This is a genomic window from Flavobacterium sp. ST-158, from assembly GCF_058309975.1.
Genome location: NZ_JBZEEN010000015.1, coordinates 1 through 57,671, shown reverse-complemented (window position 1 = coordinate 57,671; position 57,671 = coordinate 1). Strand labels below are relative to the sequence as shown.

At 30.9% G+C, this 57,671-nt stretch carries 46 protein-coding genes and 1 pseudogene (1 of these 47 running past the window's edge); 15 read left to right on the top strand and 32 right to left on the bottom strand.

The window, feature by feature from the left end:
• Positions 1-47 carry the final stretch of a translational GTPase TypA gene (gene typA, locus AC4FRF_RS16795; RefSeq protein ID WP_491161332.1) on the top strand. The gene continues 1,750 nt to the left of window position 1, outside the view, so 47 of the gene's 1,797 nt are visible here — the last part of the coding sequence; its start codon lies off the left edge, out of view; the stop codon is at positions 45-47.
• 109 nt (positions 48-156) lie between these two features.
• On the opposite strand, the gene AC4FRF_RS16790 is transcribed toward typA, so the two are convergent.
• The 4 genes from AC4FRF_RS16790 to AC4FRF_RS16775 form a co-directional block, all read right to left on the bottom strand.
• Positions 157-4,527, bottom strand: coding sequence for a T9SS type B sorting domain-containing protein (locus AC4FRF_RS16790; protein ID WP_491161330.1), 4,371 nt, complete (start codon positions 4,525-4,527; stop codon positions 157-159).
• 30 nt (positions 4,528-4,557) lie between these two features.
• Positions 4,558-6,906: a T9SS type B sorting domain-containing protein gene (locus AC4FRF_RS16785; RefSeq protein WP_491161328.1), complete on the bottom strand. Its 2,349-nt coding sequence runs from the start codon at positions 6,904-6,906 to the stop codon at positions 4,558-4,560.
• 76 nt (positions 6,907-6,982) lie between these two features.
• Positions 6,983-7,387: a response regulator gene (locus AC4FRF_RS16780; protein WP_491161326.1), complete on the bottom strand. Its 405-nt coding sequence runs from the start codon at positions 7,385-7,387 to the stop codon at positions 6,983-6,985.
• The gene (locus AC4FRF_RS16775) at positions 7,377-9,188 is read right to left on the bottom strand and encodes a PAS domain-containing sensor histidine kinase (protein ID WP_491161324.1); all 1,812 of its coding nucleotides are present in this window, start codon (positions 9,186-9,188) and stop codon (positions 7,377-7,379) included. The genes AC4FRF_RS16780 and AC4FRF_RS16775 overlap by 11 nt, the downstream gene beginning before the upstream one ends.
• A 330-nt stretch (positions 9,189-9,518) precedes the next feature.
• Here AC4FRF_RS16775 and AC4FRF_RS16770 point away from each other — a divergent pair, with 330 nt between their 5' ends.
• On the top strand, positions 9,519-10,583 hold the full coding sequence (locus tag AC4FRF_RS16770) for a hypothetical protein (protein WP_491161322.1): 1,065 nt from the start codon (positions 9,519-9,521) through the stop codon (positions 10,581-10,583).
• Between the two features lie 8 nt (positions 10,584-10,591).
• Positions 10,592-11,461: a hypothetical protein gene (locus tag AC4FRF_RS16765; RefSeq protein ID WP_491161320.1), complete on the top strand. Its 870-nt coding sequence runs from the start codon at positions 10,592-10,594 to the stop codon at positions 11,459-11,461.
• Here AC4FRF_RS16765 and AC4FRF_RS16760 read toward each other — a convergent pair.
• The gene (locus AC4FRF_RS16760) at positions 11,458-15,186 is read right to left on the bottom strand and encodes a metallophosphoesterase (protein WP_491161318.1); all 3,729 of its coding nucleotides are present in this window, start codon (positions 15,184-15,186) and stop codon (positions 11,458-11,460) included. The two genes, AC4FRF_RS16765 and AC4FRF_RS16760, sit on opposite strands and share 4 nt — an antisense overlap.
• Positions 15,187-15,211: 25 nt before the next feature.
• Between AC4FRF_RS16760 and AC4FRF_RS16755 the strand changes: the two genes are divergently transcribed.
• Positions 15,212-16,402 (top strand): Pycsar system effector family protein, encoded by a 1,191-nt coding sequence (locus tag AC4FRF_RS16755; protein ID WP_491161316.1) that lies wholly within the window; start codon positions 15,212-15,214, stop codon positions 16,400-16,402.
• Here AC4FRF_RS16755 and AC4FRF_RS16750 read toward each other — a convergent pair.
• The 9 genes from AC4FRF_RS16750 to AC4FRF_RS16710 all read right to left on the bottom strand — a co-directional run bounded on the left by AC4FRF_RS16750 (position 16,399) and on the right by AC4FRF_RS16710 (position 24,300).
• The gene (locus AC4FRF_RS16750; protein WP_491161314.1) at positions 16,399-18,759 is read right to left on the bottom strand and encodes a GAF domain-containing protein; all 2,361 of its coding nucleotides are present in this window, start codon (positions 18,757-18,759) and stop codon (positions 16,399-16,401) included. The two genes, AC4FRF_RS16755 and AC4FRF_RS16750, sit on opposite strands and share 4 nt — an antisense overlap.
• An 85-nt stretch (positions 18,760-18,844) precedes the next feature.
• Positions 18,845-19,090, bottom strand: coding sequence for a DUF1660 family phage protein (locus tag AC4FRF_RS16745; protein WP_491161312.1), 246 nt, complete (start codon positions 19,088-19,090; stop codon positions 18,845-18,847).
• Between the two features lie 199 nt (positions 19,091-19,289).
• Positions 19,290-20,348, bottom strand: a complete 1,059-nt coding sequence (locus tag AC4FRF_RS16740; protein WP_491161311.1) for a nucleoid-associated protein — start codon at positions 20,346-20,348, stop codon at positions 19,290-19,292.
• Positions 20,349-20,440: 92 nt separating this feature from the next.
• The gene (locus AC4FRF_RS16735; RefSeq protein WP_491161309.1) at positions 20,441-20,980 is read right to left on the bottom strand and encodes an IS1096 element passenger TnpR family protein; all 540 of its coding nucleotides are present in this window, start codon (positions 20,978-20,980) and stop codon (positions 20,441-20,443) included.
• A gap of 104 nt (positions 20,981-21,084) precedes the next feature.
• Entirely contained in the window at positions 21,085-21,687 is a 603-nt protein-coding gene (locus tag AC4FRF_RS16730) for an HPP family protein (RefSeq protein WP_491161307.1), read from the bottom strand.
• Positions 21,688-21,697: 10 nt separating this feature from the next.
• Positions 21,698-22,972 carry a chloride channel protein gene (locus AC4FRF_RS16725; protein WP_491161305.1) on the bottom strand — a complete coding sequence of 425 codons (1,275 nt, stop codon included), beginning with the start codon at positions 22,970-22,972 and terminating at the stop codon, positions 21,698-21,700.
• 114 nt (positions 22,973-23,086) lie between these two features.
• A complete protein-coding gene (gloA2, locus tag AC4FRF_RS16720) occupies positions 23,087-23,476 on the bottom strand; it encodes an SMU1112c/YaeR family gloxylase I-like metalloprotein (protein WP_491161303.1) in 390 nt (129 codons plus the stop codon).
• Between the two features lie 2 nt (positions 23,477-23,478).
• Complete coding sequence (locus AC4FRF_RS16715; protein ID WP_491161301.1) at positions 23,479-23,739, bottom strand: hypothetical protein; 261 nt, start codon at positions 23,737-23,739, stop codon at positions 23,479-23,481.
• A 3-nt stretch (positions 23,740-23,742) separates the two neighbouring features.
• The gene (locus AC4FRF_RS16710) at positions 23,743-24,300 is read right to left on the bottom strand and encodes a sugar O-acetyltransferase (protein ID WP_491161299.1); all 558 of its coding nucleotides are present in this window, start codon (positions 24,298-24,300) and stop codon (positions 23,743-23,745) included.
• Between the two features lie 1,151 nt (positions 24,301-25,451).
• On the opposite strand from AC4FRF_RS16710, the gene AC4FRF_RS16705 reads away from it, so the two are divergent.
• Together AC4FRF_RS16705 and AC4FRF_RS16700 are read left to right on the top strand one after the other, a co-directional pair.
• The gene (locus AC4FRF_RS16705) at positions 25,452-25,928 is read left to right on the top strand and encodes a TlpA family protein disulfide reductase (RefSeq protein WP_491161297.1); all 477 of its coding nucleotides are present in this window, start codon (positions 25,452-25,454) and stop codon (positions 25,926-25,928) included.
• A gap of 12 nt (positions 25,929-25,940) precedes the next feature.
• Positions 25,941-26,543: a thioredoxin family protein gene (locus AC4FRF_RS16700; RefSeq protein ID WP_491161295.1), complete on the top strand. Its 603-nt coding sequence runs from the start codon at positions 25,941-25,943 to the stop codon at positions 26,541-26,543.
• A gap of 48 nt (positions 26,544-26,591) precedes the next feature.
• On the opposite strand, the gene AC4FRF_RS16695 is transcribed toward AC4FRF_RS16700, so the two are convergent.
• The 5 genes and pseudogenes from AC4FRF_RS16695 to AC4FRF_RS16675 form a co-directional block, all read right to left on the bottom strand.
• The gene (locus tag AC4FRF_RS16695) at positions 26,592-27,371 is read right to left on the bottom strand and encodes a CDP-alcohol phosphatidyltransferase family protein (protein WP_491161293.1); all 780 of its coding nucleotides are present in this window, start codon (positions 27,369-27,371) and stop codon (positions 26,592-26,594) included.
• Positions 27,372-27,431: 60 nt separating this feature from the next.
• On the bottom strand, positions 27,432-28,454 hold the full coding sequence (locus AC4FRF_RS16690) for a COX15/CtaA family protein (RefSeq protein ID WP_491161291.1): 1,023 nt from the start codon (positions 28,452-28,454) through the stop codon (positions 27,432-27,434).
• Positions 28,455-28,544: 90 nt separating this feature from the next.
• Positions 28,545-29,966: a CCA tRNA nucleotidyltransferase gene (locus tag AC4FRF_RS16685; RefSeq protein ID WP_491161289.1), complete on the bottom strand. Its 1,422-nt coding sequence runs from the start codon at positions 29,964-29,966 to the stop codon at positions 28,545-28,547.
• 77 nt (positions 29,967-30,043) lie between these two features.
• A pseudogene (locus tag AC4FRF_RS16680) lies at positions 30,044-30,378 on the bottom strand (GxxExxY protein).
• 88 nt (positions 30,379-30,466) lie between these two features.
• On the bottom strand, positions 30,467-31,036 hold the full coding sequence (locus AC4FRF_RS16675) for an L-threonylcarbamoyladenylate synthase (RefSeq protein WP_491161287.1): 570 nt from the start codon (positions 31,034-31,036) through the stop codon (positions 30,467-30,469).
• A 296-nt stretch (positions 31,037-31,332) separates the two neighbouring features.
• Here AC4FRF_RS16675 and AC4FRF_RS16670 point away from each other — a divergent pair, with 296 nt between their 5' ends.
• Complete coding sequence (locus AC4FRF_RS16670; protein ID WP_491161285.1) at positions 31,333-33,165, top strand: ABC transporter ATP-binding protein; 1,833 nt, start codon at positions 31,333-31,335, stop codon at positions 33,163-33,165.
• Between the two features lie 422 nt (positions 33,166-33,587).
• Positions 33,588-35,606, top strand: a complete 2,019-nt coding sequence (locus AC4FRF_RS16665) for a glycosyltransferase (RefSeq protein WP_491161283.1) — start codon at positions 33,588-33,590, stop codon at positions 35,604-35,606.
• 94 nt (positions 35,607-35,700) lie between these two features.
• Here the strand turns inward: AC4FRF_RS16665 and AC4FRF_RS16660 are convergent, their stop codons facing one another.
• From AC4FRF_RS16660 to AC4FRF_RS16650, 3 genes are read right to left on the bottom strand one after another with little or no spacing between them, the layout of a single operon-like run.
• Positions 35,701-36,933 (bottom strand): glycosyltransferase, encoded by a 1,233-nt coding sequence (locus tag AC4FRF_RS16660; protein WP_491161281.1) that lies wholly within the window; start codon positions 36,931-36,933, stop codon positions 35,701-35,703.
• A 5-nt stretch (positions 36,934-36,938) separates the two neighbouring features.
• Entirely contained in the window at positions 36,939-38,126 is a 1,188-nt protein-coding gene (locus tag AC4FRF_RS16655; RefSeq protein ID WP_491161279.1) for a glycosyltransferase family 4 protein, read from the bottom strand.
• Entirely contained in the window at positions 38,113-39,048 is a 936-nt protein-coding gene (locus tag AC4FRF_RS16650) for a glycosyltransferase family 2 protein (RefSeq protein ID WP_491161277.1), read from the bottom strand. The genes AC4FRF_RS16655 and AC4FRF_RS16650 overlap by 14 nt, the downstream gene beginning before the upstream one ends.
• 548 nt (positions 39,049-39,596) lie before the next feature.
• Here AC4FRF_RS16650 and AC4FRF_RS16645 point away from each other — a divergent pair.
• Positions 39,597-40,361 carry a Kdo domain containing protein gene (locus AC4FRF_RS16645; RefSeq protein WP_491161275.1) on the top strand — a complete coding sequence of 255 codons (765 nt, stop codon included), beginning with the start codon at positions 39,597-39,599 and terminating at the stop codon, positions 40,359-40,361.
• Positions 40,362-40,403: 42 nt separating this feature from the next.
• Here AC4FRF_RS16645 and AC4FRF_RS16640 read toward each other — a convergent pair whose 3' ends face one another.
• From AC4FRF_RS16640 to AC4FRF_RS16625, 4 genes are all read right to left on the bottom strand, one after another.
• Entirely contained in the window at positions 40,404-41,450 is a 1,047-nt protein-coding gene (locus tag AC4FRF_RS16640; protein ID WP_491161273.1) for a UDP-N-acetylglucosamine 2-epimerase, read from the bottom strand.
• A 1-nt stretch (position 41,451) separates the two neighbouring features.
• Positions 41,452-42,525: a glycosyltransferase family 9 protein gene (locus tag AC4FRF_RS16635; protein ID WP_491161271.1), complete on the bottom strand. Its 1,074-nt coding sequence runs from the start codon at positions 42,523-42,525 to the stop codon at positions 41,452-41,454.
• Positions 42,526-42,685: 160 nt separating this feature from the next.
• Positions 42,686-43,681 carry a Stealth CR1 domain-containing protein gene (locus AC4FRF_RS16630; protein ID WP_491161269.1) on the bottom strand — a complete coding sequence of 332 codons (996 nt, stop codon included), beginning with the start codon at positions 43,679-43,681 and terminating at the stop codon, positions 42,686-42,688.
• 82 nt (positions 43,682-43,763) lie between these two features.
• Positions 43,764-44,579: a 2,3,4,5-tetrahydropyridine-2,6-dicarboxylate N-succinyltransferase gene (locus AC4FRF_RS16625; RefSeq protein WP_491161267.1), complete on the bottom strand. Its 816-nt coding sequence runs from the start codon at positions 44,577-44,579 to the stop codon at positions 43,764-43,766.
• A 129-nt stretch (positions 44,580-44,708) separates the two neighbouring features.
• Between AC4FRF_RS16625 and ruvX the strand changes: the two genes are divergently transcribed.
• Both ruvX and AC4FRF_RS16615 read left to right on the top strand, forming a co-directional pair.
• A complete protein-coding gene (gene ruvX / locus AC4FRF_RS16620) occupies positions 44,709-45,125 on the top strand; it encodes a Holliday junction resolvase RuvX (protein WP_491161265.1) in 417 nt (138 codons plus the stop codon).
• A 113-nt stretch (positions 45,126-45,238) separates the two neighbouring features.
• Positions 45,239-46,732, top strand: coding sequence for a malate:quinone oxidoreductase (locus tag AC4FRF_RS16615; protein ID WP_491161263.1), 1,494 nt, complete (start codon positions 45,239-45,241; stop codon positions 46,730-46,732).
• Between the two features lie 35 nt (positions 46,733-46,767).
• Here AC4FRF_RS16615 and AC4FRF_RS16610 read toward each other — a convergent pair whose 3' ends face one another.
• Positions 46,768-49,005 (bottom strand): FUSC family protein, encoded by a 2,238-nt coding sequence (locus AC4FRF_RS16610; protein ID WP_491161261.1) that lies wholly within the window; start codon positions 49,003-49,005, stop codon positions 46,768-46,770.
• Positions 49,006-49,201: 196 nt separating this feature from the next.
• On the opposite strand from AC4FRF_RS16610, the gene def reads away from it, so the two are divergent.
• The 4 genes from def to AC4FRF_RS16590 all read left to right on the top strand — a co-directional run bounded on the left by def (position 49,202) and on the right by AC4FRF_RS16590 (position 52,851).
• Positions 49,202-49,789, top strand: coding sequence for a peptide deformylase (gene def, locus AC4FRF_RS16605; protein ID WP_491161259.1), 588 nt, complete (start codon positions 49,202-49,204; stop codon positions 49,787-49,789).
• A gap of 79 nt (positions 49,790-49,868) precedes the next feature.
• Positions 49,869-50,339 (top strand): DUF5606 family protein, encoded by a 471-nt coding sequence (locus AC4FRF_RS16600; RefSeq protein ID WP_491161257.1) that lies wholly within the window; start codon positions 49,869-49,871, stop codon positions 50,337-50,339.
• An 82-nt stretch (positions 50,340-50,421) separates the two neighbouring features.
• On the top strand, positions 50,422-51,195 hold the full coding sequence (mazG, locus tag AC4FRF_RS16595; RefSeq protein ID WP_439228174.1) for a nucleoside triphosphate pyrophosphohydrolase: 774 nt from the start codon (positions 50,422-50,424) through the stop codon (positions 51,193-51,195).
• Between the two features lie 468 nt (positions 51,196-51,663).
• A complete protein-coding gene (locus AC4FRF_RS16590) occupies positions 51,664-52,851 on the top strand; it encodes a transglutaminase-like domain-containing protein (RefSeq protein WP_491161255.1) in 1,188 nt (395 codons plus the stop codon).
• Between the two features lie 77 nt (positions 52,852-52,928).
• On the opposite strand, the gene AC4FRF_RS16585 is transcribed toward AC4FRF_RS16590, so the two are convergent.
• From AC4FRF_RS16585 to AC4FRF_RS16565, 5 genes are all read right to left on the bottom strand, one after another.
• On the bottom strand, positions 52,929-53,291 hold the full coding sequence (locus AC4FRF_RS16585) for a hypothetical protein (RefSeq protein ID WP_491161253.1): 363 nt from the start codon (positions 53,289-53,291) through the stop codon (positions 52,929-52,931).
• A gap of 117 nt (positions 53,292-53,408) precedes the next feature.
• A complete protein-coding gene (locus AC4FRF_RS16580) occupies positions 53,409-54,041 on the bottom strand; it encodes a response regulator (protein ID WP_491161251.1) in 633 nt (210 codons plus the stop codon).
• Complete coding sequence (locus AC4FRF_RS16575; protein ID WP_491161249.1) at positions 54,038-55,693, bottom strand: sensor histidine kinase; 1,656 nt, start codon at positions 55,691-55,693, stop codon at positions 54,038-54,040. The genes AC4FRF_RS16580 and AC4FRF_RS16575 overlap by 4 nt, the downstream gene beginning before the upstream one ends.
• Positions 55,694-55,943: 250 nt before the next feature.
• Positions 55,944-56,585 carry a hypothetical protein gene (locus tag AC4FRF_RS16570; RefSeq protein WP_491161247.1) on the bottom strand — a complete coding sequence of 214 codons (642 nt, stop codon included), beginning with the start codon at positions 56,583-56,585 and terminating at the stop codon, positions 55,944-55,946.
• Positions 56,586-56,781: 196 nt separating this feature from the next.
• Positions 56,782-57,564 (bottom strand): hypothetical protein, encoded by a 783-nt coding sequence (locus tag AC4FRF_RS16565; protein ID WP_491161245.1) that lies wholly within the window; start codon positions 57,562-57,564, stop codon positions 56,782-56,784.
• Positions 57,565-57,671: the final 107 nt, after the last annotated feature.

The following is a 57,671-nucleotide window of genomic DNA, read 5'->3' as shown; positions in this document are numbered from 1 at the left end:
GAAAGATTTATTTGTCTGAAACTGATAGAAAAAGATATAAAATCTAATAGATTTTAAATTCTAATAAAAAATCCCAAATTCCAGTAGATGGAGTTTGGGATTTTTATTTTAGGTATTTTGAGTTTGGAATTTATGAAATTAGATTTTTTTTGGAGTTTATCTTTTTAAACTAAAATGACCTTTGATTTCTTTGCCATTTTCTAGTTCGGCAGTATACCAGTAATCATCGGCCGGTAATTGTTTCCCATTAAAAGTTCCATCCCAACCTTGACTTTGTGGATTGATGTCTTTAATTAATTTTCCAAAACGATCAAAGATATGAATGACTGTTTTAGAATTAAATTCAGTATTTATTCCTTTAATATTCCAATAGTCATTATATCCATCATTATTTGGGGTAAAATACTTTGGAGCGCCTAAAATAGCAACAGATTGATTGCTAATACCACAACCGTTTTTATCTTTTATAAAAACTTCATGTATGCCTGCAGGTACATTTTCAAAAAGAGCAGCATCTTGATAAAATCCATTTTTATCATCTAAGCTGTATTCGTAATTTCCAACGCCTTCAACCAGAACTAATAGTGTGTTGTTGTCACTTAATTCACTTACTTCAACATTGTTTATTCGGGCAATTTCGGAAGCAGTAACAGTGATTGTTCTGGTTCGGCTACATCCTTTTTGAGAAATTACTTCTACTGTATAAATACCGGCTTTATTGACGGATAAAGTAGGATTGGTTTGGCTGTTTAGGATTTGATTGTCTTTTGACCAAACAAAGCTATAATTGCTTGCAGGACTTCCATCAAGAATTCCGGCATCTAGAGTTACATAATAGTTAGGCAGATTATTGCATATATACACATCGGCAGAATGATTCGCATTTATATCGATATTTGGCTTCGGATTAACTTTAAGAGTAATATGCGAACCTACTCCAAAACAGCTGTTATCCAAGTCATTATCAACCCTAACCCAGATTTTTTGTTCATTAGGTGAGAGTGTATTTCTATAGGTTGTAGTATTCGTAATTTCATTTGTTTCTGATAATGCATCAGCCTCATTTTCATAATATTTGATAGAATAATTGTCCTTTGGTAAAGGCAATATATCTAAAATACTATTTTGGGCACTGCTGAAATCAAACTCGGAAATGCCGTCATAATCATCATTAGAGGCATCGATATAGTCATCACAATTTTCAAATAATACGTTGAAAGAAGACGGAATTTGCGTAGCTGAAACTACTAAATCTATTTTTGCAACAGAGAAACATGCATTGGCATTTTCAACTCTTGACCAAACAGTAGTTCCATTATTTGCAATGTAGGCTAATGGATTTGCAATTTTTTTAGAAGTATCATTTGTATTTGCGGATGTTGCTGTAGTAAAATAACTGAAAGTTTCGCTTTCGTAATTACTTGAAATTTCATTGTTTTTAACCGTAATGTTAAAAGGACTTTTGGCATCTAAGTCATCATCACATTGTTTAATAGAAATGTTATTTACAACAGGTAAATCTAAAACAGTTAATACAACTTCGTTTGAAAGTAAACCACAGGAATTCCCTGTTTTGTTTAGAAAGACACGGTATTGGTAACCATTCATTGTTTGATTTACAGATGTGATATTTAAAATGTTTGAATTTACCCCGTTATAAGTACTGTTGTTTGTTAAGTTAGCCCAATTTATTCCATCAGTAGAAACTTGCCATTGCAAGCTTTCTGCATTTGTAGTAATAGAAATAGTTGCATTTTGATTGAAACATGTTGAAATATTATTTGGCTGATTCGTTATTGTAATTAATCCAGAAATGCTATAATTAGAATTAGGAGTTGTATATCCATTGGTACGGCTGGTTACCACTCCGTTATTATCAACTACTGGAGGAAAAAGTGTGCCTAGAATATGATTTCCATTGGAACTTGTAAATCCGGCTTCAACAACGTCATCGCATAAATCTCCATCACTGTCCAAATCTCTAAAGTTTTTAATACCATCATTATCAGTATCGGTATTATTGCTTCCTGTTTCTACACTATCATAAATACCGTCATTATCACTGTCCCAATCCAAATAATCTGGAATACTATCATTATCAGTATCTCTAGGCGCTAAATTTGTTTCGAAAATATCATATAAACCATTACGGTTTGCATCTGTTGTATTTAAGTTAAAGTTGTCGTTTTGACTTTCTGTTAAATCAGGAATACCATCATTGTCACTATCCAAATCCATTTGATCTTCAACTCCATCACCATCTGAATCTTTTGGTACACAAACAGCAAAGAATTTCAGGGTACTCTTATTTATTTCTGTATCCGAAAGATTTGTATGTGTGAAACTAATCGAATTGGTTAAATGCGTTAAAAACTTAAAATTTGTTGTGCCTGGATTTAATGGTGTAATGCCGTTTATTTGGAATCTGATTTCAAAAGAAGAGTATTCAGTTACGCCACTTTCGTAAATTCCGTCATAATTAGTGTCAATAAGTAACTCGTTATTTGGATTTAAAACAGTAATGGTTTTATCTACATCTGTTGTTAATGTGTATTGAGCAGTTGAGTTTAATAAATCAGTAGGATTAGCTATGTTTATGTATTCTATACCAATACTTATGGGTTTAGTAAAAGTTAATGAGTATTTAGTAAAGTTTTCTTTCCCAGCAGGAATTTCAGAAATAAAACTACCATCTGAATTTCCTACAAAAGGATTGCTGCTAGCTGATGCTGATGTGTTTAGAATTCCTGTAAATGAATTAGAATAGTTTCCAATATTTAGTGTTCCAGAATTTATATTTGAAATGTTGATGTTTTGGTTCCCAAAAGATTCTGTACAATTAGTAATCCCATCATTATCATTATCAAGGTCAATATTATCATTTACTGTATCATTGTCCATATCAGTAGGACAGTTGCTTACAGGGATTATATCGGAAAAAATAGTAGTGCCACAGCCAGAAATACTTCCTTTAACCTGATAATAACCGGGTTGAGTAGGAGTATATGAACTCAGATTTGCATTAGGAATAGGATAATTATTAAAATACCATTGAAAGGTATCGTAATTTAAAACGGAACTTACTTTTAAAACTAGATTAGGGATACAAGAAGAAGTTCCTACATTAATTTTGTCAGAAGTGATTTCGGGTTTGGTATCGAATCCTGAATAATATCCGCCATAAGTTGCTGCATCATTTGTACCAAAATAAGACACATATACTTGTCTGGTTGATTTTATACTAATATTACCAATTAGGTCATTCACAGCATAACGTACATAATTAGGATTTCCTGTAATCTCTACAGGAGTTGAGTTGATTAGAGAATTATTAATTGATACAGACGCCCCTTTTTCGGTGATAATGTTCAAGCCTCCAGTATAAATTGTACTTCCGATGGATTGAATTTGAGGTATATTGTCTACAATATTAGGAGTAGCACAATTTAAAGGAGGTACAAAAAACATATTTTGATTGGCAGGTTTGTCATCGCCACCAATGCTTTGATAAGCAAATACATTTTCAGTTGTTCTAATATATAAATTATTATTAATGTATTGAACTCCATTAATTAAGGCGTATTTTCCTGGTTGTAAGACATAATTAGGAGTTGTGCTGCCATTTAAATAGACTTCTGTTTGTGGTAAGTGAGCTACTAATAAAACACTTTCCATTTCGTCAGTACCTTTACCTTTTACAAAAATGTATTCTTTTCCTGTTTTTTCAAAAGGGACTATTTGGTCAAAACCAATGTCACGTCCATTAGGTTTGCCATTGTTATTAAGTTCGGTGCTATTGCTTCCACCAAAGGATCCTGCATTGACCACAATAGCTTTGTCAGATTCGACTAAAGCTCCAATTAAATTAGCACTATTATTAGGGGTATTTTGAATGTTTTCAAGTGCCAGAATGTAACTCTCATTTTTATTTAAAGTAACAATAATAGGTCCGTTTATAATAGTTCCGTCTGCTAATACAGTTCCACTAGGAATGTTAGATATGGTAACTTTAGTATTGTTCTCAGTAGCAAGTATAGAGGCAAAATTTAGTAAGGTAGGATCATACAAAGGATTGCTCATAGCTCCAAGTCTAAATATCTTTCCAAGTGCACTATTTCCTTTAGATACCAATCCGCCAGCGTGATTGTATCCCCCATTTTGATTTAGAGAAGCATTAATTCTAACACTACAATATATTAAATCATCGGCCTCAATTATATAGCCTTTGTTTTGTATAATTCCTAAAGCAGTTTTTGGAGTTAGTAATTGAGTATTGTCACCAACTCCTATTTTATAAATATAAGGATTGCTATTGTTAATTGTAGCAGTAATAATTTGGCTGCCAATAGGGATAATTCTGATGCTTACATTTTTAGTGCTAGGAGTAGAAATATACAAGTAATGATCTTCAGCGGCTATATTTTCGTTTTGACTTGTTAATGGTGGTATATAGTGTGTTTTGCTAAACTGTGCAAAACAGTTTAACCCCATCATAATAAGGCAGCATAGTAAAAATAACTTTCTCATTTCATAAATATATTAATTATTAGCTATTAACTATCTTTTTAATGAAAAATGACCTTTTATATTTTTGCCATCTTCAAAAATTAGATTAAACCAATAATCATCAGCGGGGAGTAAATATCCATTAAGAGTTCCGTTCCAATTCAGATTTGAGGAGTTGAATTGTTTTATTAATTTACCGAAACGATTAAAAATGGTTATAGTAGCTGGGGGTAATAAATGTAAATTTTTAATAGTCCATGTATCATTGTATCCATCACCATTTGGTGTAAAAAAACGCGGATAATCTAAAATTATGAACGAAAACGGATTGGATAAACCACAGCCGTTTTTATCACGGGCTAGAGCCACGTAGTTTCCTGCTGCAATATTAGTAAATTCAGGACTGTCTTGGTAATAATTTCCATCTAACGAAAACTCATAATTGCCAGTCCCTATATATTCAATAGTCACGGAGTTTTTATTTCCAGCAAAATCATTTACTTTAGTTCCCGTTATTGTTGCAGGTTCTGAGTTTATAATATGAAATGTTTTAGTAGCTTCACAATTATCAACATTAGTTACTGTTACGGAATAATTTCCTGCCGTATTGATTATTATACTATTAGTAGTTGCTCCTGTATTCCATTGATATTTTGAATAAATAGCATCTACTGTTAAACTCAAACTACTATTGTTACACAATGGAATTGTTTCTTCTGCAAAATTGATTGGTTCAAACACTTTTACTTCAAGTGTGATAGGAGTAATATCGTAACAACTAGCTCCATTAATGACTCTTGCATAAATGATTTGCTGATTTTTAGTTGTATTGGTAAACAAATTAGGAAGAGCATTGGTTTGTGTAATGGCATCTGTTTGGGTTAAGTAATATTGGACACTTAGACCATTTGGTAAACTGTTTAGCAGTTGCGGCGAAACATCATTGTTTAAGTCAAATTGGTAAAAACCATCTTTTATACTATCGTCATCACAAACTATTATTGGTGCTTGGTTGGGAATTGTTTCATTAGAAAGAGCTAAGGTTAATTGAGCATAATTTACACAATTATAAGAATTGCTTACTTTAGCAATTAGTATTTGATTAGCCGATTTGTTACTATAATTACTAGCATTAAGAATGGGATTGCTATTTGTTTTGGCATCGCCTATATTTTCATAATAAGTTACGTTACTTAAAGTTGTATTGTTGTTTTTTATTTGAGCATCAGCTTGAGTTAAATCAAAAATAGCTTTACCGTCTTTGTCTAAATCACATTGAGTTAGGATAGTGTTATTTAAAACAATTTCAGGAATATATTCTACTTTTACTTCATTTGTTGCAATACAACTGGATGGGTTTAGTGTTACTTCTACTTTGTAAGTTCCAGGACTTTTTACTGTATATGAGGGATTGTTTTCTGAAGCTAACAATGCACCATCTTTATACCACCTGTAAGTGTTTGTAGGAGGTAAATTGGTGTCTATTATATAGTCATCACCAAAACAAATAGCATTGTTTGTAGCTAATAATCTATCGCTTCCTAAATCAATGGATGAATTGAAACTGGCTGCTTCAAGAAATATTGCCGAATCATAATAATTAAACGTATCATCGCCAATAACTAATTTGATATGATAAGTTGTTCCTGGTACAACACTTGTTTGAGCAGTTAAAACTTTGGTTTGTCCAGCATAGTTTATAGGACTTGTATTGGTTGGACTTGTATTGGTTGGACTTGTATTGAATTGACCAAAATACGATTCGTTTATAGCGACACAAGTGCTGGTGTTATTATAGACGTCTGTAAAACTTATTGCAGGATGAATGTTCATTGACGAAACAGCTGTTGTTGTTCCTGGGATTACTGCTAAGTTCTGGTATGCAGTTGTGCTACCTTTTACTTTAATTAAAAAGGCAAAACCATCCGAATATTTACAAGGATAATCGTCTTGATATTCATTTGAAGCAAAAATATAATTGAAACTGATAAAATTAGTGGCAGGAGTAAAGTCAAATTCAAGTGTGCTTGCATTAATGGAGTTCATGTTTAAGGCTTGGTTCAAATCGGAATCACCTACCCAAGAATTGTTTCCTCCTCCTAAATTTCGAACAAATGGCCCCACTGATTCTGTACTGCTCCAGGTACTTAAAACAATTCCTGATTGAAAAGGAAATGCCCCTGAATTATTAGTAAAAGAACCGTAGCTGTTTTTTCCGGGAGTAAATAAATCTCCTGAAACCGTTTCGTTTGTGGTTGGAATACAGGAACCGTTGTTTGTTAGCAGGTTTACAAGTGTAGTAGCATTTTTAGTGTCGTCAACACTAATGGATTGTGCCCGCAATGGCGAGCTTATAGTATAAAGTAAAAAACAAAGTAAAGTAATTGTTAAGACTTTCATAGTCTTACAAAGTTACTATAATTATCTGTTTTTTATTTAGTTGGATTTTGGGTTTATAAAAGTTTTATTCAAGGTTTTAACAAACTTCATTTTCAATTATAAATGAAGTTAGTTTTAGTTTTTCAGAACTCAAAGGCTTTACAATATAGTTTTTTACGGTTGGATATTTTTTTGCCATTTCTAAATCGGAAGGATCGATGGAAGAAGAAACAATAAAAACCAATATTTTTTTTGCAAATGAAATCAAGTTGAATTCATCTAGAAATTGCCAGCCATCAAGCACAGGCATATTCAAATCTAACAAAATAACATCGGGTAATTTTAAAGCATCATTTGCATTGGTTTTTAATTCGTCTAGAGCTGTTTGAGGATTATGGAATGCTGTTATTTCTTCACAAAAATTATTTTTTGCTATAAGCATACTCATTAATTTTATAGATAATTTATCATCATCTATAATGTATGTCATTTTATTTTTCATTAAAATAGATTTTAAAAGTACTTCCTAATCCTTCTTCACTTTCTACTTCAATTTTTCCTCTCATAGCCTCAATCTGATTTTTAACAATAAACAAACCAATGCCTTTAGCGTCTTCGTTTCCGTGGAATGTTTTGTACATGCCAAATAATTTGTGTTTGTTTTTTTCTAAGTTGATGCCCAGTCCATTGTCTTTGAAAGAAACAATGTGAAAACCGTCTTTAGTTTCGTAACTTATTTCTAATTGCGGATTTCGATTTGGTGATTGGTATTTGATAACATTGGAAATAATGTTCTGTAATATGTTTTCTAAATAAGCAGGAATTACATTAATGCTTAAATGATCTGGAATAGTATGGGTTATTGTAATTTTGTTTTTAAAATGAGCAGCTATTCTTTTTAATTCTGCGGTCAAATAAACGTTTGTTTTTTTGATAGAAATGTTTTTTTGAATGGTAATAACCTCATTTAAATTTTCGATTGTTTCGGATAGTTTTTCAGTTCCTTCTTTAAACATATCGATAAAAGTCAGTTTTTCAGTAGGGTTTTCCGTATTTTCAATTACATTTAAAACCATTTGTAAATTACTGGTGTGCGAACGAATATTGTGTGAAACAATATGTGTAAAATTTAAAAGTTTATTGTTTTGCTGACTCGTAACTTCTAAAATTTTATTGAGTTCAATTTCTTTTTCTTTTGCTATGGTAACATCTCTACCGGTACCAATAATTCTAGTACATTTTCCTTCATTATCAAATACTGGAGAAATATTTAATTCAAGCCAATATTTTTCATTTTGCTTGTTGTAATGTTGAAAAACAGCTTTAATTTCTTTTTTGTTTTCTATTGCTTTATGGATACTCTCAAGACTAATAATAGAATCATTTATTTTTGGACAAAAGGAAAGAAAATTAGGTTGCTGGCCAATAATTTCTTCTAATGATAATCCTGTAAGTTTAGTGTAGGCTTGATTTGCCCAAATGGCTTTTCCTTCGGCATTTGTAATAATAATGCTATCAGTAGTTTCAGAAGCGACTAAGGATAATAGGCTTAGATTATCTTCTATTTGTTTGTTTTTGGTAATGTTTTTAAAAAAACAAACCAAATAACTTTGATTGTCAATTACGAATTTTTTTCCAGAGGATAACTGAATCGGAACAATCGATTTGGTCTTAGTTTTTAGAGTAGTTTCTGTAGAAAAATAAGTATTGAGTTTTATCTTGTTTTTTAAATAAAATTGAATTTCAGCTCTTTTTTCAACAGGAAATAAGATAGAATTATGAAAACCAATTAACTCTGTATCTATATAACCACTGAGTTCACAGCTTCGGTCATTGCAATCAGTTATTATTCCGGTTTTGGTATCTATAATGATAATAGCATCATTGGTACTGGAAAAAACAGAAGCATATTTTTCGGCAGCCAATTCCTGGGCAATTCTTTTTTCTTCTTCAAGAGTAATATCTTTAAAAGTTCCATGAATCCGACTGATTTGGTTATTTTCAAATTCAACCTGACAAATACATTCAAGATGTTTTGTTGTTTGTTGCGCTGTTATGATTTGAAGTTTTCCACAAACAGGCGCTTTTTGAACAGCTGCTTTTTGAATAAGTGTTTTTAAACAAATCAGATTTTTTCGATTTATAAAAGTCAGCGTGTTTTTATAATTGGGTACGAAAAATTCTGAAACTTCAAATATTTTTTTGGTTTTAGCATCCCAAAAAAAAGTATTTGTAAGTAGGTTAATATCCCATTTTCCAATTTCAAAAGCTTCAATACTATAAAATTCCTGTTTAGTTTTCATAATAATTTATTAAAGCGGATAAGGTTTGGTTTTTGGGGGTGTTTTGTTAAAAAATATTTGAACGGCTGTTTTTTGTATGCATTGAAACTAATATGTAAAAAATAAAAATACTTAACAATGTTACGGTACACAAATAAAATCGATGAACAACATCTTTATTTTTAAAGTTTTTTTTAGGTTTTAAACAGTATATAGCTTACTGTTTGGTAATCAGTGGTTAAATAGATTTTCGCTTGAGAAGTTTATTTTTATATTTTAGCTGTTTTTGGCTGTTTGTTTCCAATTAAGCTTTAAAATAATTAGTGTAAATTTGCATAAATATACCTTTTAATGAGCGAGATTTCCCCTTTGTTTAAAAAGCCGAGTTACCCAATAAATCACTTTCTTTTTGATTATCTAGAACGTTTTGATAGAATTTCTAAAGTGGCCATCTGTTATGATGATTTGCTTCGGTTTTCGGGTTCAATTAATGTTTACGATAAATTTGATAATGATACTTTATGGGCTAGAGTTTTTTATAATGAATTTGAAAGAAATGAAATAGATTTGAATTTAAAGAAAATTTATTCGTTGCTACATTCAGATGGAAATTCGGATATTATAAAGTTTCTAAATGTAGATGCAATTGACTATTGTACTTTTGGAAATTCAAAACCTTTTAGAATTAAAGTGCGAAATGTATTGAATGATAATTATGTTCATTTTTACATTAAAAAAGCCGATGCTTCTAGGATTTATGGTTTAGAATTAGAGCATATTCTGTCCCCAGATAAAATTAATTTTTTAGTCTATCAAGACACTTTAATCGAGGAACATATTATAGGAATCCCAGGTGATGTTTTTATGGAAAGCTTGCTACAAAGTTGTTCAGAAACCGAAAAATCTCAGATTGCTAAAGAGTTTGTAAAGTTTAATGAACGCTGTATGATTCGGCTTTTAGGTGATATGCGAGCGTATAATTATGTTATTGTTCCCATCCATGATTTTGACCAAGTTGTATATAAAATTAGAGCTATCGATTTTGATCAGCAATGTTACGAAGGGAATTTTAAGATTTACCGACCGCAATTTTTTAAGGAAAATTTTCCAATGATTCAATTAATCAAAGAAAAATTACAAGATAGTTCTATAGAACAATATAAGAATGAAGAACGTGCAGCTTTAGCCAAAAGAATTCTTTCTGCAGAAACTAGAATTCAAAAAATTCTGCGTATTATGGCTAATGATACGATAGCTCCCGAGGCGCATATTAAACAATTAAAAACCGAATTGTACCGTTATACGAACGATTTGAATTTTAAAAATGCAACTACTATGGGATATGTCTTGAGTGCCGCATTCAAGTATGTTACTAGGAATTTCAAACATCCGGATTTGTTTAAACCTGGTTTTTAATTTTTGCTATGAAAAAGATATTTCAATTACTTTTATTATCATCTGTAGTCGTTTTTTGTCAAAGGAATTCTTCGCTGTTAACAGAATTAGATGCTTTGCCAAAGCATTTAAAAGAAGTTTCAGGAATTGTTTATTCCAATAGTTCTAAGTTAGCTTGGGTACTTGAGGATAGTGGAAATGCCAATAAAATATATGGACTAGACGGTCATGGAAAACTAAAACAAACACTAATTATTGCCGAAACAAAAAATATCGATTGGGAAGATATCACTAAGGATAGTAAAGAAAATTTATACATAGGCGATTTTGGTAATAATACCAATGAACGTAAAGATTTGGCTATTTATAAAATAGCGAAAGATTCTTTAAACAATATATCCGTTATTCCTTCCTATAAAGTAAGTTTTGCTTATCCGGAGCAAATTCATTTTCCGCCCAAGAAAACAAAATTGTTCTATGATGTTGAAGCGTTTATAGAATATAAAAACAATTTTTATTTGTTTACAAAAAACAGAAGTAAAGGTTTTGATGGAACTACATTTTTATACAAAGTGCCTAATAAAGCTGGATTTCACCATGCGCAATTGTTAGGAAAATTTAAAGCAAAAGGAGATTATGAAAATGCAGCTATTACGAGTGCTGCAATAAGCCCTGACGAGAAAAAAGTAGTTTTATTGAGTCACAGTCATCTATGGATTTTTGAAAATTTTAGCTCCGAAAATTTTTTCTCAGGAAAAGTGAATCAAGTAAATTTGAAGCACTTTTCCCAAAAAGAAGCTATTTGTTTTAAAGACAATAAAACGCTTTTAATAGCTGATGAAAAAACTAAAAAAATAGGAGGAAAGCTTTATCAATTGCACTTAAAAGACATTGATTAGAAACCAAATCCGAGACCAAAACTAATACGGGCTTCATTATCTGCACTTTTAAAATAACTTAAACGAGCAGTTATGGTGTTCAGTCCATTAAGCCATAAACCGCCACCAACAGCCTGATGCCAGTTGTTCGAATCTTCGCCATTTAACCAAACCCGGCCATAATCATATCCACCAAAAAAGCCATATGACATTGGGATAATACTACTTTTTATTTTTCCAATGGCTAAACGAAGGTCACTACTTTGAAAGAAAGATTGATTTCCTATAAAACGTTGATTTCTAAATCCTCTTAAATCAAAATCGCCTCCTAAAGCAGCAGCTTGATAAAATTCAAAATTATCATTCAAAATCGTTTTCCCTTTTAATAAGGTTGCAAATACAATTTTGCCTTGAGGATCTATTTTGTGATTGAAATTGATTTTAGATTCTAAAGTTGGAAAATTTTGTTTGCTATTGTTTAAATTCATTTTCCAGTTGGCAGCAATCATAAATCCCATTCCCATTGTTGGGAGCGAGGCGTTGTCATAATTTTCATAGCTGTATTGTACTGTTGCACCTGCAAATTGCTGGTTTTTAAAAACCCCTGGATTTACAATGTTTGGAATCGAAATAAAACGACCGGCTGTATTTTCTACATCAAAGTTTTCATAAGCTATTTGCAAACTTAAACTACTTCCTAAACGTCCTGTTTTTTCTATTTTTGGAGCAAATTTTAACATACTAATATGTACACGGTTGTAGTTCATTCCATTTTCTTCATCTGTATTTTGAGTGTTATTTCCATATCCAAAATAATTAATAGCAAAATTTGGACTTGTAAACTGAGAATCAAAACCAAAGTTCCATTTTCCAATCAATTTAGGGACATCTAAATGATAATCCAATTCGAAACCATCAGTAGCAAAATAATAATTTGCCTTAAAAGTATGTTTTAGAGTGTATGGGTTTTGTTTGAAATGATTAACGGTGTAATTAGCTAGTATGCCTAATTTTACGCCATCATCGGGATTAAAACCAATGGATGGTAAACCTGAAAAAGCATTGTATTTTGGTTTTTCATAATTATAATAATTGGTTTGGTAATCGTCGGTTAATACTTTGTTTGTTTTGGAATCAGTATTAAAAGTATTTTTTTTGGTTTTAAAATCAATGATACTAATGTTTCTGCCATTGGTAATAGTATAATGATCATTATTTTGACCACCAATTAATTTGATTTGAATAGGCGATTTTTTAGACTCTTTTAAATCAAAAGAATCTTCATCATCTAAACCATAAATCCAAATGTTTTTAGTAACATGAGAATTGAAGGTTTTGTTGTAAATTAGTTCATTTTCATCTTTTTTTATTCTAAAAACTGAAATTTCTATTTCATCTTTCGCAATAGGTTTAATGTTAAAAAGGTCTTTTTTATTGGTACCAACTAGAATTGCAGTTTTTTGTAAAACCCGATTGTATGCATTAGCATAATGTGTTAATTGCGCTTTTCGTTGTTTTAATTTCTGCTTTATAGATGTTATTGTTTCGTCTTGAACTTCTTTAGGTAAATTATCGAAAGCACTGTCAATATTAGTGTCGCTTAAGTTTTCTTGAATAAATTTAGCTTGTGCAATCCAGTTTTCGGCTTTTGATTGCTTCAATAAAGCTAAATCCAAAGGATACGGTTCTCTATTGAACCATTTTACATTTTTAATGTCGCTTCTAAAACTTTGCATGTGTCTTAGTGCAGGAATGTTCATTAATAATGATAGTAAAGTACCATCATATTTGGAAAATGCCTGATCACGATCTCTTGGAATAGGTTTGTAGATAATTTTGTCTCCTACTTTATACTCTGCCCAGCGCCATTGATCATAATGTCTATCCCAATCCCCAATGAGCATATCAAATAAGCGTGCTTTGATGTATTCATTTTCATCAACTACATATTTTTCATCTTTCTGTAAATTTCCCAACAGTTCATCAGTTCCAATAATTCCTTTTGAATTTCCAAAACTGGCTAGTTTCTTTTGGCTGTCCGAAGGTCTTTCTTCTACTAAATATAATTCGTCCCCAAAATTGCTATTGAATTCACCCAATCTGTTTTGTTTAGGAATATAAAAAAGCTCTGGATTGCTGTGAAATACGCCAATTTCATCAGCTAAATTTCCAACTGCTAAAGGGGTATAAGGATGTGAAGTGGTATAAAAATCATATAAAAAGTTTTCAGCATAAGTGTTTTCAAATTGATTTTCTACAAATTGGTCTTTGAAGGCTACACTTTGCAAAAATCGACTCACACTCTTTTTTAAAGCACGCATTACATATTCTTTTCCTGATGCATCTTCTAGACGTAAAGATTTAGATTGATGACCGCCACCAGCTCTCATAGGATTAACACCCCCAAAAAGCGTATCCAATGAAACTACAGGAACATTGATTAAAGTGCTGTAATATTTACGATAATGTTTACCAAAAAGAAAATTGTAAAATCCGCTTTTATTTGTCATCTCATTAGTATAAACGGATGATTTTTTATTGTTTGCAAAGGAATTCGGATATTGTTTGGTTTGTTGCCGTTTGGGTTCTAAAACTGTTTTTTCAAAAATGACTTTGGTTTGATTCTTTTCAATTCCATAGCATTTTAATATCGCTTTGCCATCATCATAAATTGTTAATGTAACAAATCCATTTTTGCCATAAGAGAAATCATTAGGATATATGGCTCTTGCTGCCTCAGATTTAGAACCCGCTCCGCTAATGATTTGTTTGATATTTTCGTTTTCTATGTATTGCAAATTATGGTCGTGACCCGAAACTACAATTACGTTGTCTTGCTTTTGCAAAAGAGTTTTAATACGTTTTACTAAGATTTGGTATTGCTTGTTTTGAATGTCTTGCGGACTAATTCCGGATGTTTTTCTTAAGAAATTGACAAAAGAACCAATTATTGGTAAAGGGATTTTTTGTTCTAATGGGAAAAGTTGTTTTTTTAGTGAAAATTGTCCGCCATGTGTTCCATTGCTCATCAACGGATGGTGAAGTGCCAGAATGATGGTTTTGTCCTGGTTTTTATTTATGATGCTTTCTAATTCTTCAAAAAAAGCTTCGCGAGTTTTTATGGTACAATCATCATTCATAGTTGGAGTTTTATCCCAATCTTCTAAAAACCATTGACTATCAATGGTAACCAAACAAATTTGATCGTTTATTTTTTTATCATCAATTGGGCAACCATCTGCTGGTAAAAAAGCTTTTTTATCATCCAGATAATTATTGACTATTTTTTCTTGACTTTTTAGTCCGCTAATGCCAGAATACCAATCGTGATTACCAGGGATAAAAATTGTTTTTCCTTTAAAACCTTTAGAAATAGCCAATTGATCGGTTAATTTTTCTAGAGCTATAGCATACCCTTTTTTATCTTTTTTATCGGGCATTCCTTTAGGATAGATGTTGTCTCCAAGGAATAATAAACTGGCATTTTTATCCGATTGTCGAAGTTGTATTTGCAATGCGTTAAGAATTTTTTGAGCATTTTCCTGATCAGCATTTCCGGCATCCCCAATTAAAAAGAAACGATGTGCAATTTTTGTTGTATCCTTGTCGTTTATAATTGTCTTTTTAGCTGAATCTTTGCCAAATTGCGCATGATAAGTGGTGCAGGATGATAGAAGAAAAAAGTAGATCAGAGAGAATGAAAATATTTTATTTTTGATGAATCGCATAACCGAAAACAATTTCATAATTTAGTAGTATAAAAATTTACTCATGAACTTTTCAAATCAAGTACAAGATTTTGTTTATAATTTACTCAAAGATAAACTTTCTAGTTCATTTATTTATCATAATTTTAACCATACTTCGGATGTAGTTAAGGCTGTAAAAATCCTTTCTGAACAAGAGAAAATTAAGGTGTCTGATATAGAAATCCTTGAAGTTGCTGCTTGGTTTCACGATACCGGTTATGTGCAGGGGTTTGAAGAGCATGAAGAAAAAAGTGTGGCAATTGCTACCGATTTTTTAACTCAACATGAAAAATCTAATGAGTATATCAATCAAGTAAATGCCTTGATTAGAGCAACAAAATACCATTATACACCACAAAATATTCTTGAGAAAATAATTAAAGATGCCGATTTTTATCACTTTACTTTGACTAACTATGCGGAACGATGTGAGCTTTTAAGAGGGGAGTGGGAAAGTATAAAATACAAACATGCTACTGATTTAGAGTGGGCTCAAGAAAATTTGAATCTATTGAAGCAATGTCATCAATATTATACAGATTATGCAATTGCAAATTGGCAACCATTAAAAGAAAAGAATATTAGCTTAATTCAAGAAAAAATAGCCAAAATGGAAGAAGAGAAAGCGATTAAAAAAACAAAGAAAAATAAAGCAGAAAAAGCATTAAAAGTTTCTAAACCGGATCGTGGGATTGATACTTTGTTTAGAGTTACTTTAAGTAATCATACTCGATTAAGTGGTATAGCTGATAGTAAAGCTAATATTTTATTATCAGTAAATGCTATCATTATTTCGATTGCTTTATCTTCAATTGTGCCTAAATTGGATAGCCCAAGCAATGCACATTTGGTAATTCCCACCTTTATTTTGCTAACATTTAGTGTAATTTGTATTGTTTTTGCTATTCTTTCTACGCGGCCTAAGGTAACCAGCGGCACATTTACCAGAAAAGATATCGAAGACCGAAAAGTGAATTTGTTGTTTTTTGGTAATTTCTATAAAATGCCTTTGGATGAGTATGAATGGGCGGTCAATGAAATGATGAAAGACAATACCTATTTGTACAACTCAATGATTAAAGATTTGTACTTTTTAGGAATTGTTTTAGATAGAAAATACAAATTACTTCGAATTACCTATAATATATTCATGTCCGGAATTATAGTTTCATTCTTAGCTTTCTTTTTTGCTTTTTATTCAACCAGAGTTTAATGCAATGTTTCTAGTAATTCTTTGTAGCTGTATTTATTATCGAAATTTTCATCGGTATTCATTACTTTTATTCTAATAGCTTTTAAGCCATAAACTCCTTGTAGTTCTTCTACTTCGAATTGTTCGATTTTGGGTTCCAATATTTTTTTAAACTGTAGAAATTTAATGTATTTTAGATACTCTACTTCTTCGTATTGATGCGAATACACAATGGTAATTTTTTCTTTTTGTGTAATTCTTTCTTTTGTTCCTTTAATATGGGCTTTGTCAATGCGTTTTTTTACCACTTCGTAGCGGGCATTGTAAGTACCATCAACATCAAAACGTTTTTCATCCATTCTAAATCGAATGGAAATGGGAGAACTAAAAACTAAGATTAAGGAACTCACTTCTAGTGTGTATGGCAATACTTTTTTTAGACGATGATGTTCTAATTCCATTTTGCATAAGGTTTGCAGTTGCCACAATCTTAAGTTATTTAGGTACATAAAGTCAAAAGGATGGTTAGGAGCTATTGAGGCGCCAATGTATAAATTATGTTCTACACCATCTGTTTTAAAACGTTCAAAGTAATGCGGAAAGATGCTTTGAGCCTCAATTTGTTCGTTGTCTAATACAGTAGCCATTTTTTTGTTGATAATGCTCATTGCATCGTCAAATTGCTTGCGAGCATGATAAAAAAGCTTCGTTTTAGGATCTAAAAGTTCAAAATAGGAATCAATTAAAGGTTTTTCATCTTTATCAACAAGTGTGTTATTCAGTAAAGGATGAATTTCTTTTTCAATATAATTTTGAATTTGTTGTTCAGTATCTGCTTTTAATTCGTTTTCTAAATCACTAAAAAATGAATGCAATTCAAATTTTCGTTGTTCTAATAAAGCAAATTTGTTGATAGCCTTAGATTTTTCAAAAATAGTCAATATGTGTTGCAATTGATTTTTTAAATCCTCTTTTACCGTATTGTTTCTATGTTCCGATGAACCGTTGATGTCTATTTGTCCATAAAGAGGATATACTTCTTTAAAAACTATTTCTTTAAAACTGTATTCTTTATTACTGTCATTGGTTTGCAAATATTTTTGAGCTTCTGCTTTAAATTTCCAATAAACACTGGAATGAATTGCTGTATATTCACGTTGAATAATAGCTTCAATTTGATTTTGTAAGTCCGTATTATAGCGTTCTAAAGTATCTATAATATTAGGTAATATTAAGTTTAGATTATTAGCATTTATACTGTTTAATTGTCTTGGTGTAGCCGAAACGAGCTCAATAACTCCTAATAATTTGTTGTTTTTTATAATGGGTGTAAAAATGCAACTTTTGATATTTTGTTCTAATAAGACGGTAGCAAATTCTTCGTTTCCAGGGATTTTGGCAAAATTTTCTACATTGGAAATCGAAATGGATTCTTTTTCTTTCAGAAGTTTGTTTAAGGAACATCCTAAAAAAGCATTACAACATTCCATTTCACTTTTGTTTTGAAGAATAAAACTACCAATATTAGTTTTCTCAAAAGGTAATTTGGTGAATTTATTTTCTTCTTCGTTGTAAATGCTGATTCCAATTCTTAAATCGGGAATTTTAAAAAAGGATTTGAAAATACTTTCCGAAGTTTTATTGTCTTCTGGTTCTTTGTTTCTTTTTAAAAGGTTGCTTTTTAAATTAGAAATAGCACTTTCTTTTGTTGCATCAAATAAACTGATAATTCCGAAGCCTTTTAAAACCCAGCTTTCCAGCGGGAATTTTTCTTTCCATAAAGCCACATTATCAAAGTTGTCCATGAGTTCATCAATTTCATCTTGACTTAATGCTAGTGCTTTTTCAGAAGGGTAAATTTCTATAAAATCGGCATTGTAGAGGATGCGATAATGATTGATAACGCCATCAGTATCTGGGATATCATAAAACAAAGGTTTGTTGTAATCAAAATTTTGATGGTAATAGGCGTTTAAAATTAAGATACAACTTAGTACATAAAATTGATCTTCGCTAAAATCGCGTATTATTAAGTCAATATCACCAGCGTTTTTAACTATTTTTTTGAATCGCTTGCTGTAATTGAAAGTAATATTTTGAAACGGAATGGTAACCGCTTTGATTTCGTTGTTAGTTAGTGCTGTAGGAAATAGATCAGCAAGTAAGTTGCGAATGATTTTTTTGTTATTTACAATAATAGAAAAATCTTCAATTCCAGTTCTAAGTTCAGGAATAGACTCAACTTCCTTTAATAGCGACTTGGCATAATGAGAGCGATAATCAACATCTGATAGAGCAATTTCTTCTAGAGACTCAATGAGTTTATGAAAAGAAATTAAGGTTTTAAAAGGACTCTCTTTAAATAAACGATGATTCATTTTACTTTTTTTGTTAGTATACAAAAATAGTGAATTATCTTGATTGATGTTTTTTATTTAAGAGTAGAAATTTGTATTCTTAATTTTAATGCTGTTTAACCAAATGTTTTTTTTGATAAAAATACTTTAAAGCTTGGTTTACCTCTTTTAATTCTGGAGTCAAGTAAGTAATATCTCCTTCTTCATCATTCGTTAATTCCATATTGCATCTTGTGCATTTGTATTCTTTTAAATGGTTGGTTATGTTTCTAGAAGTAACAATTTTATGATCAAAAATGGAGCATAAAATCTTCTTGCTTGTGATAAGCTTTTTTATTGTTGTTATATTCATAATAAAAGCAGGTTAATTTATTTTGGGAAACATAAAAATAAATAAATTATAGATAAAAGTGTATTAAAAATCGATTAAAAGCGTTTTTTAATAATTTCATAAGTATAAACTTTCTTTAAAAAGTATTTAGTTAAAAAAAATCTCCAACTGTTTTAACAGATGGAGATAGAGGAAATAGTGAAATTGAAATTTGAAATAACTAAGATTTTTGTTCTTTATTAAAATATACTAAGTAATAGTACATTTGTTTTTCTTCATCCCAGCCCTTTTCAACAAATTTTTCAGCACTTTCAGGATTGATAAAATCCATTTTAATTTGAATGTTAGTATCGAGATTAATAACGTTTTTAATAGACTTTCTAGCATCGCTTACAGCGGCATTTGCAATGGGGAATGAAGTAACATCTTCAATACTGTATTTTTCACCTTTATCTACTTTGTAGTTTTTAAACTCAGGGATCAAATCCGGATTGTCTAATACTTCGTTTAAGAAATTTTGTTCTTCAAATTGATCGTTTTTTGCAAAGTAATTTACAGAGCGGTTCATGAACATTACTTCTTCTTTTTTGTCCTCGGCAGGGAAAACAACATCTTTTGCAAAACCTTGGCAAAATTTCAAATATTTTTTAGTGATGAAATTCTCGTCTTCAAATGCATCTACTGATAAGAAATGTTCTAGCCAATAGCGTGCATCGTAACGGTTGCTATCAACAGTTAATATTTTGTAGCCTTCTTCTTTTTTATGATTGAAAATCAAACAACCTTTATCTAATTTATTCAAATTGATTCCTTGTTGTAAAATCATTTCTAGATTAGATTCTTTTTCTTCAAATTGTAAAAAGTCGCTTTGCAACTCACTTTTAAAAACGCCAATAGCATCAACTACATTATTATCGATGTTGATGTTGGTTAAATAAGTCACATAAACTTCCCCATTTTTAATGTGTGGGTGATTGGATTGTTCGAATAAGTGTTTGGTGATGTTTTTAGAAACTTCATGCAAATTGCTTGGGTTGTCAAATATTTCAGTGGCATACTTGTACATGTCATTGTAATCCAAATCCACTTCATGGGCAAACTGAAAATAATTTTCTTCCTTTTCTCTAAAAGGTTTGAAAAAGAATTCTTTTATAAGCGGAACAATTTCGTCTTGAAGATTAAAAGGTTGCTCAGATAAAAAGATAGCCTCATTTCGGCTTTTATTTCCTACTCTGTGAATAGAAAGCGTCTCGATGTGCGTGTTGAATAAGTTGATCATGTGTTGTTTTGTTTTTAGATGCGAGAGCCAAGAAAAAAGACAGTTTTTTGAAGTCTTTCATCTTGGCTCTTGATTCTTAGTATCGGGTTATTCTAGTTCCAATTTTCTTCAAAGCCGTAATCTTCGTAGCTGTCGTCTCCTTCAAACATATCCATGTCGTCTTCGTCTAGGCCATCTTCAAATTCGTCATAAAAATCATCTGCATTGTCGGCTTCAAAGTTTTTTTCTAAAGCTTCATCGGGCATTTCGCCGTGAGAGAATAAAGTTTCTGGATAAATAGCTCCTGCACTTTGCTCTTCGATTGCGGCAAGTTCAACTAAAAAAGTCCACATATTAATAAAATCATATACATAAATGATTTTAGTGTTTTCTTCGTCAAGAATGTCCGAAAGTTTATAATCACTCATGATTCGTTGTTCACCAGGAACGTCGCCAGTGTCAAAAAGTGAAATTTCATCTTCTTGATTCCATGTTTCATCACAGGTGTAAAAAGAAGCGACTTCCATACCATCAAATCCAAAGGAGTTGAAGATAGCATTGTGTAAATCTTCTAAAGTATCGTCATCTAGTATAGCGATATCTCTGAAAATATCTTCTTCTGCGTCTAAGATTACTCTAAATTTATAAACCATAATCGTTGTTTTTATAAAAAAGTCAAAGGTACATTTAATCCTTTTTAATCCCAATGCGATTAGTTAATTTTTATAAAAAAAAGAGGAAGACTGTTGGCTTTTAATTAGTTGCCCTTGATGAGTCGTTTTATTGTTTTTAAGTAACGTTTGTGGTAAGTGCTGTGTGCAGGATACTTACGGCTTGAGGTCATATTGTTAAAAATTAAAGCAGTAAACAACAAGATAAGTACTCCGCTTAAAACAGGAGATAGTACGTACCAATAGCCTAAATTTTTGATTTTTTGGGTTCCAATTACGGCAATTAGTGCCGTTGCTCCTCCGGGTGGATGTAGTGTTTTAGTTATTTGCATTAAAACAATAGACAGAGAAACCGCTAGAGGAGCAGCTATGTATAAAGTATCTGGAAATAAATGATGTATGGTAACGCCAATAATAGCTGAAATTAAATGTCCTCCAATAAGATTTCGAGGTTGTGAGAAGGGACTTTCGATGATTCCATACACCAATACGCTGGAGGCACCAAAAGAACCTATTAAATAAACAACATCTTGTTGGGCGAATTGTTGGCTTTGAAAATAAGAAATAAGTCCTATTCCTACGAAAGAGCCTAGAAAAGACCAAAATTGTTCTTTGTAGTCAATTAATGTTTCTTTGTAAAGGATGTAGCGGGTTTTGCGATAACCGCTCTTAATTTTGCGAGTTGGCATGATTTTAAATTTAAATACTAGGAACAAAAGTGTACACCGTGTTTGGGTAAATCATTTTGGCGGTATATTTAGAAATAAAGCAAACAGCTAGTATTGGAAAAAACAAAGTATAATTATTAGTAAGTCCGCAAACTAAAAAGATGGCTGTAAATGGAGCGTGGATGCTAGCGCTTAAAACTGCAGCCATTCCAATGACCATAAAATTAATTGGGATAATTTGAGTGTCAAAAAAAGTATTAAGTACTGAGGCTACTAATAAGCCTAAAAAGGCCCCAATAAATAAACTAGGAGCAAATACACCTCCATCGCCACCTGAAGCTAATGTAATGGAAGTAACGATTGGTTTTAGAAGTAAAATGCCTAGAAAGCTAAGTGCTAGTGTAAGCGTTAAAGGAATCTCGTTATTCGCATTGATAATTGTTTTTATAGCGTGATATCCTTCTCCATACAATTGTGGAAAGATAAAAAGTGAAATGCTTAAGATTGCCGAACCCATAATGATTTTGTAATAGTGTGTTTCAATTTTTGAAAATTGCGATTTGAAAAACATCACACATTTGGTTAAATACACCGAATTGATTCCAGCTAAAATCCCTAATAAAATAAAGTAAGGGATAGCTCTTAGATGCCAGGTCGTGATAGCAACCGAAAACAAAGGGGTTTCTTTTAAAAGTGTCAATAAGCCAAATGCAATACAAACGGCAATTAAGTTTGAAATGACAAAAGCACGGGTTACTTTTCTTGAAATTACTTCTAAGGCAAATAAAATACCAGCGATAGGACTGCTAAATAAAGCAGTAATTCCTGCGGCAACGCCTGCGCAAATCAGTTCTGTTTTGTATTGACGAAAGATATTCTCTTTTTGTTGTGCTACGGAACCTATGGTGGCTGTGGCAACTACGGTAGAAACTTCTATTCCTGTAGAACCTCCAAAAATAACCGTTAGTAACCCATTTATAGTATGAGAAGGAATTTTATAAGATGGAAGATTTTTGCTTTTAGAATTAGTGCTTTCAAAAACCTCTTTGATGCCTTTATTTTCTTTTTTCTTAAAAAGATACTGACGCAAAAAGTAAATAACAGATAAACCAAAAATAGGAAAGAGGATATAAAAAAACGGATTTCCATTGGCTTGATGAAAGAATATCTCCTCGTAATATTCGGTCATTTTTTTTAAACTGATTCCTAAAAATGCTGAAAGAAAACCAATTAGGATAGAAACAATAACTAGTTTTCTAAGTTTGATGTATTGATGATTTTTTTTGATTTGCGCCGTTTTATTCATCAGAACTAATTTTTGTATAACAAATTGTTAAAAAGGATTGTAAAATTAGCTAAAAAGAAATGATATTTAAAAAAACGACCTTGTTTTGTTATAATAAAATTGAGTTAAAAAAAATCAAAGTTCATAAAATTCAATGGGTAAGCTATCAGGATCGGCAATGAAGGTAAATCGTTTTTGAGTAAATTCATCTACTCGAATAGGTTCTACTTCGATATCTTTAGTGTGTAATAATGCAACGGTTTGGTTTAGGTTCTCAACTGCAAATGCCAAATGGCGTAATCCTCTGGCTTCTGGTGCCGAAGGTCTTTCGGGTGGATTAGGGAAGGAAAACAATTCAATGCAGTAATTGTTATTTATTGCTAAATCAAGTTTGTAGGATTTGCGTTCTGCTCGATATACTTCGCGTACTATTTTTAATCCAAGAATTTCGGTGTAGAACATTTTGGATTTTTCATAATCAGAACAAATGATGGCTATGTGATGAATTTTGTTTAGTTGTAGCATTTCTATTTAAGATAAGTCATTTGGGGTAAATTGGCTTCTGGGTTTTGTGCTAAAGCTTCCGAATGTAATTCTTTAATAAGAGCTTTGGTGTTTGCTACCGAATCAATTTTAAACAGAAATAATACTTCATCGCTGTTATCTGCGTTTTGCCAGAGTTCTTCCAGATACATTCCGTTTGATGAATGAAAGGCTTTGTCTTTTTCTAAAACCTCTTTGATAATTTCAAAAGGTACATTGTTGAGTTTTGCTAAAAGGTGTGGCATGATTTATTTATTTAGTTTCCGAATGACTTTTGCGGGATTGCCTACGGCAAGAGAATTTTCTGGGATGTTTTTAGTAACTACTGATCCAGCTCCAATGACGCAGCCGTTTCCAATTGTTACTCCAGGACAAATTACGGTATTGCCACCTATCCAACAATCGTTACCTATAGTTATTGGTAAGGCATTTTCAAGTGTCTTTCTGAGCTCCGCATCGAGTGGGTGAGTAGCGGTATAAAGTTGTACTGCAGGAGCAAAAAATACATTAGAGCCAATGGTCACAGTGCTGCAATCTAGAACCACGCAATTGACATTGAAATACACGTTTTCTCCACATATAATATTGTAGCCATAATCACAATGAAAAGGTGGTTCAATGTACAAATTGGATCCTGCATTTGGAATCAGTTCTTTTAAAATTTCTTTCGCTTTTTTTGTCAATCGGTACTCTGTTACATTAAGTCGGTGTAATAAATTTTTAGCTCTTCTTCGGTCTTTTACAAGGGTAGTATCACCAGCTAAATAGTGCTCTCCATCGATCATTTTTTCTTTCTCTGTTTTCATATTTTAAGAGGCGTTTTTTTAGTGTTTTTTGAGGGTGTTTTTTGAGTGCTTTTTTTGGTTAAAAAAAGCTGTTTTTCTTTTGTTTTTTTAGCGCAAAAAGTCTGGTGAAAAAAGATGAGTGTGGGTTCTGTTTTTTACTCTGATTTTGCTTCTTGTAAATATAGAATAAAAATGCAAATCTGTTCTCATGCTGCGAAGACTATTTCTTTTTATAAATGTAGTGTAAGTGTAAATTGGGGTTTTTAAACTAGAATTTGGTAGCAGAAAACAGGAATGGAAAGAAGGTGTTTTTGAAGAGGAGAAAAGCTTTTTTTGTGTTTAAAGTTTTAGTTTAGGTAAATGTAATTATTTGAATTTAGTAACGAAGTTTTTTTGTGGACTTCTTGTTCTACAGTTTAGTTTTGTGTCTTTGAAGGTTAAAATTGTGTGTGTTGATTTTTTAGTTTAAATGGTTTAACTTAAAAGATTGGAATTTAATTTTTTGAATTATTGGTATAGATTATTTCTATGGTGTTTTTTTCCTGTATTTTAAAGCTTTTTTTAGGATTTTGTTGTTGAATCTGAAAAAAAATAATATTTTTTGAAGAATTAAAATTTTGTTTATATGTAAAGTTATGATTTGTAAAAGTATGTTTTGTTTTTTATAATAGTAAGCTTTTTTATAGTTTAATTCTGAGTGGTTTTTTACTTCAAAAAAATACATTTTTTTTGCGGACTTAAAATGAAATTAGATTTTTAAATTAAGGATTTTTGTTGCTTAAATTTTCGATTTAGTTTTTTGAATTTTAGTTTTAATTCCAATTTTCGAAAATGCTTTCGTTTTTTATTGGATAGAAAATCTAAAAAATCAGGAGTGTTTTTTGGGTATTTTTTTGAAGCTTTTTTGTTTGTTTTTTCGATGTTTTTGGAGTCTATTTTGAGTTAAATTTTAGCTCTAAAATTACTCTGAATTTAAGTTGTTTTTATGGTGTTTTTAGGACTGAATTTGGAGTCTTAAAAGTGTTGTTTTTGACTTCCTAAAAGGACTCTTTTTTTGACTTGAAGAGAAACTTTTTTATGTAAGACTTGGTAATAATTTTATGTTAATTGAATGCGAAAAACAATTTAAAGATTGTAAATTCGTTCGGTTGATAATTAAAAAAAAACAATATATGAAATGGTATATTATAGGAGCTTTTATGTTTCTTTTTTCAGTTCAAATTCAAGCTCAAAAAGTAGCTGTTTTTGATTCTTATTCAGAGTTAGAAAAGGCAGTTTTGAGTGACTCAAATACAACTTATGTGGTTAATTTTTGGGCCACTTGGTGTGCTCCTTGTGTGAAAGAATTACCCCATTTTGAACAACTCAATTCTGAAAATAAAAATGTAAAAGTAGTACTAGTGAGTTTGGATTTTAAGAATCAATATGAAACAAAATTGTTGCCTTTTTTGAAAAAGAAAGCAATCAAATCTGAGGTAGTTTTGCTTACCGATAAGGATTATAATGCATGGCTTCCTACTGTAGATAAAGATTGGTCAGGATCAATTCCGGCCACTTTAGTGATAAAAAATGGTAAAAAGTTTTTCGTAGAAAAGATGTTTTCTAGCTATGAAGAACTTAACGAATATGTGAATTCTATTGTTAACTAATACCTTTGTATTATGAAAATTGTAGCTTCTCTTTTGTTGTTTGTGTCGGTGCTTTGTACGACAGCTTTCACGGTTAGTCCACCAACTCCGTATAAAATAGGTGATACAGCTACCGATTTTAAACTAAAATCAGTAGATGGTAAAATGTACAGTATGGCTGATTATAAGAATGCAAAAGGTTTTATAATTGTTTTTACGTGTAATCACTGTCCGTTTGCTAAAAAATATGAAGATCGTATTAATGATTTGGCTAAAAATTACAAGTCTAAAGGTTATATTTTGTTAGCAATTAATCCAAATGATCCAGCTCTGGTGCCTGCGGATAGTTATGAATTAATGCAAAAAAGAGCCAAAGAGAAAGGTTTCGTTTTTCCTTATTTGTTTGATGAAGGACAGAAAATATTCCCTCAATATGGAGCAACTAAAACGCCTCATGTATTTTTGTTGGACAAAAATAGAGTGGTAAAATACATTGGCGCTATAGATGACAATGTGGATAGTGCTGCTGAAGTAAGAGATAAATATCTTGAAAATGCCATTGCGGCATTAGAAAGCGGAAAAACACCATCGCCAGAAGTTACTAAAGCAATAGGTTGCAGTATTAAGAGTAAATAATAATCTAAGTAATTGCATGCTTTAAATATAAAAGAGTAAACACTTAGTTTACTCTTTTTGTTTTATATATACTTTTCTAATAGCTATTAAAATGGGGATTAATAGAGAATAACAAATGAAGAATGGAATGATGAATTCAATCCAGTTACACGCCAGCATAAGGCAAATTAACAGTAATTGAAAACCTAAACCGTACAAAGAAACTAAGGTCATGAACCAGTTTGGGAATGTTTTTAATTTAGGTGCGCTACTGTCTAACTTTTGAATGATCTTATCAAAGCCACCATATACGATTTTATAACACCAAAACATGATGCTAACCCATTTTTGACTTTCACCAGCCAAAGCTTTGGGGGTTTTATTTTCAAAAATCTTACTGGTTTTATCGCCACCTATTGATTTGGTTCTAAGGATTACATAGTAATAATTGTATAAGGTTCCTTGTAATTGAATACAAAAAAAAGCGACTAAGGTAGCTTGAAAAGAGCTGTCGCTTACACTACAAATGGCGCTTAGAAACAAAAAATTCAAGATAATATCAAAAAGACTGTCTAGATAACGCCCTGTGTAGGAGGGTGTTTTTTTTATCCGAGCCAATTCACCATCGGCAGCATCGATTATGGATTTTAGTATGATAAAGACGCAAGCTAAATAATACTGTTTGGTTAAAATAAAATAAATAGCAAGAAGTCCTGATGCACCAAAAAGCAATGTGACATGTATGGGTGTAAATCCAGTGTTTTTTAATGTATTGGCAATCTTTTTTCCCGCAAATCTTCCGTAATCTGATAAATCTATAAATTTATCTTGTGCAGCAAGTTTTGACATTCATAAACAATGAAATAGAAATGCGACAATATAGTCTTTAGTAAATATAGTTAAAAAATATTATTTAGACAATCGGTGCAAGCTATATGTCATTGCTGATAAAAGGAAAAACGCATTGATTTGGTGAATTAATCCCAGCCATAATGGAACTCCGTATAGCAAAGTGAAAACGCCTAAAGCGAATTGTACAAAAACAAGAAAAACTAATGTTAGAATCCCTCCCTTTTGATTGAAGTCTAAATTGAATTTTCTACTTTTAAAATACAAGAAAAGCATCATTCCAACTACTATATATGCTAAGGTTCTGTGTATGAATTGCACACCACTTTTGCCCTCGGTGAAGCACGAAAATAGACTGTCTTTTTCTATAAAAACACTATCGTGTATAAATTGACCATCACTCATTAAAGGCCAGTGATTGTGAATTAAACCCGCATTTAAACCCGCAACAAAACCTCCGTAAATAATTTGTAACAACAAGAAAAACAACGCATAACGGGCAATATTGCGAAGTGATTTCTCGATATTTCTTTTTACAGGATAAATTAAATCAAGAGCTACCCAAAAAGTGTAAGCAAAAGTTACAAAAGCAGTTGTTAGATGTAAGGCTAGTCTAAAATGGCTAACATCTGGATTGTCAATTAATCCACTTTTTACCATAAACCAACCAAAAAATCCTTGAAGCCCGCCAAGTCCTAGAAGAATTAAACATTTTTTGATGGTGGCATTATCAAGTCTCTTTTTGATTAAAAAGTAAATAAAAGGAATGATAAAAACCATTCCGATAGCACGTCCTATAAAGCGGTGAAACCATTCCCAGAAATAAATGAATTTATAGTCGGAAAGTGTAAAATCATTATGGATGTTGATTTTTTGATACTCAGGAAATTGCTTGTATTGCTCAAAAGCTTGTTGCCATTTAGCTTCGGTAAGTGGAGGTAAGGTATCGGTGATGAGGTGCCAATCGGTCATGGATAAACCTGAATTGGTTAATCTGGTGATTCCACCAACAATAACCATTAAAAAAATTAATACGCAGCCTGAAAGTAGCCAAATTATAACGGATTTATTTTCTTTTCTCATTTTGTATTCTGCATTTTTGGGGCATTATTGTTTGTTATTATTAATAAACGGACATAATGAAGTTTTATTTTTTTGCTACTGAATGAATATTTATTTAGTGACTTTTTCTAATCCTAATTTCTTGGCCCTTTTTATAACAAATTCATAAGCCGCTTCGTATCCGTTAGGGATTTCTCCCTCTAAAATGGCTTCTTTTACCGCTTCTTTTAAAATTCCAATTTCTCTTGAGGGTTTCAAATCAAAAATTTCCATGATTTGTTCGCCTGAAATAGGAGGTTGGAAATTTCGGATAGAATCTTTTTCCTCAACTTCAACAATTTTTTTACGTACAATCTCGAAATTTTTATGGTATTTCTTGAATTTTGCTGGGTTTTTAGTTGTGATATCAGCTTCGCAAAGTGTCATTAAATTTTCGACATCTTCTCCAGCATCAAAAACCAATCTGCGTACCGCCGAATCGGTAACGATATCTTGCGAAAGCACAATTGGTCGCGAACTCATGATTACCATTTTTTGAACAAATTTCATTTTTTGGTTCAATGGCATGTGCAAGCGTTCAAATAGTTTTTTGACCATTTTTCCGCCTAAAAATTCATGTCCGTGGAAAGTCCAACCTTGTTTTTTGTTGAAACGTTTCGTTGGTGCTTTACCAATATCGTGCAAGAGCGCTGCCCAGCGTAGCCAGACATCATCCGTATTAGGGCAGATATTGTCTACTACTTCAAGGGTATGATAAAAATTGTTTTTGTGGGTTTGTCCTTCAATTTCTTCTACTTGGTTTAAAGCAGTTAATTCAGGAATTAAAATATCTAAAAGTCCTGTTTTATATAAATGTAAAAAACCAATGGAAGGTTTGCTTGTGGATAGAATTTTGTTCAGTTCATCAACAATTCGTTCTCCGGAAATGATTTTGATACGTTCAGCATTTTTTGAAATGGCTTGAAGCGAATTTTCTTCAATTTCAAAGTTCAATTGGGTTGCAAATCGGATGGCACGCATCATTCGCAACGGATCATCAGAATAAGTGATATCTGGATCTAAAGGGGTCTTTAGAATTTTGTGTTCGATGTCTTTTAAGCCATCAAAAGGATCTAATAATTCCCCGTAATTAGACTCGTTTAATGATAAAGCCAATGCGTTTATAGTGAAATCACGTCGGTTTTGGTCGTCTTCTAAGGTGCCATTTTCTACAATGGGGTTTCTACTATCGTGGGTGTAAGATTCTTTTCGAGCACCTACGAATTCAATTTCAGTGTCTTCAAAACGGAGCATTGCTGTTCCGTAGGTTTTAAAAACCTGAACTTTAGGTTTTTTAGGAAGTAATTCAGATACTTTTAAGGCTAATTCGATTCCGCTACCTATTGCAACAATATCGATGTCTTTTTTAAAATCACGTCCTAAAATTAAATCTCTCACAAAACCGCCAATGACGTAGCTATCAACATTCAATTCTTTTGAAGCTTGAGAAATGATTTCGAAAATTGGATGATGTAGGTTGTTTTTGTAGTTCATAATGTGTTTGCCACGAATTCACGAATTAAATATTTAATTGTTTTTACTCTAAAGTGGTACAAATTTTTTTATTGATTTTACAAAACAATTCTTTTGTATTCAAGAGATTTGTTGTTAAAATTGACTAAAATTGCTAATTTATTTGATGATACTTTTAAGTAATTAATACATTGAGCAATATGTTTTGAGTCTAGTTTTTTACATGACTTTAATTCTAAAATAATTGTATCATAAACCACGAAATCGGCATAAAATTTATGATTTAAATTATGTCTTTGTAGTGCACTTCATATTCTTTTTCTCTTTCGAAAGGGATATTAAGTTTTTTTAATTCATATTCTAAAGCATTTTTATATACAATTTCTGAAAAACCTCGTCCTAAATTATTATGTACATCAAATAGAATTCCCATAATTTGAAAACTTTCTTCTTTGTAGATAATTTGTGTCATTACAAGGTGTTTTTAGAAAATATAATTAGTGAATTTGTGGCATAATTATTTATTTTCTTATAATTTTTACCTGACTATCATTGGTCAACTTAATGATGGTTGATGGATTCTGGCAAATTTTTTCGCGATGCAAATTTACAACATAGTCTACACCTTTTATAATTTCAGGACTGATTTCTTTAAAGGATTTTGGAGTAGCTTGTCCTGAAATATTAGCCGAAGTGGAAACCAAAGGTTTTTTCATACGCTCTAATAATTTATAACAAAAAGGTTCTTTTACTAAGCGTACTGCCAAGGTATTGTCGGTAGCAATTAGATTTTTAGCAACGTTTCTAGGTTCATCCAGGATTAATGTAGTTGGTTTCTCAGATAAATCTATGATTTGCCAGGCTACTTCAGGAATGTCTTTAAATACATTATAAATCATTCTTTCTCCATTCACTAAAACAATCATGCTTTTAGTTTCTTCGCGTTGTTTTAGTTTGTAGATTTTAGCTATGGCTTCAGGATTGGTTGCATCGCAACCTATTCCCCAAACAGTATCGGTAGGATAGAGAATGATTCCGCCTTCTTTAATAATTTCAAAAGCTTTGTGGACTTCTTCGTTAATGTTTTCCATTGGGTATTTTAGAATTCTAAAAACAATTTTATCTCTGCAAAGGAACAAAAATATTTCTAGAAATGGTATGGATTTTAATAGCTTGTGTTAATGAAATCAAATTAATTTGATTGTGGAAAGTATTGTGAAAATAATTAAGAAAAATGGAATAATATTTTGATTTTTAGATGCTCATTGTTTTGTAAGTTTATTCGATTTGCTTTGTTAGTTTTAAAGCGATTTTAATTTTACCTTTGCAAAAAAAAAAAACAACTTCTATAAAATAATTAGATTTAAATTTAATCTAAAGTCATTCAATGAAAAATTTCAAACGCTTTTTAAAGTATTTAGTACCTCACAAGAAAAATTTAGTAATCAGTATTATTTTTAATGTTTTATACGCACTTTTTTCTGCGATATCGATGCTTTCTCTTTTTCCATTAATGAAAGTGTTGTTTTCAGATGGTGAAAAAGTACATGTTAAACCAGTTTATGAAGGATTAAAAAGTATTGATAAACGATATTTAGAAGAATCATTAAATTATTTTATTACTCATAATACTGAGACTAAAGGTGCTTTAAATACTCTTATATGGATGGTAGTATTTGTATTGACTACCTTTTTATTAAAAAACTTGTTTAATTTCATTTCAATAGTTTACATGACTTATTTGAATAATGGAATTTTAAAAGATTTACGAAATGATGTGTATCAAAAAGTTATTAGTTTACCCGTTTCTTTTTTCTCCAATGAAAGAAAAGGGGATTTGATTTCGAGAATGACTTCGGATATTAATACTATAAAAAGTGCTTTTTTAAGTATTTTAATGATGGTAAGTGAGCCTTTGACAATTGTATTTACATTAGCGTCTATGTTTTTTATTAGTTGGAAACTGACCGTTTTTGTGTTTGTTTTTCTTCCAGTATCAGGGTATTTGATATCAAGAATGAGTAAGTCTATTAAAAGTCAATCGGGAGATATTTTCTCATTAGAAGGTCATTTATTATCAGATATTGAAGAGACTTTAGGGGGAATTAAGGTAATTAAAAACTTTACTTCAGAGAACTTCTTCATTCGTCGTTATTTAAATTCTACAGAATATATTAATAATCTGAATAATAAAATAGGAGTTCGTATGAGTCTTGCGGGACCAATGAGTGAGTTTTTAGGAATTTTTGTTATTTCTATTTTATTAGTTTATGGAGGATCATTAGTTTTAATTGACGGTTCGATGAGTGGAAGTGCCTTTATAGCTTATATGGGTTTAGCTTATCAAATATTAACACCAGCAAAATCGATTACTAAGGCTAATCAGGCTTTAATGGGTGGAAATGCCGCTTATGAGAGAGTTGCTTTTATTCTAGACGCAACCAATCCGTTAAAAGACAATCCTAATGCTATAGAGCTTACTGGTTTTAATAGTGAAATTAAGTTTACAAATGTTTCGTTTAAATACGATTCAGAATATGTTTTGAAAAATTTTAATTTAACTGTACCCAAAGGGAAAAGGATTGCATTAGTAGGTGAATCGGGTAGTGGTAAGTCTACATTGGCTAATTTGGTAACAAGGCTGTATGATGTTACTGAAGGGAGTATCACATTTGATGGTATTAATATCAAAGATGTTGCAGCAGATTCATTAAGAAAACAAATGGGAATAGTTGCTCAAGATTCTATTTTATTTAATGATACTATTGCTAATAATATTTCGTTAAGTATAGATAGTCCTAGTATGGAAGCTATTGTAAACGCTGCAAAAGTGGCTAATGCTCATAATTTTATTTCAGAATTTCCTGGGCAATATAATAGTCCGGTAGGAGATGGAGGAGGAATGCTTTCGGGAGGTCAGCGTCAGCGTGTGGCTATTGCTAGAGCGGTGATGAAAAATCCTCCAATTATGATTTTAGATGAAGCGACATCGGCATTGGATACAGAATCTGAAAAATTAGTACAGGTAGGATTGGAAAATATGATGGAAAACAGAACTTCAATCGTGATTGCCCACCGTTTATCAACGATTCAAAATGCCGATTTGATTGTAGTAATGAGTAAAGGTAGAATTGTAGAACAAGGTACTCATGAGGAGTTGTTAAACATGAATGGTAATTATGCCAATTTGGTTTGTTTACAGTCGTTAGAGGTGAATTAGGAAATGCATGCTATAGTTGATTTTTGAAGTAAAAAGGAAACTGTTGTAGTAGAAAATTATTGTTGTTTTTACTAGAAAGATCTAAAGAAAAATAAAATATCACTAAAAGTGGGTATTGTTAAAAGTGATATGGTTATTTACTTTTGCAAAAATAAATAAAAACTTCTCTTTTGGCTACAATAATGAGGTGTTTTAAAATTTTAATGGATTAGACTCTGAGAATATATAAAATACAAACTGTATAAATGATTAATACAATAATTTGTGTTAATTAGTTTTGTTTTTTTATTCAATGAGTATCTATTAACTATTTTATCACTTGTTTATAAACTATGGTGTTTGATGTTTTCTTTAATGAGTAAGTTAGGAAATAAAAAAAACAATACTATAGTCTAGAGTAGTGGAAATAAATATTACAAAGAATGAAATTAAAAAAACTACTGCGTTCGAATTTCTTTAGAAAAAAAAATACAAATTTAATAGAACATAGGCAACTTGTAAGTTTAGATAGAAGTCCTCTCCAATTTAAGAATTTTCAAAATCCAAAGGTTTCTATAATAATACCTTTTTATAACCAAGAGATTTATACTTGGAATTGTCTAAAATATTTGCATAAAAATTTGACAAGTAAATATTCTTATGAAGTAATTTTAATCGATGATAATAGTTCGGAAAAATATGATTTTAAGAATGCTTCAGGGGTGAAAATTTTAAAGAATGATATAAATCTTGGTTTTTTAAAAAATGTTAATAAAGGTATCCTTGCATCCAAAGGAGAATTTATTTATTTACTTAATAATGATACTGAAGTTTATGAGAATTTTTTAGAGGAACTTTTCTATGTTTTTGAAAACTTTGAAAATGTTGGTGCAGTAGGTTCAATGTTATTGAATTATAATGGATCATTGCAAGAGGCAGGTTCTGTCTTTATGAAAGATTTTAAAATACATCAAATTGTTAGAGATAGGAAACCTTTTTATCCAGAAGTAAATTATATTAGAAAAGTTGATTATTGTTCTGGCTGTAGTCTATTATTTAAGAAAAACAAAGACAATGGTGAGCTAAATTTATTGGATGAACAATTTGCTCCAGCCTATTTTGAAGAGACGGACTTGTGTTTTGATTTACAATATAAACAAAATAAAAGTGTTTATTATACTCCTTTTTCGAAAGTAATGCATTATAACGGTATTACTTATAATGATAAATCCCAAAAAAATCAAAAGAGTAACAATAGAAAAGAAATTCTCTTTAATAATAACAAAGTAAAGTTTTATAAAAAGTGGGAAGAACAAATAAATAATATTCAGGCTAAAACAGTAAATGATAGAATTTTAGAAAAAAATGATAATAAGTCAATTGTTTTTTTTAATGATTGTTTTCCTGAATTTGATAAAGATTCAGGGTCAAACAGATTAAAAGAGATTATGAATATCTTTGTTAAAAAAGAATATTCTGTAACTCTCATTTACAAAAGTACCACTATTAATAATTCATATCTTCAAGCATATCAACATATGGGGATTCAGGTGTATTATCAATATGAAGAGGAAGATTATTTATCTTTTATATCAAATTATTGTACACAGGCTAATTACGTTTGGATTTATGGACCTAATACTTTTGAGCGCTATTTTAGTAAGGTTAAATCTTTGTTTTTTCAGGCTAAATTTATTTATGATATGGTAGATATTCATCATTTAAGATTTAAGAGAGCTTCTGAAATTTATACTGATGATAAAAGTAATTATAAGAATTATTTAAAATATCAAAAAATTGAACTAGAGGCTTCAAAAAAATCAGATTATGTTATTACAATATCTGATAATGAAAAAGATTTTATGAAGTTAATTTGTGACGAAAATAAATTAATTACGATATCTAATATTCACTATACTAAAATTCAAAAAGATGAGATAGTAGATTTTTCTCAAAGAAAGAATATTTTATTTATTGGTTCTACACATCATCCTAATGTAGATGCAATTTATTACTTATATAATGAGATAATGCCAATTTTATGGAAAGCTTTGCCAGATGTTAAGGTTAATGTTATTGGTAATGTAAATACAGTGATTCAGGATATTGATGACGAACGTATTGTTTTTCAGGGATTTGTTTCTGATGTAGAACCTTTTTTTAATGAATCAAAATTAATGATAGCTCCTTTGTTAATTGGAGCAGGGGTTAAAGGCAAAATAGGGCAGGCTTTTGAATATTATTTGCCTGTAGTAACTACAACGATAGGATCTGAAGGGATGTTTTTAAAAAACAATGAAAATGTTTTAGTAGCAGATGATGCAAGTGGATTGGCTAATTCTATTATTAAGCTATATACAGATGAAGAAATATGGCAAAAACTGAGTTTGAATTCTAAAAAAAGTTTACATCCTTTTTCTATAGAAAAGGTAGAAGAAATAATTGAAAAAAGCTTTGTTTAACAAGTCATTATTTGAAAAAAAAGTATAAATTAAAATATTTAGTTTTGTTAGTCTATAGGAAAGTTTGGTTTACAGGGAGCTAAGTAAAATGTCATTATTTGAAAAAATCTGTAATTTGTGTAAAAATATTTTTTCGATTTTCGTATTTATCAATTTTGTTTCTAAGCTTTATGTTTTGAATGATAAGTTCGTTGTTTTTATTATAAATTACATCATTGTTTTCTCTAATATAATTACTTATCTTGTCAAGACGGGAAGACATTAAATTACCTATAAAATTTTCACTAAAGTAATTCTTAATAGTTTGTAGTCCATTGGCTTTTGTGTCTTCGATTTCTTTATAATTATCGCATACAAATTTTAAAGCTCTTTTAGCCTTTTCCATATTTGGTTCAGCATATTGATAACCTTTTTTTATAAAACCAGAATCTTTTTCCATAGTCTTCAATTGATAAGGGATTAAAAAACTATTTTGATTATTCATGAATTCTAGATTCCCAGAGTAAGCAGTTCCTATAACTATTTTTTTTCTCAACATTGCCTCGGCAAGAGTTAACCCAAAGCCTTCTGCACGATGTAAAGAAACATAGCAGTGACAAGAATCAATAAGTTGAATTAATTCTTTTTTAGTATAATTTTCGTTAATGAGAATGATGGAATTGTGCTTTTTCGTTTTTTCAATAAGTCGTTTATGTAATAGTTTGTTTTTTTCTAAGTTGAATGTTTTTAAAACTAAAATAACATTAGGATTGCTAGAAAAGCTTTCTAAAAAACAATCAATAAGACCGTCAGTGTTCTTTCTTTCTGGTGTACTTAATGCATCAAATATGGATAAGAAAACAAATTTATCTTTTATTTTTAATTCTACTTTTGGATTGTTTTCTTCAATTTTAACGGCTTCAATCAAATGTGGTATTTTAATAACCGGTTTGAAAGAGTAGGAAGCAAAAATATTTTGACAAAAGCTGCTGGGAACCCATATTTCATCAAAAAGAGAAATCAAATCAACATAGTCTTCCGGCAGCTTATTAAATTCCCAAGCCCAATAAGCAATGTTATATGTACTAGGCGATTGAGTAATTGTATTATTTAGTAAAAAACAAGAGATATCATTAATATTGATATGATAGATGTTTATTATCTTGCAATGCTTATCTTCTGGTAAAAAAATATATTCTCTAATTAACTCATTATCATTTTCAATATAATTAATTTGATTGAGTGCAGAAAAACGCTTTCTTAAAGCTGAAAAATTAGCTCTTGCAGCTTCAGATATACCAGAAGTTTTAGAAAAAGTAGCATGATAGTTTATAATGATATTTTCCATTTTTTTTATATTTCTTTTAATACAGATTTTAAATTTTCTTTGGAAAACGGGAGTAAACTTTCAGTAGAATTATTTGAGAATTTTGTCCAAATAGTATTATCTAAATAAAGAGACATAATTTGATTAGCAAATTCTTCAGCAGTATCTGCAATATAAGCATGTTTGTTATTTTCTAAAAACATTCCTTCGGCTCCTATAGAAGTGGTAATTACAGGTAGGTAATATTCAAATGCTTGTCCTATTTTACCTTTTACTCCAGCGCCTATTCGTAATGGGGCAACCATAAATTTAGTATTTAAAAAATAAGGTTCAATGTTTTCTATATAACCAGTTAGCTTAAATCTTAAGTCTAACTTAGTTTTGATATGATTTTTTATATTTCCAACAACAGTAACTTTTAACTGAGGCATTTGTTTCCATACCAAAGGCATAATTTTGTCGTGTAAATAATAAATAGCGTCTATATTTGGTTCATGGGTTGAACCAATAAAGAGTAAATCATTACGTTGCTCAAAAAGTGGAATGTTTTTCAGATTTATTTTGTGATAATGAATATTTGAGACCACAATAATTTTTTTAGTTGGTAAATATTGTGACATAAACAGTTTCTCTTTTTCAGATATAGCCACTATAATGTCTGTTTTTTGTGCTAATTGTGTTTCTATTTTATAATATTTATAATATTTTTTTCTTAGAGAAATACGTTTAGAATCTAATTCGATACTACGTTTATAGCGTAAAAAATGAATATCTACCATATCAAAAATACATTTTGAATCAGGTAATATTTTTAATGTTTTTTTTAAGTTGTTTTTTAAAGAATCTGGTCCATAATGCCAAACATAATCTACTTTTGGAATTGATTTTAAAAAAGAAAAATAATTTTTATATTGATTTGTTTCTACAAACACAATGATTCCCAAGTCACTAAAATAATTGACATATTTGTTTGTTCGATAAGCATTTTTCGTGCAGATAATACAATTGTAATTTAGTTCTTTTGCCGATAAAATAATTTCTTTAAGTCTGTTTGAACCAGAATCTTTATCGAAAGTGGGTATGCTATTACTTATAAAGACGATTGTTTTATTAGAAGGGTTGTAATTTTGATAATTAGGAATAGAATGATCGGTTTGATTTTTAATTATATTTCTTTTTTTGAAAAAAGATTTAATGGTTCTAGATATTCCCATATAGTGTTTTTATTTGTTGTTTGGTTTTTAAAGATTTAGATATTGGGGCTCCAACTAATAAAACCTTAAATAAATACCAATATTGCGGTTTAACCAAAGTTTTGAAGAAATAATTAATTCGAAAAAAATTTAATAAAAACAAAAAACTAAAATAACCATGATGCTTTCTAATAATATATAATAATGATATTTTAAGTTCCGTTTTGATTAAAATTCCTTTGGGAGTGCTCGCTCCGTGGTAATGAATGTATTTGGCGTCTGGTATTAAATAATTAAATTTTCCATTTTTTAACAAGCGTATGGCTAAATCTGTTTCTTCATAATATAGAAAAATATTGGTGTCAAACCCTCCAACATTATTAAAATCTATTGTACGCATGAACATAAAGCTTCCCTGGACGAAATTTACTTTTAAAGGAGTTGTATATTTTAATTTCCTTTTTGGATATTTTTTTGGATTAATTTTTTCTAAAAAATCTCTACCCAAAAGTTCTTTTGTAACGGAAGAAAAGTGATTAAAAGCAATCATTTGATTTCCATTTTTAGTAAAAGATTGTCCGCCTACTATTCCAATACTTTCATCTTTCTCGATAGCTTCTTTTAAAATAGAAAAGTTATCATTTAAAAATAAGGTATCATTATTTACAAAAGCAATATATTTTGCATTAGCAGCATGAAAACCAATCATGTTTCCAGCACCAAATCCTGTGTTTATATCGCTTCTTATTAGTTTTAAATTTTTAAAATGATGATTATCACAAAAATGTTTTAGAGCAATATAATCTTCTTTTTCAGAGCAGTTATCTACAATTATAATCTGAAAATTGATTGATGAATCTGTTTTGTCTAAAATGCTTGCAACACATTCTTTAGTTAAATTAGTAGAATTAAAATTGATAATTATTGCGGCAATTTCAAACATTTATTCGAATATATTATTATAAATTATTGGTTTTCTTTTACGTTTATTAAAGCTTTTTATTGAAGATGGATTTGAAATTAAAAAGTTGCTTTTTATAATGTTCAATTGTACTTTTTTAATTAATCACAAAAAAAATGATATGTTTTTTGTGATTTTCTGATGCATCTCTAAGCAAATAATTAAGATTGAGTTGTGTGGCGAAATTAAGAAAAATTCCATAAAATAATTTATTTTATATACAGTATTCTAGTTTTATTATTTAGTTAATTATCAAGTGATAATAATCCTCGGATGTTAATTTAATTGTTTGATATTTAGCTGCTTTTTTATTTTTAGGAAAGTTTGTTTTTTATATTAGCAATAGTTGGTGAAACAGCAATTAGTATTTATAAAGCTGATTATGAATTTCAAATACAATAAAGTTTAAAAAACGAGAGATTAAATTTTGTCATTTTGTTAATGAAAACATAATTATAATTTGAAGTTCAAAATGGTATGTGTATTTTTGTTAATTAGTAAGCCGTAATGGTTAATTAATAAAACGACTGATGAATTTTGAAATAAATCCTCTTTATGAAAATAACAGAAAATCTATTAAGGATGTAATAAATAATTTTGATTCCCAAGGAATTCTTTTTGGAAATGGGAAAAGAAATAAAATAAGGTTATTTAAGTTTGAGGATAAAACAATAAATATAAAATCGTTTAAAATCCCACATTTTATAAACAAAATAGCTTATCACTATTTTAGAAAATCCAAAGCAAGACGATCATTTGAATATGCCATCGTGTTATTAGAAAAAGGAATTGGTACCCCAAAACCTATTGCTTACTGCGAAAACTATGATTATATTGGTTTAAAAGACAGTTATTATGTGAGTGAGCATCTAGAATGTGATTTAACTTTTAGAGAATTAATAAATAATCCTGATTACTTAGATTATGATAATATTCTAAGGCAGTTTACTCAATTTACTTTTAATTTACACCAAAAAGGAATTGAGTTTTTAGATCATTCACCGGGAAATACATTAATCATTCGGAATACTGAGAATACATATGATTTTTTCTTAGTTGATTTGAATCGGATGAATTTTCATGAAAGCATGAGTTTCGAGCAAAGAATGCGTAATTTTAGCCGATTGACACCTCAAAAAGAAATGATTAAGGTTATGAGTAATGAATATGCTAAATTGTATTTTGAGAAAAGTGAAAGTGAAATTTTTGATTTGATGTGGAAACTCACCAATCATTTTCAAGAAGAATTTAATAGAAAGAAAAGATTAAAAAAGAGACTTAAATTCTGGAAGTAATAATGAAAACGGCCAATAATTATAATTACGGGCCGTTTTTTTTTAAAAATATTTTTGAAAATAATAGGATTTTAAATGTTTTCTAATTTTCCATTTTCGTAGAAAATTAAAAGGTTTTTTCTTTAAATAGGAACGATCTTTATTAAAAAAATCGATTGTTGCATTCACAATTCGATTACTTGATTTACCATCAAAATAAGGATGTGTAATTTGAATGTATTTTTCTATTTTCTCTAATAGTTCTTTAGGATAGCTTAATGCATATTCGATGTTTTCTTCCAGATTAATTGCATCGATTGTATCGATAAGGTGAGGCATTTTTTTATTAGTTCTAAAAGTTACTACAGGCTTTTTTTGCAATAAAAATTCAACAATTGCTGATGTAGTATCTGAAAGCATAATATCCGCTTGTTTGAATAAAGGAACTAAATCGGTAGTGTCATAATATTGAAAATTTTCACCGTTTAATGCTTCAAATTTATTTTTAATATCTTGATTTAATTTTGGATGAAGCACACAAATAAATTGATATTTTCCAATTTGAACCATTCTTTTAATTTCATTAAAAACATCATCATTTAATGCTAAACTCAATCGAGTTGTAAATGTTGAAGAAATCATGATAACAGGTTTGTTGTTTTGTTTCCTATTCTCAATAGGAAATAAAGGATCGACTTTAGACCATCCGGTTTCAATAACTTCAAAAAAACCAAGTTTTTGAGAAAGTCCCTTAAATACAGAAGTAGTTGATGGACCTTGGGTTAAATACAAATCAAAAAAACCTCTTATTCTAAAATGTGCTTTCATTTCTTCTCGTTTATTAGAGAGAAAACCATGAAAAATTTGGACTTTAATTCCAGGGAAAAAGTCAGGAACAACATCTGTTGCTGTTAGTACAATATCGGGATTAAAATCCATAACTTCCTTTACTGTATTTAGTATAGGATTATCTTTTTTAAAATATCGTTTTGTCTCTTCTAAGTCAGAAAACCAGTATACTTGATGTTCTTGTTTTTCTATTTCTTTTTGTAAAGGCATCCCTATTGGAATGCTATATGGATAGGAAATATAAATAAGAAATTTATACATATTATTTTTTTATGTGCTGATTAATGAAACGGATCATTTCGTCCTGAAATAGTTCTGGTTTTAGTTTTTGATAGAATTTTTGGTATTCTTTTTTAAGTTCTTTGAATGAATATTTTTCAAAAATTTCAGGTTCAAAGTCTTTTAAATGTACTGCTTTATGAAAAATGTTGTCTTCAAATATGCTCCAGCTATCTTTATCTATCCAAGGAGAGAAAAAGGTAAATGTAGGCTTTTTTAAAGCTTTAGCAATATTAATAGCTCCTCCATCATTTCCTATTAGAATGTGGCAATGATATATAATTTTGATAAGTGAACGCAGATCTTTGCCAAAAATTTCTGGTTTGATTCTTTTTTTTGCTTCAATGCTACACTTAGCGATAATTTTTTCAACTTCAGTTTTTTGATCGGGTAGGTAATTTAATAAAATAACACAATCATTACAGTTTTTAGCAATTTTATTAATTAACCGAACTAAATAAGGTATAGGATAGGTTTTGTTCTTTTTACTGCCAAAAATGCTAATCAGAATAATTTTTGAGTTCTCGATATCTATACTTTGCTTTTTAAAAAATAAAGCGCCTTCAGATATTTCTTTCTCAGTAAGGAAAATATGCGGATACGGATCGATTTTTACTTTTTTCATTAAAAAAGAAAATAAATTTAATCGACGCTCAATTGCTAGTCCTTTATAGGTCTTTTTTTTAGTAGAATGTTCTACTTTTTTATTGTAAGCAAAAAATTTATCTTTTTCACTATAACCAATTCTTTGAGGAGCTCCAGAAAAATATGTAATTAGACAACTATCTAATTTCCCATAGGCATCTATTACAATATCATATTTTTCTTTTCTAATTTGTTGAATAATTTGTAAAAAATAGATTTTATTTTTTTTTTGATCATCTCTAAAGGTAATGATATTACTAATGTTAGGATTATTGATAATAGCAGCTACCGTAAATGAATATACAAGATAATCAATTTGAGCATTTGGATATGCTTTTTTTAGGTTGTTACAAATGATAGAACCAATAAGTACATCGCCAATCATTTTTTGTTGAATTACTAAAATCTTCATATTTATTCCTGTTAGGTATCTATTTTTAGTGCGATTATACTTTAAGATGTATTTTTTGAAAATTATTTAATCTCTTTTTAAGACAGTAGATGCTTTACTAGGATTAAAATAATATTATTAATGGTTAAAAAATAATAGTTTTTATACAGATGGGTGTTTATTATTTTAGTTGCTTGTTTAACCAATTTAAAATGTATAATAGCACTTTATTGTCAGCCATTTCTAGGCTTTGAAACGTCATAAACGTTTTATTTTTACTTGTATTGTACCAAAATAGTTTTAGTTTAACGAGAAAGAAGAATTTGTAAGATCTGAAATAAGTTAGTTTTGTATTTTTTTTATAGTGAAATGTATTGTTTTTTATTTCTAAGTGATTTGCAAGAGTTTCTGTAATAAATTGCTTGTTGTTGTCTCTGAATTTGTAAGAGATATTGTTTTTTAGGGTTTCTTTATTGTTTTCAAAAAAATCTATCAATATCGATTTTCTCATAGAGACAGGAGTATGAAATCGTTTTAAAAACTTTTTATTACCATCATTTGCTAATTTAGCACCAATTTGCATAGATTTTCTCAAAGTACCTTTTTCCCATCTTTTTTTATCTTTTTCGGAACTAAAGTATTGGTAGTATAATTTTTTTATTTTTAAGTTTTCATAATACTCCTCCCATTGACCTCTTAAAACAGGTAGACCATCAATAAAAAAGTCTTCAATGGAGGCTTTTTTCATGATGAAAAAGTCATCATTAAAAAGCACATAATGTTCAGAAAGATTAGGTATTCTGTGTATAAGAGAGATAATTGATGTAGAGTTAAAACAGGGTAAAAATTCTTCATGACCACGGAATATTACTTTATGGTCAATTATTTCTAAATTTACTCCAGATGATTTACCTAATGCTTTTAAAGACTCAAAAGCATCAGGTATTTGTTCATCAGTAACTAGATATATATTTTTAAAAAAAGGAGCATATTTTATAATAGACTTAATACAGATATTAATTTCACCTATAGAGTTAAATCGAACGCTCTCTTTCTTTTTGTTAAAATCTATTTTATCAGTTAAATGTTGATTTATTTTTTCTTGCCACTTTTTGTCGTTACCATTAACCCATGGAATTACTGCATCAATTTGAATGTTCGGTATTGTTTCCTTCATGGATTGTTTTTTAGTATTCTTTCCTTAGCTTGTTAACTTAAAACTATTGGCAAAAAAATAAAATCTAAATATTTATAAGATATTAAACCGCTACATCATACTCTCTCAACGCATTGTTTAGAGATGTTTTCAAATCTGTAGAAGGCTTACGAGTTCCAATGATTAAAGCACAAGGAACTTGGTATTCTCCAGCAGCGAATTTTTTAGTATAACTTCCAGGGATAACTACTGAACGAGCAGGAACAAAACCTTTCATTTCCACTGGCTCATCACCAGTAATATCAATAATTTTAGTTGAAGCAGTCAAACATACGTTAGCTCCTAAAACAGCTTCTTTACCTACGTGAACTCCTTCTACCACAATACAACGAGAACCGATAAAAGCACCATCTTCAATAATAACTGGAGCAGCTTGTAATGGCTCTAAAACACCACCAATACCAACACCACCACTTAAGTGAACGTCTTTACCAATTTGAGCACAGCTACCTACAGTTGCCCAAGTATCCACCATTGTTCCAGCATCTACATATGCACCAATGTTTACATAACTTGGCATCATGATAACACCACTAGAAATAAATGAACCATAACGAGCCGAAGCTCCAGGAACTACACGAACTCCTTTTTCAGCATAGTCTTTTTTCAATTCCATTTTGTCATGGTATTCAAAAATTCCTGCTTCCCAAGTCTCCATTTTTTGAATAGGGAAATACATTACTACCGCTTTCTTTACCCATTCGTTTACTTGCCATCCGTCACCTTTTGGTTCCGCAACACGTAGTTTTCCAGAATCTAATAATTCAATAACTTCTCTAATTGCGTTAGTTGTTGTTTCTTCTTGCAACAAAGCTCTGTTTTCCCAAGCTTGTTCTATAATTGTTTGTAATGCACTCATAATTCTATTAATTTTTGGCAAATATAGACTTTTTAGCCAAATGCTAAAAGTGAAATTTTTCTTAGTGCTTCGTTTTTTTAGGCTATTATTTTGAGAATTTATTTCTATATCTTTGAAAAAAAATATAAAATGGCAAGAATACTTTGTATTGATTACGGTCAAAAGCGTACAGGAATAGCAGTTACGGACGAAATGCAAATTATCGCTTCGGGACTCACTACGATTCCGAGTGCTACAGCCATCGATTTTTTGAAAGATTATTTTGCCAAAGAAAAAGTGGAGCTGGTTCTTATTGGTGAGCCCAAACAAATGAACGGTGAACCTTCTCAAAGTGCATCAATTATAAAAGGCTTTGTCACACATTTTACCAATCACTTTCCTGATATGAAAGTGGTTCGCGTTGACGAACGTTTTACTTCTAAAATGGCATTTCAAACCATGATTGATAGCGGTTTGAATAAAAAACAACGTCAAAACAAAGCCTTGATTGACGAAATTTCGGCAACAATCATGTTACAGGACTATCTGTCTCGTAAAATGTTTTAATAATTCTTTGTTAAAACGGTTAATCTTAGTGATAAATGTAACTTTTTCTATCAGAATCACTCTTTTAATTACAAGAATATTAGAGTATCTTTGCGCCGAATAAAAAAAATATTATGTCTGATACAACCATACGTTCACATTGTGATGTAGTTCTTATTGGAGCTGGAATTATGAGTGCCACTTTAGGCCTAATTCTAAAAGAATTACAACCTGATTTAACTATTGATATTTACGAAAGATTAGATAGTGCTGCAGCCGAAAGTTCTGATGCATGGAATAATGCAGGAACAGGGCACTCTGCTTTTTGTGAATTGAATTACACGCCAGAAGGAAATGATGGAAGCATTGATCCTAAAAAAGCCATCAGCATTGCTGAATCTTTTGAAGTATCTCGTCAATTTTGGGCTTATTTAGTGCAACAAGGAAAAGTATCTGCTCCTGAAAATTTTATCAAAAGAATTCCACACATCAGTTTTGTATGGGGAGATAAAAATGTAGACTATCTAACAAAGCGTTACAAAGCTTTACAAGCGAATCCTCTTTTTGCAGACATGCAATTCAGTACTGATTTTTCTGAATTGAAAAAATGGATGCCATTAGTAATGGAAGGCAGAAAAGAGTCTGAGAAAGTAGCCGGAACTTCTATGGCTATTGGTACCGATGTGAATTTTGGTGAATTAACTCGAAATATGTTTGCTTATTTAACTAAAATGGATGGAGTAAACATGTATTTTCACCATGAAGTTAAAAAGTTAAGACAACGTGAAGATAAATCTTGGAGAATAAAAATTAAGAATTTAAGTGATGATTCAACAAGAAAAGCTTATCCTAAATTTGTATTCATTGGAGCAGGAGGAGGTTCATTACCATTATTAGAAAAAGCCGATATTCCGGAAGGAAAAGGATTTGGAGGTTTCCCGGTAAGTGGACAATGGTTAAGATGTACTAACCCAGATGTAATTGCGCAACACGAATCTAAAGTTTATGGTAAAGCAAGCGTAGGTGCTCCACCGATGTCTGTTCCACATATTGATTCCAGAATGATTAATGGCGAGAAACAATTATTGTTTGGACCTTTTGCAGGATTCTCTACTCGTTTCTTGAAAAACGGTAAATATTCTGATTTACCAAAATCAATTCAATTAGACAATATTGTGCCAATGGTTATGGCAGGTATTAAAAATATTCCTTTGACTAAATACCTTATTGAGCAAGTTCGTCAATCTCCAGCAGATAGAATTAAAGCTTTAAGAGAGTATGTACCAGGTGCAAAATCTAAGGATTGGGTAATAGAACGTGCAGGACAAAGGGTACAGGTGATTAAAAAAGATGAAAAAGAAGGAGGGAAGTTAGAATTTGGTACTGAAGTAATCACTTCTGCTGATGGAACTTTATCCGTTTTATTAGGTGCTTCTCCAGGTGCTTCAACTGCAGTTTCTATTATGATTGATGTAATTAGCAGATGTTATAAAGACCAAATGAAAACACCAGAATGGCAGGCTAAGTTTAAAGAAATGATTCCTTCTTACGGACAAAAATTAAACGAAAATCCAGAGTTGCTAAAAGAAATTAGAAGTAATACTGCTGAGGTTTTAAAATTGCAATAAGTTCTTTATTGCTATAATAACAAAGGATCCCAACATTAAAAATTAGTGTTGGGATTCTTTTTTTCAGCCATTAACAACTGAGTTGTTTTTGAAATATTTTCGGACAAGTTAGTCATCCAGATGAGTTGTTCAATTACAAGTTGTGCTTCCTGCATCTTGATTTGATATGCTTCCTCATCAATCAGTTTTATTTGTTTGAGCTCTTTGGCTCTAATATTTTTTAATTCGGTAAGTCTTTGATCTAAATCTTCGTTAGATGCAAATGAATTTGAATCAGAGTCTTTATTTTCTAATATTTTCATCGCAAATTCTAAATTTTCAATTACCTTATCTACTACCACATTGAAGGCTTGGGAGGCTTCAGTTGTCTTGTGTGATTGAATATAAGTACCTAATGAGGCTATCGAAGATAATAAGGAATGATTTAAAACTGTAAGTTTGTACACTTGTGGGAGCTTGTTTTGTTTAGATTTAGGTTCCTGTAACATTCTTTGGAAAGAAGCCATTAAATTCCCTATTTCAATAAAGGCTTGTTTTCTGGCTAAGCGGTATTCGGTAGGCACTTCTCCTTTTTTATTGTATAAAGTAGAGATTTCCTTTAAATAATTTCGGTTGGCTTCAATAGCATTTTCTATATAAACAGGAAGGTTTAAAAATTCCCATGAAGGCCATAAAAAGTAATTAGCAAGTAGGCACAAGCTTGCTCCCACAATAGTATCTAAAATGCGATATTCAATTACGTTGCCGTTATCAGGAGCTAGAATTCCATAAATAAGAATGACATAAATGGTAATAAAAGTGGCTCCAATTTTATAATTAGTAGGGTTGAATGAAAAACCTAGAAGCATAGCAACAATAGCAATGGTGCTGATAATATAAGAATCATGAACTATTGAAAGGATTCCAAACGCAATTACTCCACCTACTAATGTTCCAAAAATTCTATGGTAAGTTCGTTCATTAGTAAGTCCAAAACCTTGTTTCATAATAACAACAATGGTCAGGATAATCCAATAAACATTTTCTAAAGGAAGGATTTTTCCAATCATATATCCTAATAGAATAGTAATGGTAAGTCGGAGTGAGTGTCTGAAAACAGTAGATGAAAAACTTAAATTCTCAACAAAAGTACTCAACGGATAGTACTGCGGTTTAATGAATTTTTCAATGTCTTTGTCTCTTCCCTTTAGGTCTTTAGGGCTTATATTGTCTGTATAGGCACGCTCTAAAGTGATGATTTTTTCGACCTGTTTTTCAGCATAATGCAACATAGTGATCAACATTAAAACTTCTTCAGAAGAAGATTCGGTTTTGATGTTTTTTTTGTAATCACTAATGGTTAATTCAAATTGATGCAAATCATCAATCAAATTGTGTTTGGATTCATAAGCTTTGCCGTCTTCAATACATTTGGAAAGCATTTTCAAGCTTTTTGCAAGATTGTATGCTAAGTTTTGATAAGTTTCTAAAGCCTTAGGATAGCTGTCAAATTTTTGATGCAATTTATTATGATCAAAAGAGGTAGCCATGGCAAGTTCGAGAATTTCTACTAATGAAATAAAACTCAACAGCATTTTTCTGTTTTGTCCAGATGAACCTGATTTGGTTCGGTTGGTAATCAGTATTTCTCTAATGTTTTCGTGCAAAACATTCAATTCTACCTGAAAATGCAATTGTTTTTTAGTAATGGCTTTTCTATTGGAATTCAATTCCCATAAATCACCTCTTAATTTTAAGTATTTTGCGGTAAGGCGGATGCATTCACCCATTTGTAATTCCACATAACGATTGGGTTTTATGTGGAAGAAAATAATTGATATGAAAGTATAAAAAAGACCTCCAATTAGCAATAATCCTGAGTAACGTAGTATTTCCAAGCCGGTGTTCAAGTGTGCAAAAGCCAGCGAAAGGGCTAATAATGCCGAAAAAGAAACCATCGTAGCTCTTTGTCCGTAGACTAAAATCATGGATACACAAAAAACTAATAATAAGAGTACCGGATAAAACAACCAAGGCAATGGATAGCATAGATTGATGATCAGGTTAACACCGGCAATGATAAAAGAGGTAACGAGTAAACCATTGATTTTATGTTTTAAATTACTGGGAATGTCACTTGGAAAGGTAAAAAAAGCACCTAGAGCAATGGTAAATCCTATTTGAAAATTGTCAAGGTAAGAAAATAATAATACCGGAGATACAGCGGCAATAGTCACTTTTAGGGCATTAGTAAAATCAGTACTCGATATAAATTTCTGAATTTTGGAAATCATAAATTATAGATTATAAGCAAAGGTATGAATTGTACGATTTATCAATGAGATAAATGAAATTGTTTTTTAGATTAAATTTTAAAATACTATTTATTAGCATTCACTTTAAGCATTGTTTAAAATTTACTATTTTTGGCAATCCTAAATTTAGGAATTTAAGCCTTGATAAAGGTTAGTAATATTTAATACAACAACAATGATTTTACCAATTGTAGGATATGGTGATCCGGTTTTGAGAAAAGTAGGTGCAGAAATATCAGCTGAATATCCTAATTTGAAAGAAACAATCGCCGATATGTACGAAACAATGTATAACGCATCTGGAGTAGGACTGGCAGCGCCACAAGTAGGGATTGCAATACGTTTATTTGTAATAGACGCAACTCCTTTTAGCGATGACGAAGATTTGCACGTAGATCAACAAAAACAATTAAAAGGATTCAAACGTACATTTATTAACGCAAAAATCATTAAAGAAGAAGGAAATGATTGGGCTTTTAATGAAGGTTGTTTGAGTATTCCTGATGTTCGTGAAGATGTGTATCGCAAAGAAAAAATTACTATCGAATATTGCGAAGAAGATTTTGTCATGAAAACAGAAGTTTTTGACGGATTGATTGCAAGAGTCATCCAGCACGAATACGATCATATTGAAGGTGTGTTGTTTACCGATAAAATATCATCTCTTAAAAAACGATTAATCAAAGGAAAGCTGAAAAACATCATGGAGGGAAAAACCTTCCAAGATTACAGAATGCGTTTCTTTGGAAAAAAAGGAAGATAAAAATCCTAATTTTGGTATTGTTTTTGACCAGTAATAGCAACAGAAAATAAATTGAATTCTTAATAATAATTAAAAAAGCATGAATTTAGATAAAGTATTAGCGATTTCAGGAAAACCAGGTTTATATGTTTTAAAAGTACAAACACGTACTGGTTTTGTAGCAGAATCATTAGCAGATGGCAAAAAAATTACGGTAAACTTAAAAAGTAATGTGAGTTTGTTATCTGAAATTTCAGTGTACACTTATGAAGGTGAAAAACCATTGAAAGAAGTAATGAGCAGTATCGCTGAAAAAGAAAATAACGGACCAGCTATTTCTCATAAAGAAGATCCTGCAACTTTAGCAGCTTATTTCAAAGAAGTGTTGCCAACTTATGATGAAGAAAGAGTTTATGCTTCAGATATCAAGAAAATTTTAAACTGGTACAACACCTTGCAGGCTAAAGGATTAGTTGTTGAGGAGACTCCGGTAGAAGAGGTAGTAGAAGCAGCAGTTGCAGAGGCAGCTCCAGTAGAAAAACCAAAAAAAGCTAAAAAAGTAACGGAATAATTCTTTTTTAATAGTATAAAAATCCTGTGTTCTAAACGGCTTAGAACACAGGATTTCTTATTTTTACACCAAACTAAATCCAATGAACGCAAGACAAATTCAACTACAGGCTTTTGAAAGATTATTAGACATCATGGACGATTTGCGTGAAAAATGTCCCTGGGATAAAAAACAAACCCTGCAAACTCTAAGGCATTTAACTATCGAAGAAACCTATGAACTAGGCGATGCCATTTTAGATAATGATTTAAACGAAGTCAAAAAGGAATTAGGCGATTTGTTATTGCATATTGTTTTTTATGCTAAAATAGGCAGTGAAACCAACGATTTTGATATTGCGGATGTGTGTAATGAAATTTGTGAAAAACTCATTCACCGTCATCCGCATATTTATAGTGATACCGTTGTAAAAGATGAAGAAGAAGTCAAGCAAAACTGGGAAAAACTTAAGCTCAAAGAAGGGAAAAAATCGGTTTTGGAAGGAGTTCCCAGAAGTTTACCGGCATTGGTAAAAGCCAGCAGAATTCAGGATAAGGTAAAAGGAGTAGGTTTTGATTGGGAAGAACCGCATCAGGTTTGGGACAAAGTGCAGGAAGAATTAGAAGAACTGCAAGTTGAGGTAAAATCAGGGAATCCGGATAAAATAGAAGCCGAATTTGGTGATGTTTTGTTTTCCATGATTAATTATGCCCGTTTTTTAAAGGTTAATCCGGAAGATGCCTTAGAACGAACCAATAAAAAATTCATTAAACGTTTTCAATATCTGGAAAGCAAAGCTGGAGAATTAGGAAAATCACTCTCTGATATGACTTTGGCAGAGATGGATGTTTTTTGGGAAGAAGCCAAAAAGCTTTAAAAAGAATAGATTTCAGAAAATAGAATTTAGATTTTAGCACTTAAATGGTGATAAAATCAAATGAGTCAAGGATTATACTGAGTTTTTTCGGATGAATTTATTCTTAATTTTTCAAAATAACTTATGTGTTTTTGAGGAAAGCCTAATTTTATAAAAGGGATATTATTTACAGATTTCATCTTAAAGAATATTGATTTTTTTAGTAAAAAAAATTAAGCGGTGAATAATTACTAATTTCCTAAGACAGCTTGATTATACTACATCGCTATCACTACTTAAATAAGAGATTGGTGTTTGTTAAATGTAGCATCTTTTTAAGTTTCTCTTGAATAATTGTATTGTTTTTTGCTAATTTTAGTTTTCAAAGTTCCTTTTTAAAGCTAACAATAGCCCGTAAATTCTATAATCAGGTATAAAAAATATTTAAATTAAGTAGCTTTTTTTATATCTAAATACTTTTTTACACACATGAAAAAAATTAGTTGCCTCGTTCTCGTCTTTACAATTATTCCTTTTTTGGCGTTCAGCCAAATTAAAAATCACGTTTTTTTACCTAAATACGAAGCTTTATTGCATACTGCTTTAGAGAAATCTGGAGATAGAAAAGACTCCTTACAATATTTTTTAAACACCGTGCCCAAAAAGCATTACGAAGCAGCTTCTTTTCTTATTGCTTATATGCCCGAACGTGATTTGAAATCCTTGTCCATTCCTTACATAAAAGATCAGATTGATGGCGCTTATAAGGTTAAAAAGGAATTTTCATGGTGTGCTAAATTACCAGATTCTATTTTTTTTAATGAAGTGTTACCTTATTATTGTTTTGACGAAAATAGGGATAACTGGAGAAATGATTTTTATTTAAAGTTTTCGCCACTAGTTAAAGACAGTAAAAACGTTAGGGAAGCAATTAAAGCTGTTGCCACTAACATTCGAAATGTTTTATCAGTTGATTATAATGTAAATCGCAGTATTGTAAATATTAGTCCGTTTCAATCTATAAAGGAAAAAATGGCGACCTGTACCGGACTTTCTTTTTTATTGGTGGATGCTTTCAGGTCGGTTGGAATTCCTGCCCGAATGGCGGGTACTCCTATGTGGACCAATATGAAAGGAAATCACAGCTGGGTAGAAGTGTGGGTGGATGGTCAATGGTATTTTACCGAATATTATCCGGAGGATTTGAATAAATCTTGGTTTTTAGCTGATGCTGGAAGAGCTGATATATCCAATCCAAGACACTGGATTTATGCTTCTTCTTATAAACCAAAAGAAACTTATTTCAGATTAGAGTGGGATACATTGTCTACAGCTATTCATGCCGAAAATGTTACTAAAAGATACATTGATTTGTATGAAAAAGAGAAAGTCTTAGAGAATTTAAAACCCGATGAAGTATGGATTAGCTTACAACTGTATCAGTCGGATAAAGATTTAAAACGTGTGTCAGAGAAAATAGCTATTGAAAAAGACGGAAAAGAATTGGATTTTGGGTTTTCTCCTTCGCCTATAGACGATTTAAATAAGTTTCTAAAGTTTAAAGTAACCAAAAACAGCACCTATCAATTTGTTTATTTAGATAGTAATGGAAAAGAAAAGCACAGTGATATTACTGTAAAAGATAAAGAGCAACTATTTAATTTGTACAAAGAGTAGTTTGAGATAAAAAAAAGCTGTTCGAAAAGTAATTTTCGAACAGCCTCTTTCATTTTTTATACTGATTCAGTTAACGTTTATTTTTCATCACCAACTGTTTCCAAAGCAACCATTTCTTGTTTTGAAGTCTTATTCCAAGGACCATGGTTTTTGTAAGCTGGACCAGTTAATTGTTGTCTTTCAGAACCTGTAGTTTGTACTAAAACCAAGTTTTCTTTTGGAGTGTTGCTTGCAGCTTTTTGATTTTTGTAAGCCGGTCCCTGAAGGGAAACTTTATTGCTTTCTGAATAAATTTTAGTTGGTACTGCTTTGTGCATCCAAGATTTAAAATTTTTATAAGCAGGTCCTTTTAAGTCACTCTGCTTTACATTATTTTTATCTTGTGCCATTGCGTTGAAAGTTATTACTAAGAATCCTAAAATTAATGCTATTTTTTTCATGACTATTACTTTTTTAATGTTTTATACAAATTTACATTCAGTAACAGGCTTTTAGGATTATGTGAATTTACTCAATTTGCATCCGTATAAATACGGATATTGTTGTTTTTAGGGAAGTTATATTAAATTCATTTTGGCTGCTTTTTTAATGAGTTCAGCTGTATTTTTTACTTCCAGTTTTTTCAAAATATTGGCACGATGAGTTTCTATGGTTCGGGAACTCACAAAGAGTTTAGCTGCAATTTCTTTAGTGGTTAATCCTTTGGCGATTAATCCTAAAACTTCATTTTCTTTGTTGGATAAAATATTCTCGCTGATACTTTGTTCCGACATAAAGTTGATCATTTTTTCTGAAATTTCGGCACTGAAATATTTTTTGCCTTTAGCAACGCTTCTTATGGCGAATATTAATTCTGATTCGTCAGTGTTTTTTAGTAAGTAGCCGTAAGCGCCCATTTTGGCACATTTGGCAATGTAATTCCCATCATCATGCATCGAGATCACAATAGGTTTTATGTTGGAATTTAAGTTTTTTAATTCTTTTAAAACTTCAAAACCATCCATAGTTGGCATCGTAATATCCAATAATACTATATCGGCATCAAACGGACTGTTTATGAGTCCTATAAACTCCAAACCATCTCCAACACTTTTTACGATTTGGATGTCGTCATGTTTTCTTAGGAGCTCAGCAAGTCCGTTTCGAAAAAGTTCATGATCATCGGCTATTATTAGTTTGATTGCTGTCATAATTCTATGGGTAATTCAATTTCAAAACTGCTGTTTCCGGGAGTAGCATCGATGGTAATGGTACCATTACAAATTTCTACACGTTCTTTGATATTAGTAATTCCAGAGCCTAATTTAACCGTATTGATGTCAAATCCAATGCCATCATCAAAATAAAAAAGAGAAATAAAATCATCAAATTCTGAAAGTGTAATTCGGATATTTTTTGCTTTCGAATGTTTTAACGAATTATTGATTAATTCCTGGCAAATTCTAAAAAGATTAATCGCCTGTTGGTTCGTAATATTCGAATTTTCGTATTTGGTTAAATCTTCATATTCGATAGCAACTGTTGTCGATTTTTTCAGGTTTTCGATAAAGTTAGTCAATGTAACGCCAATTCCAAAATCATCTATGGAAGCCGGCATTAGGGCATTCGACATTAATCGGATTTCAGAAATGGTTTCATCCACTATTTTTTTCATTTCTGATTTTTTGACTTCGTTTTCGACTCTGTTTTCAATGTAATGTTTCAAAGAAGTTAAATACGGACCTACACCATCATGGAGTTCTCTCGCCAGACGGCGTCTTTCGTTTTCCAATCCGTTTACCAGCATTCGTTTGGATTGTATTCGGCTGTTTTCTTCTTTATTTCTAAATTCAATGAGTTTATCCCTCATCGTTAAAAGACTTTTTCCCAGCAAATCATTCGAACTTTTAGGTTTAAAATCGGTGTTTAAATTCATTTTACCAATATCATCCGAGAATTTTACGGCACCCTGCAAAGAAGCTTTCAAATTGGCCAAGGCATCAAACATTTCCTTGATTTCACTGGAGTTTTTTATAAATTCATTGGTTTGATTGTAATCGCCTTCAGCCATAATTCGGAGGCTTTTTTGCATGTTCTTAATCGGGTTGGTAATAATTCGTGTCAAAAAAAGCGAAAGCATCACCGCCAGTAAAAATATGGCAATTGTCAGGCCTATCAGTCTTTCTTTTAATTCCTGTAGTGGAACGGTAACTTCATCCACATCCATTTCAGAGAGAATAACCAATTTTAAATTATGTACTTTTATGAGACTGTACACACTATACACATCAATGCCCCGGTAATCTTTAAAAACCCCTCTGCCATCAAAACTTTTAAAAGCATTGGTTACCCCTTTCGTTTTAACCGTTATCGTATAAGGAATTTTATTGGGGAAAAAACGGGATTGCGAACGCATTTTAAAATCTTCGCCCACCAGATAGGATTCGCCACTGTCGCCCATACCGGTGCGTTCCAAAAGTATTTTTTTGATTTTGTTGTAATCTAAAATTTTAATTTGCTGCCCTTTTTTCGAATTAGAGATAAAAGCAATGGTTGTTTTTTTGGCTTTATGGTAAGCTGTCAAATCATAAATTCCCTGGCCGTTTTTGATGCTGTCCGGAAGTTGGAGGAGTGAAGTGTCCCTACTTTGGTTTTGTCCATCCGAAGTTTCAAAGCGTTCCCATTCGGATTTTAAAACATGTTCAATCTGGTTTTGCTTGAGGGTTTTAATCGAATTCAATTGCAACAAAATACGATCGTTCAAAACACTAGAAAACTGTTGGTAGGACGAAAAAGACAATAATCCAATGACCAATGCGATTAAACTATTAATGATAATCAGTATTAGTGTTTTGATGTGCATGCTTTTCCGGTTTTTTATTGATGTAAATATACTTCGTTTGTCCTTTTCAAAGCAACTTTCAAGTACTAATACGGTGGTATTTTCCGGAAAATGTTAGTAAAAAATAAGATTTAACCGCAAAGTTGTCCTGCTGACGAAGGAAGCATCTCCGCATGTAATGTTTTTAATTTACCGCATTGCAAATGCTACGATTTGCCTTTTATTGTAAGTAAGCACTCGTTGTAAACGAGCACCAGTGGGAGTTTATTGTTTACGCCTTAACTTTTGATTTCGGTAGTTTACTTATTGCTAGTTTAATATCTCTAATTAATTGTCTAAAAGAACCTTTTTCATCTTTTTCGGTTAAGTCATTAAGAATCAATTCTAAATCACAATTATGGCTAATTTTTAAGTCATTAATTTCTTCTTGACTTAATTTTGGCAAGCAATTTTCTAAAATTGCACTTAAAACCACTTGGAGATTTGAGTATTCTTCACATACTAAATATCTTGTTGCTGCTATCGAAAAATCACTAAGACCTCCAGCATAACGTTCTTCTGCAATTTGTGAATTCCCTTGAAGGTGAAATGTTTTTGCTGTAGTTGAAGCGTTAAGTACTTCGACCTTTTTCTCGAAAGTGATTAATTTTTCGTCCAATTTATTGCTAATGTCTTCAAGTAATTCCGCTTTCAATGTTAGTAATTGATTTTGAATTTCTTTTTTCAGAAGTTCTTCGCTAGTTTTTAAAGTCTTTTTTTGATACCATTGAATAACGAATGGAACAAGGATGCCGATTACTGCAAAAGATACTGTTCCAACAATTACTAGTTTTTCCCAAGCTGAATTATAAAATTGATCTACTTTATTTATCAAGTCAATTCCATTATCAGATTTTAAAATATAATTTATCATTTGTTGTATTTAGTTATTGAACTTACGATTAAGTATTTAATTTATTACCAACGTTTTGCAGCTTGGCGAAGTGGCGGAAATCGAAGCACAAATGTTCAGTTTTGCAAAAAAGTTAAATCGAAGAACTGCTGTTGAATTTAGCACTGAACCCGCCATTTTGCCAAACTGCTGTTACCTGCTGGTGTTTCTGTCATTGTCATACTGGTTCTTGGTAATTGTCGTGAACAATGCTCTTTATTTTGTGGTATAATTGACCTATTGGTTGTTCATAGTTTTCGTGTTGTGGAGCGTTGTTAATGTCGAAATTAAAGTCAACTGTATTCATATATGAGTCAAGCACTCTTTCAAGTTGTCTTTGTTTGTCGGAACCGTCCAAAGTAACCTTAATCGAATAATAAATATCTTTCAGTTCTTGTCGCAGAGTGAAAGTCTTGGAATATTCTTCAATTGCTTCTGTTCTTCTGCCTTCTTCTAAATCTGAATAGATGATGGTCGTTAGTTTGCCATTTAAAACAGTAGCTTTTTGAATGAATTTAGCTACATTTTCTTTTAGTTCCGTTTTGAGTTTGAATGCTAATTCCAAATTTTTCTTTTCTTTCTCTAGGTTACCGGCTGCTTGAAATTGAGCTGTCAAATTCGTGTTAGATGCTGTCAACTGTCGGTTAATATTTTCTGCTGCTGCATTTATTTGTTGCTCGGTATTAATTCTACTTCTTCTGTTATTTAAAATTGCTGTCAACACTGCTCCAAATAATGCTAACAACGCTACAGCTAAAGTCCCGTAAGTCGTAAACCAACTCGGTTCTTTTTTAATAAGGAGTTTTTCAACTCTATCTAAGTCTGTCAGGCTTAGAGAAATGTCTAAAGTGTCAGATTTTGCTGTTATTATTTGATTCTCCTTTTTCGTTGAATCACTTACTTGTCCGAAAACAAAGAGTGCGAACAATGAAAGTGTTAATGTCAATATAAGTTTACTCATTTCTTGGTTGTTTGTCGTTTTTCACTTGCAGGTAACGTCAGTCTGTGAAAAAACTTCCGTTTTTGTTTCAAACAAATATATAAAATAGTTTTATGAAAAAGCAGATT

Excerpts from the sequence above, each read along its gene's own strand:
- AC4FRF_RS16790 (WP_491161330.1), bottom strand. The coding sequence starts at position 4,527 with ATGAGAAAGTTATTTTTACTATGCTGCCTTATTATGATGGGGTTAAAC.
- AC4FRF_RS16785 (WP_491161328.1), bottom strand. The coding sequence starts at position 6,906 with ATGAAAGTCTTAACAATTACTTTACTTTGTTTTTTACTTTATACTATA.
- AC4FRF_RS16780 (WP_491161326.1), bottom strand. The coding sequence starts at position 7,387 with ATGAAAAATAAAATGACATACATTATAGATGATGATAAATTATCTATA.
- AC4FRF_RS16775 (WP_491161324.1), bottom strand. The coding sequence starts at position 9,188 with ATGAAAACTAAACAGGAATTTTATAGTATTGAAGCTTTTGAAATTGGA.
- AC4FRF_RS16770 (WP_491161322.1), top strand. The coding sequence starts at position 9,519 with ATGAGCGAGATTTCCCCTTTGTTTAAAAAGCCGAGTTACCCAATAAAT.
- AC4FRF_RS16765 (WP_491161320.1), top strand. The coding sequence starts at position 10,592 with ATGAAAAAGATATTTCAATTACTTTTATTATCATCTGTAGTCGTTTTT.
- AC4FRF_RS16760 (WP_491161318.1), bottom strand. The coding sequence starts at position 15,186 with ATGAAATTGTTTTCGGTTATGCGATTCATCAAAAATAAAATATTTTCA.
- AC4FRF_RS16755 (WP_491161316.1), top strand. The coding sequence starts at position 15,212 with ATGAACTTTTCAAATCAAGTACAAGATTTTGTTTATAATTTACTCAAA.
- AC4FRF_RS16750 (WP_491161314.1), bottom strand. The coding sequence starts at position 18,759 with ATGAATCATCGTTTATTTAAAGAGAGTCCTTTTAAAACCTTAATTTCT.
- AC4FRF_RS16745 (WP_491161312.1), bottom strand. The coding sequence starts at position 19,090 with ATGAATATAACAACAATAAAAAAGCTTATCACAAGCAAGAAGATTTTA.
- AC4FRF_RS16740 (WP_491161311.1), bottom strand. The coding sequence starts at position 20,348 with ATGATCAACTTATTCAACACGCACATCGAGACGCTTTCTATTCACAGA.
- AC4FRF_RS16735 (WP_491161309.1), bottom strand. The coding sequence starts at position 20,980 with ATGGTTTATAAATTTAGAGTAATCTTAGACGCAGAAGAAGATATTTTC.
- AC4FRF_RS16730 (WP_491161307.1), bottom strand. The coding sequence starts at position 21,687 with ATGCCAACTCGCAAAATTAAGAGCGGTTATCGCAAAACCCGCTACATC.
- AC4FRF_RS16725 (WP_491161305.1), bottom strand. The coding sequence starts at position 22,972 with ATGAATAAAACGGCGCAAATCAAAAAAAATCATCAATACATCAAACTT.
- gloA2 (WP_491161303.1), bottom strand. The coding sequence starts at position 23,476 with ATGCTACAACTAAACAAAATTCATCACATAGCCATCATTTGTTCTGAT.
- AC4FRF_RS16715 (WP_491161301.1), bottom strand. The coding sequence starts at position 23,739 with ATGCCACACCTTTTAGCAAAACTCAACAATGTACCTTTTGAAATTATC.
- AC4FRF_RS16710 (WP_491161299.1), bottom strand. The coding sequence starts at position 24,300 with ATGAAAACAGAGAAAGAAAAAATGATCGATGGAGAGCACTATTTAGCT.
- AC4FRF_RS16705 (WP_491161297.1), top strand. The coding sequence starts at position 25,452 with ATGAAATGGTATATTATAGGAGCTTTTATGTTTCTTTTTTCAGTTCAA.
- AC4FRF_RS16700 (WP_491161295.1), top strand. The coding sequence starts at position 25,941 with ATGAAAATTGTAGCTTCTCTTTTGTTGTTTGTGTCGGTGCTTTGTACG.
- AC4FRF_RS16695 (WP_491161293.1), bottom strand. The coding sequence starts at position 27,371 with ATGTCAAAACTTGCTGCACAAGATAAATTTATAGATTTATCAGATTAC.
- AC4FRF_RS16690 (WP_491161291.1), bottom strand. The coding sequence starts at position 28,454 with ATGAGAAAAGAAAATAAATCCGTTATAATTTGGCTACTTTCAGGCTGC.
- AC4FRF_RS16685 (WP_491161289.1), bottom strand. The coding sequence starts at position 29,966 with ATGAACTACAAAAACAACCTACATCATCCAATTTTCGAAATCATTTCT.
- AC4FRF_RS16675 (WP_491161287.1), bottom strand. The coding sequence starts at position 31,036 with ATGGAAAACATTAACGAAGAAGTCCACAAAGCTTTTGAAATTATTAAA.
- AC4FRF_RS16670 (WP_491161285.1), top strand. The coding sequence starts at position 31,333 with ATGAAAAATTTCAAACGCTTTTTAAAGTATTTAGTACCTCACAAGAAA.
- AC4FRF_RS16665 (WP_491161283.1), top strand. The coding sequence starts at position 33,588 with ATGAAATTAAAAAAACTACTGCGTTCGAATTTCTTTAGAAAAAAAAAT.
- AC4FRF_RS16660 (WP_491161281.1), bottom strand. The coding sequence starts at position 36,933 with ATGGAAAATATCATTATAAACTATCATGCTACTTTTTCTAAAACTTCT.
- AC4FRF_RS16655 (WP_491161279.1), bottom strand. The coding sequence starts at position 38,126 with ATGGGAATATCTAGAACCATTAAATCTTTTTTCAAAAAAAGAAATATA.
- AC4FRF_RS16650 (WP_491161277.1), bottom strand. The coding sequence starts at position 39,048 with ATGTTTGAAATTGCCGCAATAATTATCAATTTTAATTCTACTAATTTA.
- AC4FRF_RS16645 (WP_491161275.1), top strand. The coding sequence starts at position 39,597 with ATGAATTTTGAAATAAATCCTCTTTATGAAAATAACAGAAAATCTATT.
- AC4FRF_RS16640 (WP_491161273.1), bottom strand. The coding sequence starts at position 41,450 with ATGTATAAATTTCTTATTTATATTTCCTATCCATATAGCATTCCAATA.
- AC4FRF_RS16635 (WP_491161271.1), bottom strand. The coding sequence starts at position 42,525 with ATGAAGATTTTAGTAATTCAACAAAAAATGATTGGCGATGTACTTATT.
- AC4FRF_RS16630 (WP_491161269.1), bottom strand. The coding sequence starts at position 43,681 with ATGAAGGAAACAATACCGAACATTCAAATTGATGCAGTAATTCCATGG.
- AC4FRF_RS16625 (WP_491161267.1), bottom strand. The coding sequence starts at position 44,579 with ATGAGTGCATTACAAACAATTATAGAACAAGCTTGGGAAAACAGAGCT.
- ruvX (WP_491161265.1), top strand. The coding sequence starts at position 44,709 with ATGGCAAGAATACTTTGTATTGATTACGGTCAAAAGCGTACAGGAATA.
- AC4FRF_RS16615 (WP_491161263.1), top strand. The coding sequence starts at position 45,239 with ATGTCTGATACAACCATACGTTCACATTGTGATGTAGTTCTTATTGGA.
- AC4FRF_RS16610 (WP_491161261.1), bottom strand. The coding sequence starts at position 49,005 with ATGATTTCCAAAATTCAGAAATTTATATCGAGTACTGATTTTACTAAT.
- def (WP_491161259.1), top strand. The coding sequence starts at position 49,202 with ATGATTTTACCAATTGTAGGATATGGTGATCCGGTTTTGAGAAAAGTA.
- AC4FRF_RS16600 (WP_491161257.1), top strand. The coding sequence starts at position 49,869 with ATGAATTTAGATAAAGTATTAGCGATTTCAGGAAAACCAGGTTTATAT.
- mazG (WP_439228174.1), top strand. The coding sequence starts at position 50,422 with ATGAACGCAAGACAAATTCAACTACAGGCTTTTGAAAGATTATTAGAC.
- AC4FRF_RS16590 (WP_491161255.1), top strand. The coding sequence starts at position 51,664 with ATGAAAAAAATTAGTTGCCTCGTTCTCGTCTTTACAATTATTCCTTTT.
- AC4FRF_RS16585 (WP_491161253.1), bottom strand. The coding sequence starts at position 53,291 with ATGAAAAAAATAGCATTAATTTTAGGATTCTTAGTAATAACTTTCAAC.
- AC4FRF_RS16580 (WP_491161251.1), bottom strand. The coding sequence starts at position 54,041 with ATGACAGCAATCAAACTAATAATAGCCGATGATCATGAACTTTTTCGA.
- AC4FRF_RS16575 (WP_491161249.1), bottom strand. The coding sequence starts at position 55,693 with ATGCACATCAAAACACTAATACTGATTATCATTAATAGTTTAATCGCA.
- AC4FRF_RS16570 (WP_491161247.1), bottom strand. The coding sequence starts at position 56,585 with ATGATAAATTATATTTTAAAATCTGATAATGGAATTGACTTGATAAAT.
- AC4FRF_RS16565 (WP_491161245.1), bottom strand. The coding sequence starts at position 57,564 with ATGAGTAAACTTATATTGACATTAACACTTTCATTGTTCGCACTCTTT.